This is a genomic window from Bifidobacterium psychraerophilum (assembly GCF_000741705.1).
Taxonomy (GTDB): Bacteria; Actinomycetota; Actinomycetes; order Actinomycetales; family Bifidobacteriaceae; genus Bombiscardovia; species Bombiscardovia psychraerophila.
The window spans coordinates 57672-115342 of sequence record NZ_JGZI01000009.1; the positions used below are offsets into that span (position 1 = coordinate 57672).

General features: G+C 60.1%; 46 protein-coding genes, 1 tRNA gene and 1 other RNA gene (2 of these 48 cut by a window edge). 41 read left to right on the forward strand and 7 right to left on the reverse strand.

What is annotated here, in order from left to right:
• From BPSY_RS04135 to leuA, 12 genes are all read left to right on the forward strand, one after another.
• Positions 1 to 400, forward strand: partial view of a pilus assembly protein gene (locus tag BPSY_RS04135; RefSeq protein WP_152596764.1) — the 3' portion only. Its footprint begins 299 nt before the window's first position; 400 of the gene's 699 nt are visible here — the last part of the coding sequence; the start codon falls outside the window, past its left edge; it ends in the stop codon at positions 398 to 400.
• 77 nt (positions 401 to 477) lie between these two features.
• Positions 478 to 933 (forward strand): type II secretion system F family protein, encoded by a 456-nt coding sequence (locus BPSY_RS04140; RefSeq protein WP_033494900.1) that lies wholly within the window; start codon positions 478 to 480, stop codon positions 931 to 933.
• A gap of 154 nt (positions 934 to 1087) precedes the next feature.
• The gene (locus BPSY_RS11930) at positions 1088 to 1414 is read left to right on the forward strand and encodes a DUF4244 domain-containing protein (protein ID WP_238556801.1); all 327 of its coding nucleotides are present in this window, start codon (positions 1088 to 1090) and stop codon (positions 1412 to 1414) included.
• Positions 1414 to 1776 carry a TadE family type IV pilus minor pilin gene (locus tag BPSY_RS04150; RefSeq protein WP_033494560.1) on the forward strand — a complete coding sequence of 121 codons (363 nt, stop codon included), beginning with the start codon at positions 1414 to 1416 and terminating at the stop codon, positions 1774 to 1776. The genes BPSY_RS11930 and BPSY_RS04150 overlap by 1 nt, the downstream gene beginning before the upstream one ends.
• Before the next feature lie 209 nt (positions 1777 to 1985).
• Positions 1986 to 2411 (forward strand): Rv3654c family TadE-like protein, encoded by a 426-nt coding sequence (locus BPSY_RS12080; protein ID WP_415926600.1) that lies wholly within the window; start codon positions 1986 to 1988, stop codon positions 2409 to 2411.
• A 73-nt stretch (positions 2412 to 2484) separates the two neighbouring features.
• On the forward strand, positions 2485 to 5217 hold the full coding sequence (gene dnaX / locus BPSY_RS04160) for a DNA polymerase III subunit gamma/tau (protein ID WP_033494562.1): 2733 nt from the start codon (positions 2485 to 2487) through the stop codon (positions 5215 to 5217).
• Positions 5217 to 5819, forward strand: coding sequence for a recombination mediator RecR (recR, locus tag BPSY_RS04165; protein ID WP_033494570.1), 603 nt, complete (start codon positions 5217 to 5219; stop codon positions 5817 to 5819). The genes dnaX and recR overlap by 1 nt, the downstream gene beginning before the upstream one ends.
• A gap of 216 nt (positions 5820 to 6035) precedes the next feature.
• Entirely contained in the window at positions 6036 to 6800 is a 765-nt protein-coding gene (locus tag BPSY_RS04170) for an aspartate kinase (RefSeq protein WP_034886651.1), read from the forward strand.
• Between the two features lie 96 nt (positions 6801 to 6896).
• On the forward strand, positions 6897 to 7469 hold the full coding sequence (locus tag BPSY_RS04175) for an ACT domain-containing protein (RefSeq protein WP_033494572.1): 573 nt from the start codon (positions 6897 to 6899) through the stop codon (positions 7467 to 7469).
• 1 nt (position 7470) lies between these two features.
• Positions 7471 to 8541 (forward strand): aspartate-semialdehyde dehydrogenase, encoded by a 1071-nt coding sequence (locus BPSY_RS04180; RefSeq protein ID WP_033494574.1) that lies wholly within the window; start codon positions 7471 to 7473, stop codon positions 8539 to 8541.
• A gap of 130 nt (positions 8542 to 8671) precedes the next feature.
• Positions 8672 to 9292 carry a DUF5701 family protein gene (locus tag BPSY_RS04185; protein WP_033494576.1) on the forward strand — a complete coding sequence of 207 codons (621 nt, stop codon included), beginning with the start codon at positions 8672 to 8674 and terminating at the stop codon, positions 9290 to 9292.
• Positions 9293 to 9488: 196 nt separating this feature from the next.
• Positions 9489 to 11396 (forward strand): 2-isopropylmalate synthase, encoded by a 1908-nt coding sequence (gene leuA / locus BPSY_RS04190; RefSeq protein WP_033494578.1) that lies wholly within the window; start codon positions 9489 to 9491, stop codon positions 11394 to 11396.
• Between the two features lie 120 nt (positions 11397 to 11516).
• Here leuA and BPSY_RS04195 read toward each other — a convergent pair whose 3' ends face one another.
• Positions 11517 to 13766, reverse strand: coding sequence for a transglycosylase domain-containing protein (locus tag BPSY_RS04195; protein ID WP_051921696.1), 2250 nt, complete (start codon positions 13764 to 13766; stop codon positions 11517 to 11519).
• A 223-nt stretch (positions 13767 to 13989) separates the two neighbouring features.
• Here BPSY_RS04195 and BPSY_RS04200 point away from each other — a divergent pair, with 223 nt between their 5' ends.
• Positions 13990 to 15132: an inositol-3-phosphate synthase gene (locus BPSY_RS04200; protein WP_033494580.1), complete on the forward strand. Its 1143-nt coding sequence runs from the start codon at positions 13990 to 13992 to the stop codon at positions 15130 to 15132.
• Positions 15133 to 15275: 143 nt separating this feature from the next.
• Here the strand turns inward: BPSY_RS04200 and glf are convergent, their stop codons facing one another.
• The gene (gene glf, locus BPSY_RS04205) at positions 15276 to 16430 is read right to left on the reverse strand and encodes a UDP-galactopyranose mutase (protein ID WP_033494581.1); all 1155 of its coding nucleotides are present in this window, start codon (positions 16428 to 16430) and stop codon (positions 15276 to 15278) included.
• A 235-nt stretch (positions 16431 to 16665) separates the two neighbouring features.
• On the opposite strand from glf, the gene ffs reads away from it, so the two are divergent.
• The 13 genes from ffs (at position 16666) to BPSY_RS04265 (ending at position 31148) form a co-directional block, all read left to right on the forward strand.
• Positions 16666 to 16764, forward strand: an RNA gene (gene ffs, locus BPSY_RS11375) — signal recognition particle sRNA small type.
• Positions 16765 to 16925: 161 nt separating this feature from the next.
• A complete protein-coding gene (locus BPSY_RS04210; RefSeq protein WP_051921697.1) occupies positions 16926 to 17942 on the forward strand; it encodes a phosphatase PAP2 family protein in 1017 nt (338 codons plus the stop codon).
• Between the two features lie 95 nt (positions 17943 to 18037).
• Complete coding sequence (gene topA / locus BPSY_RS04215) at positions 18038 to 20962, forward strand: type I DNA topoisomerase (protein ID WP_033494912.1); 2925 nt, start codon at positions 18038 to 18040, stop codon at positions 20960 to 20962.
• Positions 20963 to 20966: 4 nt separating this feature from the next.
• Positions 20967 to 21692, forward strand: coding sequence for a dTMP kinase (gene tmk, locus BPSY_RS04220; protein ID WP_033494582.1), 726 nt, complete (start codon positions 20967 to 20969; stop codon positions 21690 to 21692).
• On the forward strand, positions 21689 to 22849 hold the full coding sequence (locus tag BPSY_RS04225) for a DNA polymerase III subunit delta' (protein ID WP_033494583.1): 1161 nt from the start codon (positions 21689 to 21691) through the stop codon (positions 22847 to 22849). The genes tmk and BPSY_RS04225 overlap by 4 nt, the downstream gene beginning before the upstream one ends.
• An 81-nt stretch (positions 22850 to 22930) precedes the next feature.
• Positions 22931 to 23473 carry a YbhB/YbcL family Raf kinase inhibitor-like protein gene (locus BPSY_RS04230; RefSeq protein ID WP_051921698.1) on the forward strand — a complete coding sequence of 181 codons (543 nt, stop codon included), beginning with the start codon at positions 22931 to 22933 and terminating at the stop codon, positions 23471 to 23473.
• 86 nt (positions 23474 to 23559) lie between these two features.
• On the forward strand, positions 23560 to 25101 hold the full coding sequence (locus BPSY_RS04235; protein ID WP_033494584.1) for a C69 family dipeptidase: 1542 nt from the start codon (positions 23560 to 23562) through the stop codon (positions 25099 to 25101).
• 81 nt (positions 25102 to 25182) lie between these two features.
• On the forward strand, positions 25183 to 26715 hold the full coding sequence (locus BPSY_RS04240; RefSeq protein ID WP_033494585.1) for a formate--tetrahydrofolate ligase: 1533 nt from the start codon (positions 25183 to 25185) through the stop codon (positions 26713 to 26715).
• 101 nt (positions 26716 to 26816) lie between these two features.
• Positions 26817 to 26890 (forward strand) — tRNA-Lys (locus BPSY_RS04245).
• A gap of 146 nt (positions 26891 to 27036) precedes the next feature.
• Positions 27037 to 27768: an MIP/aquaporin family protein gene (locus tag BPSY_RS04250; RefSeq protein WP_033494586.1), complete on the forward strand. Its 732-nt coding sequence runs from the start codon at positions 27037 to 27039 to the stop codon at positions 27766 to 27768.
• A gap of 241 nt (positions 27769 to 28009) precedes the next feature.
• Positions 28010 to 28930 (forward strand): DUF3152 domain-containing protein, encoded by a 921-nt coding sequence (locus BPSY_RS04255; RefSeq protein ID WP_238556803.1) that lies wholly within the window; start codon positions 28010 to 28012, stop codon positions 28928 to 28930.
• Positions 28931 to 29173: 243 nt separating this feature from the next.
• Positions 29174 to 30199 (forward strand): glutamate--tRNA ligase family protein, encoded by a 1026-nt coding sequence (locus tag BPSY_RS04260; RefSeq protein WP_081884244.1) that lies wholly within the window; start codon positions 29174 to 29176, stop codon positions 30197 to 30199.
• A 76-nt stretch (positions 30200 to 30275) separates the two neighbouring features.
• Complete coding sequence (locus BPSY_RS04265) at positions 30276 to 31148, forward strand: YggS family pyridoxal phosphate-dependent enzyme (RefSeq protein WP_033494587.1); 873 nt, start codon at positions 30276 to 30278, stop codon at positions 31146 to 31148.
• A 36-nt stretch (positions 31149 to 31184) separates the two neighbouring features.
• Here BPSY_RS04265 and BPSY_RS04270 read toward each other — a convergent pair whose 3' ends face one another.
• Positions 31185 to 31733 carry a type 1 glutamine amidotransferase domain-containing protein gene (locus tag BPSY_RS04270; protein ID WP_033494920.1) on the reverse strand — a complete coding sequence of 183 codons (549 nt, stop codon included), beginning with the start codon at positions 31731 to 31733 and terminating at the stop codon, positions 31185 to 31187.
• 226 nt (positions 31734 to 31959) lie between these two features.
• Between BPSY_RS04270 and BPSY_RS04275 the strand changes: the two genes are divergently transcribed.
• Together BPSY_RS04275 and clpB are read left to right on the forward strand one after the other, a co-directional pair.
• Positions 31960 to 32775: a fumarylacetoacetate hydrolase family protein gene (locus BPSY_RS04275; protein ID WP_033494922.1), complete on the forward strand. Its 816-nt coding sequence runs from the start codon at positions 31960 to 31962 to the stop codon at positions 32773 to 32775.
• A 363-nt stretch (positions 32776 to 33138) separates the two neighbouring features.
• Positions 33139 to 35934: an ATP-dependent chaperone ClpB gene (gene clpB / locus BPSY_RS04280; protein WP_081884246.1), complete on the forward strand. Its 2796-nt coding sequence runs from the start codon at positions 33139 to 33141 to the stop codon at positions 35932 to 35934.
• Positions 35935 to 35969: 35 nt separating this feature from the next.
• On the opposite strand, the gene BPSY_RS04285 is transcribed toward clpB, so the two are convergent.
• Complete coding sequence (locus BPSY_RS04285; RefSeq protein ID WP_051921701.1) at positions 35970 to 37973, reverse strand: HAD-IC family P-type ATPase; 2004 nt, start codon at positions 37971 to 37973, stop codon at positions 35970 to 35972.
• 201 nt (positions 37974 to 38174) lie between these two features.
• Here BPSY_RS04285 and BPSY_RS04290 point away from each other — a divergent pair, with 201 nt between their 5' ends.
• From BPSY_RS04290 to BPSY_RS04350, 13 genes are all read left to right on the forward strand, one after another.
• The gene (locus tag BPSY_RS04290) at positions 38175 to 39548 is read left to right on the forward strand and encodes a DNA recombination protein RmuC (protein ID WP_033494588.1); all 1374 of its coding nucleotides are present in this window, start codon (positions 38175 to 38177) and stop codon (positions 39546 to 39548) included.
• A 67-nt stretch (positions 39549 to 39615) separates the two neighbouring features.
• Entirely contained in the window at positions 39616 to 40332 is a 717-nt protein-coding gene (locus BPSY_RS04295) for a type I phosphoribosyltransferase (RefSeq protein WP_238556804.1), read from the forward strand.
• 29 nt (positions 40333 to 40361) lie between these two features.
• Positions 40362 to 41042 carry a TrmH family RNA methyltransferase gene (locus BPSY_RS04300; RefSeq protein ID WP_081884249.1) on the forward strand — a complete coding sequence of 227 codons (681 nt, stop codon included), beginning with the start codon at positions 40362 to 40364 and terminating at the stop codon, positions 41040 to 41042.
• A gap of 173 nt (positions 41043 to 41215) precedes the next feature.
• Complete coding sequence (locus BPSY_RS04305; RefSeq protein ID WP_051921702.1) at positions 41216 to 42202, forward strand: ATP-binding cassette domain-containing protein; 987 nt, start codon at positions 41216 to 41218, stop codon at positions 42200 to 42202.
• The gene (locus BPSY_RS04310) at positions 42199 to 43143 is read left to right on the forward strand and encodes an ABC transporter permease (RefSeq protein ID WP_033494590.1); all 945 of its coding nucleotides are present in this window, start codon (positions 42199 to 42201) and stop codon (positions 43141 to 43143) included. Before BPSY_RS04305 ends, BPSY_RS04310 begins: the two co-directional genes overlap by 4 nt.
• 132 nt (positions 43144 to 43275) lie before the next feature.
• Positions 43276 to 43572, forward strand: a complete 297-nt coding sequence (gene gatC / locus BPSY_RS04315; RefSeq protein WP_033494591.1) for an Asp-tRNA(Asn)/Glu-tRNA(Gln) amidotransferase subunit GatC — start codon at positions 43276 to 43278, stop codon at positions 43570 to 43572.
• A gap of 8 nt (positions 43573 to 43580) precedes the next feature.
• The gene (gene gatA, locus BPSY_RS04320) at positions 43581 to 45122 is read left to right on the forward strand and encodes an Asp-tRNA(Asn)/Glu-tRNA(Gln) amidotransferase subunit GatA (RefSeq protein ID WP_033494592.1); all 1542 of its coding nucleotides are present in this window, start codon (positions 43581 to 43583) and stop codon (positions 45120 to 45122) included.
• Positions 45123 to 45145: 23 nt separating this feature from the next.
• Positions 45146 to 46648 (forward strand): Asp-tRNA(Asn)/Glu-tRNA(Gln) amidotransferase subunit GatB, encoded by a 1503-nt coding sequence (gene gatB, locus BPSY_RS04325; RefSeq protein ID WP_033494593.1) that lies wholly within the window; start codon positions 45146 to 45148, stop codon positions 46646 to 46648.
• A gap of 83 nt (positions 46649 to 46731) precedes the next feature.
• Positions 46732 to 47886 (forward strand): GNAT family N-acetyltransferase, encoded by a 1155-nt coding sequence (locus tag BPSY_RS04330; protein WP_033494594.1) that lies wholly within the window; start codon positions 46732 to 46734, stop codon positions 47884 to 47886.
• Positions 47887 to 47890: 4 nt separating this feature from the next.
• Entirely contained in the window at positions 47891 to 48205 is a 315-nt protein-coding gene (locus tag BPSY_RS04335; protein WP_033494595.1) for a DUF2469 domain-containing protein, read from the forward strand.
• Between the two features lie 137 nt (positions 48206 to 48342).
• Positions 48343 to 49932, forward strand: coding sequence for an NAD(P)/FAD-dependent oxidoreductase (locus BPSY_RS04340; RefSeq protein ID WP_033494932.1), 1590 nt, complete (start codon positions 48343 to 48345; stop codon positions 49930 to 49932).
• A 373-nt stretch (positions 49933 to 50305) separates the two neighbouring features.
• Positions 50306 to 52255 carry a transcription termination factor Rho gene (gene rho, locus BPSY_RS04345; RefSeq protein WP_033494596.1) on the forward strand — a complete coding sequence of 650 codons (1950 nt, stop codon included), beginning with the start codon at positions 50306 to 50308 and terminating at the stop codon, positions 52253 to 52255.
• Between the two features lie 162 nt (positions 52256 to 52417).
• Positions 52418 to 52849 carry a chorismate mutase gene (locus BPSY_RS04350; RefSeq protein ID WP_033494597.1) on the forward strand — a complete coding sequence of 144 codons (432 nt, stop codon included), beginning with the start codon at positions 52418 to 52420 and terminating at the stop codon, positions 52847 to 52849.
• 122 nt (positions 52850 to 52971) lie between these two features.
• Here BPSY_RS04350 and valS read toward each other — a convergent pair whose 3' ends face one another.
• From valS to nth, 3 genes are all read right to left on the reverse strand, one after another.
• Positions 52972 to 55704: a valine--tRNA ligase gene (valS, locus tag BPSY_RS04355; RefSeq protein WP_033494598.1), complete on the reverse strand. Its 2733-nt coding sequence runs from the start codon at positions 55702 to 55704 to the stop codon at positions 52972 to 52974.
• A gap of 78 nt (positions 55705 to 55782) precedes the next feature.
• On the reverse strand, positions 55783 to 57321 hold the full coding sequence (locus BPSY_RS04360) for an ABC transporter substrate-binding protein (RefSeq protein WP_033494599.1): 1539 nt from the start codon (positions 57319 to 57321) through the stop codon (positions 55783 to 55785).
• Between the two features lie 43 nt (positions 57322 to 57364).
• A protein-coding gene (gene nth, locus BPSY_RS04365; protein ID WP_033494600.1) for an endonuclease III crosses the window boundary here: on the reverse strand, positions 57365 to 57671 show its 3' portion. Its footprint extends 332 nt past the window's final position; the window shows 307 of its 639 coding nt (coding positions 333–639); the start codon falls outside the window, past its right edge; it ends in the stop codon at positions 57365 to 57367.

The following is a 57671-nucleotide window of genomic DNA, read 5'->3' on the forward strand; positions in this document are numbered from 1 at the left end:
GCGTCCCCGACAGGTACTCGAAACCGCGCTGGCCGTGGCCGCGGCCTGCAGATTGAGCGAAGAGATGGGATGCGAGGCGGCGCGATGCATCGATGCCGCAGCCGCCGCGTGCAAACGTTCTCGCATGATCGATGATCTGAGAAACACGTCCTTTTCGATGCCCAAGGCCACGGTTCGTCTGCTTTCGCTGCTGCCTGTGGCATCGATTGCGCTCGCCGAGATAATAGGGATCAGGGCGCTGTCGTTCCTCTGCTCGAGCACTCCTGGTCTGCTGTGCCTCGTGGTGGGAGGTGCGTTCTATGCAGCGGGCATGTTCTGGATGAGGGCCCTGCTCCGCTCCGGGATTACGGACAGCGACCGCAGTGCTTCAAGGAGGGGAGCGGGGCAGTGGAGACGGTGATCCTTCCCATCGCATCGGCCTGCATATTCATGCTTATGCACCTGGAAGACAGCAGGCTTGACGTCCTGCATGGAGCAATGGCAAGGCCCCCTGTGCGGATCGTGTTGGTGCTGGAGATGTTGGCGGTCGCGATACGACGGGGTGCGTCGATCTCGCATGCGCTTGAAAGGGTCTCCATGGCCATCGACGATGATCTGGGCGGGGCGATCGGGCGAGTGGTGTGCAGACTGCATCGTGGTATCGCGTGGACTCCGGCCTGGGCTCCGGTCTGTGACGGGAATGCCTGCGGTGTGTGTTGCACGGTGCTGCGTGACTCCCTGGAAGCCTCCTGGCGCCTCGGCGCTTCGCCGTTGCCGAGAATTGAGGCGGTCGTCCAGCAGTTGGATAGTGCCGAGCGCAATCGTATCGAGTCCGAAGCGGCACATCTGTCCGTGAAACTTCTGCTGCCCACCGCGCTGTGTTTTCTGCCTGCATTCGTGTTGATCGGCGTCATCCCTTGCATCGCCGCCTTCGCTCAGGGGATGTTCGCCTAGCGTCCACAGCCATTGTGCGGAGCCGCCATTCAACCACATCCGTGCCCCTGCAGTCCATTGCCTTCGGGCTGCAGGCATAGTTGGCATCACCTGGGGCATAAGGGCGTGACCAGCGCACCCCACATCCGGAAGACAATATGGAAAGGAAACGATCATGAGACACCAATACAGATGGCGGAACAACTGGCAGCTCATACGCGGAAGCCTCCGCCTGCGGCAATCATGCGACGCGGATAAGGCGGGCACATACAGATCGTGGTTGCGGCGTCGAATGCAGGGGCTGTCCCGGCAATACTATGTGTTCGACGCCCGATGGCGAATGCTTGCTGCGGAACCTGAAGCGGGTATGGCGACCGCGGAGTACGCGGTGGTTCTCATCGCGGCGACGGGATTCGCCGGGTTATTGGTCGCGATACTCAAATCGGGAGAGGTCAGGGAACTGTTGGTGACCATCATCCGCCAAGCCTTGAATATCGGCTGATGTCCGGCATCAAGCGCTTCTTCTCCGGAAGCGATCCGGGGACCGTGACGGCTGAATTCGCAATGATCCTGCCCGCTGTGATGGCTTTGGCGATGCTGTTGCTGGGGCTGACCGAGGCCGTCCGCAAAAGCCTGGATTGTCAGGATGCGGCCAGCGTCGCCGCCAGGGAGATATTCATATCGGGAGATGATGCCCGTGCCGTTGCCGCCGCACGGGTCGCGGCGGGAGAACGGACCGTCGTGCAATTGCAGCACTCAGAGGGTCACGTCGTGGTGACCACCCAATGCCCGATCGCCGCGGAGGTGTTCGGCGCGCTGCCCTTCGCGGTCACGGGCAAGGCGACGGGATTCCTCAACGAATGATTGCATCCGGACGTGCTGCAGGGCGCGTCCTCACAAGGATTCCCGTCACCATGCAGCACCGGTGAAGAACGCCATGAGATGACGAGTTCGGGTGGGCTGGCCGGGCGGAGCGGCCAGACGGTCCTTAACTGCGGAGGGAAGGTGGGGTCATGATGCGACGGTATGGGAATCATAGTGCGCGCCGCGCCTCCGATTGCGGATCCGGATCGATGGCGGGCGTGGTGCTGATACTGTGCATCGCGCTCTCGTTGACCGTGTTGGTAGCGGTGGGTAATGGGCTGATCTGTATGAACCGCGCGAGAAACACCGCAGATGCCGCGGCGTTGGCCGCAGCCTCCGCATGGATCCGGGGACGGTCCGAGCCATGCCTGGAGGCTGCGCGGATCGTGGCATCCAACGGTGCGCAGTTGCTGAGATGCGATATGGATGACGAGGATGCGTGGGTGGATGTTGCCGTGAGGACGATGGTCGCATTCATACCTCCGATCGAAGGGCGCTCCAGGGCTGGTCCCGAGATGTGCGGAGCAGCCTTCATCGAGCCTGCGCCATCGGGCCATGACCTCGCGGTGCAAGCGCATGTGCCGGCATTCACCTTGGGCGAAGCCACAAGTGGATGGGGGTTGTTAGTTTGGTAGCTCCTGAGTCGGTCGGATCCGACCCGGGGATTGTCGATGCCACGCTGGGAAGAGAGAACGGTAGATTAGAGGTATGGCTCTTGCACTATATAGGCGTTACCGTCCCGATACCTTCAGCGGAGTAATCGGTCAGGACCAGGTGACTGTTCCCCTGGGGCGTGCGCTCGATCAGGGCAAGCTCACACACGCGTATCTGTTCTCCGGCCCGAGAGGCTGCGGGAAGACCAGTTGCGCACGAATCCTCGCCCGTTGCGTGAACTGCGCCAAGGGCCCCACCAGCCATCCTTGCGGTGAGTGCGATAGCTGCAGGGACTTGGCAACAGGCGGCCCCGGATCCATCGATGTGGTGGAGATCGACGCGGCAAGCCACAACGGTGTCGATGATGCCCGTGAACTGCGCGAACGGGCGGGCTTCGCGCCGGCGCGAGACCGCTATAAGATATTCATCCTTGACGAAGCCCACATGGTGACCCAGCAAGGTTTCAACGCGATGCTGAAAATCGTCGAGGAACCTCCCGAGCATGTGATGTTCATATTCGCGACCACAGAGCCGGAGAAGGTAATCGGCACCATCCGTTCGCGCACTCATCATTATCCCTTCCGTCTGGTTCCGCCCGAAGTGATGGGACCGTATCTGGAAGAGGTCTGCTCCAAGGAGGGCATTCAGACCCAACAAGGGGTTCTGCGTCTGGCCATGCGTGCCGGTGGCGGGTCGATGAGAGATACATTGTCGGTTCTCGACCAGTTGATGGTCGGTGCTCAGGACAACACGGTGACCCTTGATTCAGCGGTCGCCCTGCTGGGTTTCACCCCCGAGACCTTGATCGGTGAGGCGGTCGATGCCGTTATCGACTGCGACGGCGAGAAACTCTACGGTGTGGTGCAAAAAGTCGTGGTCGGCGGTTTCGATCCAAGACGCTTCGTTGAGGATCTGCTTTCCAGAGTCCGTGATCTCCTGGTGCTTACACTGGGCGGTCAGCGCGCACAGAGCGTGCTCAGTGATGATGCGGAGGCCGAGAGCATGCAGGAGCTTGAGAGGCAGGCTTCGAGCCTCGGCCTGCAGGCGCTTACACAGATGGCCCAGATCATCAATGAGGCAGTTGCTTCGATGAGTGGGGCGACCTCACCGCGTATGCGTCTGGAGCTTCTGGCGGCGAAGCTGCTCGCCTACAGATTCGGCGAAGAGGAAGCCGCATCCGCCCCTTCGGCGGGTGGACAGGCGCAAGTGGCGGAGTCTGCCCCACACCCGCGGTCCAAGGGCGGTTTCGTGGGATCACGCCGTTCCGAAACGGCATCTTCCGGACCAGTGTCCTCTGGGCCGGCGCCTTCTGAAGCTGTGTCTTCTGGAGCTGTGCCTCCCCAATCGTCATCCCCCCAATCCTCGCCAGCGCACCCGGCTTCGACCGAACCGCGCCCGGCTCCGGTCAATACCTCAGGTGATGGCTCTGCCCCTCAGACGCAGCAGGACGGTGCCTCGACGCGCCAGGCGGCTTCGACGCAATCCGACCGTGGACAGGGCAGCACCTCCGCCACCGGTGCAGGGACGGGGGAAATGGCCGGGACAGGTGAGAAGACCGGCGAGGCGGAGGCCGTCGCGTCCTCCTCACCCGTAGAGGCGAAGGCTTCGGCGGGCCCCTCATACGGCAGCGTGGACGAGCAATGGGACGCCGTTGTCAAGGAACTGCCACAAGACGTGAAGGAATACGTCAGCAGAGACAAAGTCCCCAGTGTGGCTCTTGATGTTTCGACCTCAGGCAGGCAACGCCTGCGGATGACCTTCGACACACCTCTGAGTCAGCACGCATTCGCCCTGGCCGTGGCCAGCGAGGCGGTCGGTGGGGAAACCAGTATTCCGAAGATCGTCTTGCTGATGGTGAAGCACTCCTTCGGCGCGCAGACCTTCATAGCGCCATCACCCACCGCGGCGGATGGCGAAGCCGTGGAATCGACGCGAAAGATGTCACCTGAGCAGCTGGCTGACATCAAAAGACGCATAGCTCTCGATAAAGCGGGTCTATCCGCCGCCAATCTCGGCATGACAGGCAAGGTTGCGGGCAAGCCAACGGGCAATGCGGCGAATACCACGCAGCATGACGCTGCAGGAAGCAGGGCGCGGAACGCTTCCAGCAACGCGAAAGCCCCGGTGGCCCGATCCGGGGACACCACGATCGGCGGTCAGGACGATGGTGGTCAGGATGACGATGCCGCTCATCATCGAGGGGGGCACGTCGCCCGGCCCGCAGACGATGTGGATCCCTGGGCCACCCCCCAGCGGATGCCCGATGAGGCTGCGCCGGGCACCGATCAGGAGCGGATTCCCGAACATCATGTCAAGAAAAGCGTTTCGGTGCCCGACCTTTCGGATGATTCCGACCCTTGGCTGAATCCTTCGACCTCGGCGAAGGCTGTTTCCACGGGCCAGACGGCAAGCGATGATCCGCGCCAAAGCCAGGACGACGGCGGGCGCGACGATGGACTACAGACCGAACAACACTTTGTCGGGAACCCCGCGGCAGGGGCGTTCCACGCCGACAAGCCGCGCCCGGAAATCGCAGAAGAGGACAAAGCCCCGGCGGGCGTGCACGGCGGAACGGCGAATGGGGAGACGGCAGGGCCGGCAAACCCTCCGGTTTCGGCCGAGGATGACGTCTACACCATGCATGACAAGGCACTGAACAGCGGTACCGCTCTCGACCTCGATGCCCTCAAACAGATGTTTGACGTGAAACAGGTGGAGACCTTTGATTCGGATGACCCACTGAACCCCATCAATGTGGAGCACAGTAAGCAGCAAGGACACGAGTAATGGCATTGGCATATGACGGTGCGATCCAGGATCTTATCGACGGTTTCGCCAAATTGCCCGGAATCGGGCCGAAGGGCGCGCAGCGTATCGCCTTCTACATGCTGGGTACGGATATGCAGGAGGCCCAGGATCTGGCGGATGCGATCGTCACCGTGAAGATGAAGGTCAGATTCTGCGAGATATGCGGGAATGTGTGTGAAAGCAGCCCCTGTCCGATCTGCGAGGATCCAAGACGCGACCGAAGCGTCATCTGCGTCGTTGAAGAACCCAAGGACGTGATGAGCATCGAGAGAACACGTGAGTTCAAGGGTCTGTATCACGTGCTCGGAGGAGCCATCAACCCGATGGCGAATATCGCTCCCGCCGATCTGAGGATCGCCCAGTTGCTCAACCGTCTGAAGTCCGAGGAGGTCAAAGAGGTTATCCTCGCTCTGGATCCGAACATCGAAGGTGAGGCGACAACCACATATCTCAGCAGACTCCTCGGGCCACTTGAGTTGAAAGTCACCCGCCTGGCGAGCGGTTTGCCTGTCGGCAGTGATCTGGAATACGCGGATGAGATCACACTCGGACGTGCGCTCTCCGGACGGCGAAGCGTCTGAACGGCGTCCCCCGGGATCGCGGTCACATGCACCACGGTATCGCCCATAACGCGTGGGGACCCTGCCCGCCGCAAGGCGCACAGGCGTGTGACCGTGGCATTCGACTGCTCATATGCTGGGAGACGGCGGCTCTGAAGGTATGGGGACGCCTATAATCGTCCCAATTGCGTAGAATGTCGCCAAGCGGTGCAACACCAGCTGCGAGATTGGATAGAAGTGGCTCTTATCGTTCAGAAATTCGGCGGGTCCTCCGTCGCGGATTCGGATTCCATCAAGCGTGTCGCGAAGCGCATCATTGCGACCAAAAAAGCCGGTAATGATGTCGCCGTCGTGGTTTCGGCCATGGGTGACACCACCGACGACCTGATCGAGCAGGCGTTGGATATGGATTCCAACCCTCCCGCCCGTGAGATGGATATGTTGATGACCGCAGGTGAGCGCATCTCCATGAGCCTGTTGGCCATGGCCATTCATGCGCAGGGGGAGAAGGCGCATTCCTTCACCGGCTCACAGGCGGGTTTCATGACCGACGCACGCTATGGCGCCGCGCATATCCGTGCCGTGCATCCGCATCGCGTCGCGGAAGCGCTGAGCAATGGGGAGGTCGGTATCGTCGCAGGCTTCCAGGGGGTCAATCCCGATGGCGATGCGACGACTCTGGGCCGTGGCGGTTCGGATACGTCGGCGGTTGCCCTCGCGGTGGCGTTGCACGCCGACGTGTGTGAGATCTACACCGACGTGGATGGTGTGTTCACCGCCGATCCGCGCATCGTCCCGACCGCTCGCAGGATCCCGATGATCTCCTACGAGGAGATGATGGAAATGGCGGCCTCCGGATCCAAGATCCTGGCCCTGCGATGCGTGGAATACGCCCAACGCTTCCATATGCCCATCCACGTTCGCAGTTCCTTCTCCCATCGTTCGGGAACGGTGATCATCCCGCAGGGAGTGAACCCGGATACCGTGCCGAACTATGAGTGAGAGCCCACGTCCGCGCTTCACACACGAAGACGCGTAGGCCAGGGCTGTACCGAAGACCACAACAGAACAACACAGCAACATATATGAGGCGGATTCATGAATAATAACGATGAGAACAAATCAATGGGTGAACTGTTCCCCGATCTCAACGGTCCTGAGTCACCGGTGATTTCAGGTGTGGCACATGACCGCAGCGAAGCCCAGGTCACCCTGCGCGCCGTTCCTGACCTTCCCGGTGTTGCCGCCCAGTTGTTCACCATCCTCGCCGAGGGTGGCATCAACATCGACATGATCGTCCAGGCGGGCGCTGCCACAGGCACCGCCGACATCTCCTTCACGATGCCGCAGGCCCAGACCGACGCCGTTGAGACCTTGATGGAATCTCAGGCGAAATCCTTGGGATATGACAGCATCGAAGTCAACACCCAGGTGGGCAAGGTGACTCTGGTGGGTGTCGGCATGAAAACCCATTCGGGAATCACGGCCACATTCTTCAAGGCCTTGAGCGCCCAGAGCATCAATGTGCTGATGATCTCCACTTCGGAGATCCGCATTTCCGCGATGGTGCCTTTGGCCGATCTGGATGATGCGGTGCGTGCGATACATACCGCGTTTAATCTGGATGCAGAACAGATCGAAGCTGTCGTTTACGGAGGGACAGGACGCTGAAATGACGAGGATCAACGAACAGGGTGTAAATGTAGCGGTGCTGGGAGCGACCGGACAGGTCGGCATGGTGATGCGCAGGATTCTTGCGGAACGTGAATTCCCCGTCAAGGACCTCCGCTTCATCGCTTCATCCCATTCCGCAGGCCAGACCCTGCAGTGGGAGGGGCACGACATCACCGTCGAGGATGTCGAGCATGCCGATCTGCGTGGTATCGACATCGCCATCTTCTCGGCCGGTGGCGGCACCTCAAAGCTCTGGGCTCCACGATTCGCGGCCGAAGGCACCTATGTGGTCGACAATTCCTCGCAGTGGCGTATGCATGATGACGTGCCCCTGGTGGTCGCCGAAGTCAATCCGCACGATCTGGATGATGTGCCCGGCCGTATCGTCGCCAACCCGAATTGCACGACCATGGCATGCATGCCCGTGCTGAAACCGCTGGCGGATGCCTTCGGTCTCAAGCGTCTGATCGTCTCCTCATATCAGGCGGTTTCAGGCGCTGGGCGCGCCGGTGTCCTGCAGCTCAAGAACGAAGCGCAGGCCGCACTCGATCAGGGTGCCGACAAGCTCGTATTCGATGGTTCCTCCATCGATTTCCCCGAACCCACCAAAGTCGTGCGCACCATCGCCTTCGACGCGGTTCCCTTCATCGGCGCCCTGGTCGACGATGGCAGCGAAGAAACCGACGAGGAGCAGAAACTGCGCAACGAAAGCCGTAAGATCCTGCATCTGCCCGATCTCGCCGCCTCCTGCACCTGCGTGCGGGTCGGTGTATTCACCGCACACGGCATGAGCCTGAATGCCGAGTTCGAGAAGGATGTGACACCTGATCAGGCCCGTGAGCTGCTTTCCAAAGCCCCTGGAGTGGCTCTGAGCGACATCCCCACCCCGCTGCAGGCCGCAGGGAAGGACAACAGCTTCGTGGGTCGTATCCGTCAGGATCAGGCCGTTCCCGGACGCAAGGGTTTGGCATTGTTCGTGGCGAATGACAATCTGCGCAAGGGTGCCGCCCTGAACGCGATTGAAATCGCGGAGGTTATCGCCCAAAAGCATTTTTCGGAGCAGTTGTAAGCACATCCTTGTCATCGGCCGACGGCATGCAGGATGCGGATCCAGGCTTGAGGGGTCCGCATCCTGCATCCAGGGAAGAGATATAGCGGATGGCTCGGCCATAACATCGTGATGGTGAGATACTGGGGATATGTCGAAAGCATCGCAGGAAGCGCAACGTCAACTGGATCGAATCGTCGCGCTCGGTTACCCGGATGTGGCCGATATCAGCGCCGCAGCCTTCCGCGCCTTGGCCAAACCCCTGATTCGGGCCCTGGAACACAATGATCTTGGCGAGGGCATCCTGCTGGTGCCCACCAGGGAGCTGGTCTCGCCGGAATCGCTGATTTCACGAACCAGCATTAATCGCATGGCCGGTTTCACGACGATGCCTCCCCGCGATATCGTCAGTTTCATGCCTCAGGATGGTTTCGAACCACCGGAAGGTCCCTTCTATCTGGTGATCGAGCCGCACACGGGAACGGCGTATGTGAATCGCGAGCCGGATGTGGCCCGGAAACTCATAGATTCCGATGAACGTCTGCCCTTGACGTTGGAGGAAGGTCTGGCGATCGCCACGCAGCATCCTGAATGGCTGCGGGAGAAGAACGGTTTCAATCTTCTGGGGTCGCGAAGCACGGATGGACGTGTGCCAAGCATCTGGATGAGCCAGAACGCCCCAAGACTCGGCTCCGTCTGGCCGAACTCCAAACATACATGGCTGGGCAACGCCTACTGTCTGGCCCGTCGTGGCATCAGCCTGTTCCACTGACGGATCGGGTAGGCCGGCGGCCGTCTCCACGCTTTCGGAGTCTTATCGGGCTGACCGGTGCGAGATCCTCGGCATGGGGATGGGATATGAACGTTTGGGGCATGCGGAGCCCGCCTAGATTGTAGGATGGTCAATTGTGACGCGGCAGAGCGCCGTGTTTGTGGTGTGTATTCATCTCAGAAGCAAAGGAGGAAGTATGGATCGGGATCAATCATCCGTGTTTGATTTAGCCGCAGTAGCTGCGGGCTCCAACGGAGGGAATAATGACCGACTGCTGCCCCCAGCGCGATTCGTGGGCGCACCTCAACGGCCGAGCACTATGCCTTACACCAAATACGTCGCCTACGGCAAGCAGGTGCCCTTCGACTACCCGGATCGCACATGGCCCGGGAAAACCTTGAAAAGAGCCCCTCGTTGGTGTTCGGTCGATCTGCGTGATGGCAACCAGGCCCTGGTGGATCCGATGGATCCGGAGCGCAAGCTCCGCTTCTGGAACCTGTTGATGAGCATAGGCTTCAAAGAGGTCGAAGTGGGCTTCCCCTCGGCATCCTCAACGGATTATGACTTCATCCGTCTGCTGATCGAACGTGAACTCATCCCGGATGATGTGACGATAGTGGTGCTGACCCAGGCGCGTGAGCATCTGATCCGCAAGACCTATGAGGCCTTGCGTGGCGCCAAGCGTGCGGTCGTGCATTTCTACAATTCGGTTTCGGTGCTGCAGCGCGAGGTAGTCTTCCGCAAGGACAAGGAGTCCATCAAGAAGCTTGCGACGGATGCCGCCGAGCTCTGCAAATCCTTGGAGCATGATGCGGCAGGCACCGATCTCTACTATGAGTATTCGCCCGAATCCTTTTCCGGTGCCGAGCCGGAGTATTCGCTCGATGTGTGCAATGCGGTCATCGATGTGATCAAGCCGACCCCGGAGCATCCGATGATCATCAATCTGCCTAATACGGTGGAGATGACCACGCCGAATGTCTTCGCCGACCAGGTGGAATACATGTCGAACAATCTCAGCAACCGTGATTCGGTCGTGTTGTCCCTCCACCCTCACAATGACGAGGGCATGGCGGTTGCCGCAACGGAATTAGGCATGCTCGCGGGTGCCGATCGTGTTGAGGGATGTCTGCTCGGTAACGGCGAGCGCACCGGCAACGTGGATGTGTGCACGATCGCGTTGAACCTTCTGGTCCAGGGTGTCGACCCACAGCTTGACTTCTCGGATATGCCCGAGCTGCGTCGTACCGTCGAGTATTGCAATCAGATCAAGATCTCCGAACGCCATCCCTATGTCGGCAGCTTCGTGTTCACCGCCTTCTCCGGTTCGCATCAGGACGCCATCAAGAAGGGTCTTGAGGCGAGGCAGCAGGCCGCGTTGCGAGACAACGCCGATATCGAGAACTACCTCTGGCTCGTTCCTTACCTGCCGATCGATCCGAAGGATGTCGGGGGCAGCTACGAGGCCATCATCCGTGTCAATTCGCAATCCGGCAAGGGTGGTATGGCGTATCTGCTGAAGACCAACCACAACATCGATCTTCCCAAGCGCCTGCAGGTCGAATTCGATCGCATCGTCCAGCATTTCGCGGACGAGACGAAGCGTGAGGTGCGCGACGAGGATATCTGGAGACTCTTCAAGGATGAGTACCTTCCCATTGAGAAATCAGGAAGCACTGCCGCCGCTGGTGCGGTCGCGGATCGAGAGGACTCGAGTCTGAGTCAGTGGGGCCGTCTGAAACTGCTCAAGGTGAGTGTGAGTTCGGGTGAGGATGGTTCGGATACCGAACTCAAGGCGAGCGTTCTGGATCGTGGACTGACCGGCGTCGATGAGGCGGTGGAACGTCAGATCGAAGGCAAAGGCAACGGACCTCTCGATGCCTTCCTCAACGCGCTGAGCGCCCTTGACCTGACCATCTCCGTCCAGGATTACGTCGAGCACGCCATGACCGCGGGTTCGGACGCGCTCGCGGCCTCCTATGTGGAGTGCAAGGTGGGCGAACCCGCCGAAGAGCGTGTGATCTGGGGTGTCGGCATCGATTCCTCGGTTATCACCAGCACGCTGAAGGCCATCATCTCGGCGGTCAACCGCTTCGAGCGCTGAGGGTCAGCAGCCGAATACCAGAACAGTGTGCATATCCGCACGGGACACAGCGTATGTGTTCACTTGCGGATATGCACACTGTTCTTTGTGCGCTCCCACTCGGATTCCCGGAGAAGAATTCTAGCTGCCGGAAGTACTGGGAGATGGTGACGCACTTTCGGTCGACGTGTTTGTCGGAGCCTCAGTGCTCTGTTCCTGGGTGGGAGCGGCTGACGAACTCGAGGCGGATGCCGAAGGCGAGGCGGATTCGCTGGCGCTCGGTGAACTGCTGCTGCCACTCGAATCGGATTGCCGCCGGCTCTGCGAGCCGTCCGACTGCGATGAGGAGTAACCGCTGCCATAGCCCCATGTCCCGTCAGGTCCGCCGACCTTGCCGTTGTCGGTGGCGGTGGGGAACTGCTCATCCGCTACACCGGACAACGCCTGGCTCATGTATTCCGAGAAGAGATAGGCGGGGTACCCGGAGCCGTGCGAGTATCCGAGGAAGGTGGGCACTTTCTGCGCGCTTCCGTCATCGCCGGGGTACCAGATGCCGAATGTGGTGAGGACCGAAGGCGTGAAGCCCACGAAGCTCGCAGCGGTGTCGTCGTTCGCGGTTCCTGATTTTCCGGCCATCGTATTGCTGATGGAGTTCGCGACCTTGCCGGTTCCGTATTTGATGGTGCCGGTCAGCGCCTTTTGCAGCAGGGCGACGTCGTTGGAGTCGAAGACCTGCTCGGCCTTGGTCGTGGCCTTGTAGAGCTCCTTGCCCTTAGGGCTGTCGACGGTGTTGACGATATGCAGCGTGGTTTTATTACCGTCATTCGCGATGGTCGCATATCCTCTGGTGAGGTCGAGGGCACTCAGGGCGTCCACTCCCAATGCGTTGAATGTGGTCGTGTCGTCGATTTTCCCGGTGATGCCCGCGCTATGGGCGATCTCCGCGGTCTTCTTCGCCGTCACATGCTGGTTCAGATCCATGAACACGGTGTTGACCGAATGGGCTATAGCGGAATAGAGGTTCACCGTCCCGTAGCTGATGAGCCCGGAGTTCGCCACGGATTTCCCGACGCTTGTAAAGGTGCGTGGGGAGTTGCCGTTGAAGGTGGTGTTCAGACTCACATCGTCCTGGATCGCGCCGAGCAGGGTGAAGGACTTCATCGTGGAGCCGACCTGGAAGGTGGCCTGGGATACGTTGTTGAGTTGGTGCTTGAGATAGTCGTCCCCGGCATAGAGCGAGATGATCGAGCCGTCCTTCGGGTTGACGCTGATGCCGCCCACCTGCACACCCGAGGGAAGGCCTTTGTCGCCCGCCGAAGGGCTGGCCACCTGGTACATCAGGTCCTGTTTGGACTTGTCGATCGTCGTCACAATCGAATATCCGCCCGTTTCCAGCTCCTCCTCGGTGAAGGCCTTGTTGCTGACCAGCTCACTGCGCACCATGTTGAGCAGATAACCTTTCGGACCCGAATACACATTCTCCTGGGTATAGGCGATTGTGGTCGGCATCTTGGCGGCGGAACGGTCTTTGGCGCTGATGTACTGATCCTCCTGCATGATGTTGAGCACGCGTTTGAAGCGGATTTCGGCCTCTTTCGCGTTGATGGCAGGGTCCCAGGTGCTGGGTGCGGGGATGATGCCCGCGAGCATGGCCGCTTCCGGCATCGTCAGGTCCTTGGCGCTCTTGCCGAAGTAGTTCTCCGCGGCGGCCTGGATGCCATATGCCCCACGTCCGAGATATATGGTGTTCATGTAATTGCACAGAATGGTGTCTTTATCCTGCGTCTGGGTGATCTTCAGAGCGAGGAGGGCCTCCCTCAGCTTGCCGGTGTAACTCGTGGTCTCCCCGAGATAATATCGTTCGGCATACTGCTGGGTGATTGTGGAGCCGCCTTGTCTGGTGCCCTGCGTCACGTTGTTGAACAACGCTCTGCCGATGCCTTTGAGATCAAGTCCGTTGTCCTGATAGAAGCTGCGGTTCTCCGATGCGACGATCGCGTTGCCCACGTATTTGGGCAGGGTGGAGCAGTCGATGATCTCCCGGTTCTGTTCGGCGTATGAGCCGATCGGTGTTTTCCCATCGGAGTAATACACCGTGGTCTTCTGCGCGAGTGCGGTCGTTCCAGGTTCGGGAATCTCCGTGGTCGCATACAGGTATGCGAAGGCCGCGACGAATCCGATGATCAGGAAGCCCACCACGCCGAGTGTCCATTTGAGCAGCAGATGCTTCTTCTTGCCTTTGCCGTGTTTGGACGGGCGATGCTTGCCTGTCTGGTGAGTGGGTTTCCTCGATCGGGTGGAGCGCGAGCCGGATGTCCGTGACCTGCTGCCTGTGCCCTTTGAATCGGGATGTCCCGCGGTCGAACTGACGCTTCGGGTCTGAGATGCCATGCCCACCACGCTAACCCGTGCTCATGAAAAGCTGTCACCCGGCATCGAAATATCCATGATTCTCGTACGTTTTGTTCGTTCCTCGCGAAGAGGGAATGCTTTTCGAACACCGTGGGAAAATGTCTGAACTATGGCGAATGACGCTCCTTAACTGCCTTTATCAGGGTTCGCTATGTATGATTGAGGGTTGGAGTACTACATTCTTCATGTAAGAGGAGTTTTTATGAGCATCCGCGTTGCTATCGCCGGCGTAGGCAATTGTGCCTCGTCTTTGGTGCAGGGAGTCGAATATTACAAGGACGCCGAGGACGGTGCGAAGATCCCGGGCATCATGCACGCCAACTTCGGTGGATACCGGGTCCGGGACATTGAGTTCGTCACCGCCTTTGATGTTGATGCACTCAAGGTCGGCAAGGATCTGAGCGAGGCCATCGCCGCATCGCAGAACAACACCTATAAGTTCGCCGACGTCCCGAATCTCGGCGTCGAGGTTCTGCGGGGGCCGACCAACGACGGTCTGGGGGAGTACTACCGCCAGATGATCACTGAGTCCGATGCGGAGCCGGTTGACGTCGTCAAGGAGCTGAAGGACAAGAAGGTCGACATCCTCGTCAGCTATCTGCCCGTCGGATCCGAGGCTGCGGACAAGGCCTATGCCACGGCCGCAATGGAGGCCGGCTGCGGTTTCGTCAACTGCCTGCCTGTGTTCATCGCCTCTGACCCCGAGTGGGCGCAGAAGTTCCGTGATGCCGGTGTGCCCATCGTCGGCGACGACATCAAATCCCAGGTCGGCGCCACCATCACCCACCGCGTGATGGCCCGCCTCTTCGAGGATCGCGGCGTTCGTCTCGACCGCACCTACCAGCTGAATGTCGGCGGCAACATGGACTTCATGAACATGCTGCAGCGTTCGCGCCTTGAGTCCAAGAAGATCTCCAAGACGCGCGCGGTCACCTCCGTGGTCCCTCACGATATGGAAGAGCGCAACGTGCATATCGGACCTTCCGATTACGTGGCATGGCTTGATGACCGCAAGTTCGCCTTCGTGCGTCTGGAAGGCACCACCTTCGGTGATGTCCCTCTGAATCTGGAATACAAGCTTGAGGTATGGGATTCGCCGAACTCCGCCGGTATCGTGATCGATGCCGTTCGCGCGGCGAAGATCGCCCTGGATCGTCACCTTTCAGGACCGATCCTGGCTCCCAGCTCCTACTTCATGAAGTCCCCGGCAGTGCAGCATGAGGATAACGAGGCACGCTGTCTGGTGGAGGAATTCATCGAAGGCCGCGTGGAATCGACCGAAGCGCAGCTCAACGCCGATGTCGCCGCGGCCAAGGCCGCAGGCAAGGATGTGTGGCGCGCCTGAGGCAACTGTTGTGATTCGGCCCTTGAACCCGACGAAACAGCGGGTTCAAGGGCCGATTGCTTTCGCCGACACCCATGGGCCGTGTCGGCATCCCCAACCGGGACGGCGCAGGCGCCTGCGCCAGTGACCGTCCGGCGAGAGGATCAGAGCAAAGGCGCAACCTGCTTCTCGAAGCAGATCAAAGCACTGTTGATGACCTGGTGCATGTCGTAATAGGCGTAGGTACCGAGTCTGCCGCCGAAAATGACCTGTTCCTCGGCTTCGGCCTTCCTCTTGTACGCCTTGTAGAGCGCCCGATCCTCCGCTGTGTTCACCGGATAATAGGGTTCATCCCCACGCCGCGCGAAACGGGAATGCTCCTCCCACACCACCGTCTTCTCGTGATTCTGCCGATCCCGGCGCTCCGGGTTGAAGTTTTTGAATTCTATGGCGCGGGTGAAGGGCACATCCGAATCCGGGAAATTCATCACGGGGCAGCCCAGATGGTCATCCTCGTCATAGCGGCGTTCGGTGAAATCAACCGTGCGCCATTGCAAAGCACCCAATTCGTAATCGAAATAGCGATCGACGGGGCCGGTATAGATGACAGGCACCTTGCCGACGAGCGCGGTTTTGTTGAGTGCCTGGCCGGTGTCGAAGAAATCCGTGCCCAGATGCACGTGGATGCGTTCATCGTCGATCATGCGCTCGAACCATGCGGTATAGCCGTCTTTCGGGAGTCCCTCCCACGTGTCCCTGAAATAGCGGTTGTCATAGGTGAAGCGGACGGGAAGCCTTTTGATGATAGAGGCCGGCAGCTCGCTGGGATCGGTCTGCCATTGCTTGGCGGTGTAATTCTTGATGAAGGCCTCATACAAGGGACGCCCGATAAGGCTGATGCCCTGGTCGTTCAGATTCTCGGGGTCGGTCCCTGCGAGCTCACCGGCCTGCTCATTGATCAGGGCTTTCGCCTCCTGCGGTGTGTAATGCGCACGGAAGAACTGATTGATGGTGCCGAGGTTGATCGGCAGCGGATAGACCTCGCCGTCATGGGTAGCGTATACACGGTGCACATAGTCGGTGAAAGAGGTAAAACGGTTCACATAGTCCCATACCCGTCGATTCGAGGTGTGGAAGAGGTGGGCCCCGTACTTGTGGATCTCGGCGCCGGTCTCCTCATCGAGGTAGCTGTATGCGTTACCTCCGATGTGGTCGCGGATGTCGATGATCTCGACACGGGCGTCCGTGTGTTCGACGGCCTGTTGCGCAATGGTGAGACCAAACAGGCCCGCGCCAACAATCACCAGATCAGCATCCATATACAACCTTCGCTCGCATCGCTTCAGAATCACCCCAATACTACATTCCGTGATCCGACCTTTCCCTGCGACCATCAAGGGGACATCCCGGGACATGCCGCAAAGCGCCTAGGGGATGCTATCGAGCACCGGCCACGCAGGCGGCGCAGGATTCCGGATCCGTGCTGTCCGATACGCGCACAGTGGCATATCCGCTGTTCGCGGTTTGCGATAGTCGGGCATTCGGGTAGTATGGTCGGTGCTCCTACGTGGCGTTATGTCACCCAATCCCCCCAGGGCAGGAATGCAGCAAGGGTAAGTGGCCTCTGACGGGTGCGTAGGAGTTTACTCTTTTTACACCGCGGACAAGGTCCGCCACCGGTGTATCCGCCGTCACCTCGATCCCGGTCTGGCCCCTCCTCGCAATCATCTTGGCCCTGCGTATTCCTGTGAACGATGTGCAGGATTCGGCCGGCAATCAGCATGCCGGGAGCTGAGAGCCGTACAGTCATAGGTATGAGCAACATTTCTGATGTGCAAGATACCGAAGCGGGGCAGGAGGGCGCAACCCCGGCTGTCGAGGATCTGAGCGCGCAGCTCGCGCAGAGCGATCCGCTGATGATCCGCCCTCATCGTTCCTCACGGGTGCTGTGCGCCGTCATCGGCGTGGTGCTGCTGCTCGCCTCGGCCATAACGTGGTGGGTCGGTGTGCGCACGGTGACGGGGCAGGAATACGATGACCTGGTCTGGACGCATTTCCATGATGCCGTTCCCTCATGGCTCACGCCGGCGCTGAGCCTGTTCACCAACACCTATGCGGTACCCGCGGTTGCGGTCGTGCTGGCCGTGATCGTCATTGTGGTGTCGGTGCTGCGCAAGAGATGGTGGCTCCTGGGCCAGCTCTTCGTATTCATGGTGGTGTGTGCGGTGATCCCTCGATTGCTGAAGGGTGCGCTGCCTCGCCCGGTACTGATCAATTCGCTGGCAAGCCAGAGCAATTCGGCCCCATCGGGTCATACGCTTCTGGCCTGTGCGGCAGGCGTGATCCTGGTGTGTGCGGTGCCTCGGGCCTGGCGTGCCGTCGCGGCCGTGGTCGCGGTGGGGATATCCTTCCTGGTCGCACTGTCCGTCGTGGACGGCCAATGGCACCGTCCCACCGACACCATCATGGCTCTGCTGATTGCGGGTGGTCTGGCTTTCATCATGCTGGCATTCACCCGACGGTCGGGTATGGATGCGCTCGGTACGCGTATGTCATCGGCGAGTGTGCAAATCGTCTCGAGCGTGATGATCACCGCTGGCGTGCTTGCGTGTGCATATGGTGCCTATGTGGCGTGGCAGATACAGCCCGGTCTTGAGTTCAGCGCACAATGGGCACGTTCCGGTGCTCATATATCCTTCATGGTTATGCAGCTGGGGCTCACGGCACTGATCTTCGGTCTCCTGCTGGCGATGCGGCACATAACGGCCTCGCCCTTGAGCAAAATCGGTCTTGTGGGCGCCCCGCCCGCTCCCCCTCAAGGTGTGGCATAAGCTTTCGAAAGCTTCTGGAACACCGTTATGTAATGTTGCGTACGTCACATGAGTATGATTACCTGCGATGGACGATAGACGATAAGGAGATGTCGATGGCAACCGGCACGAAGCTCGTCATTGTGGAATCCCCCACGAAAGCGAAGAAAATAGGCGGATACCTCGGCGACGGCTATACCGTGATGGCATCTGTCGGTCATATCCGGGATCTCGCCCAACCTTCGCAGGTGCCGGCCGCGAAAAAAGCGCAGTTCGGCAAATTCGGCGTCGATATCGACGACGATTTCACACCGTATTACATCGTTGACGGCGATAAGAAGAAGACGGTGGCCGAGCTGAAAAGCGCATTGAAATCGGCTGATGAACTGTTCCTCGCAACTGATGAGGATCGCGAAGGGGAAGCCATCGCGTGGCATCTCGTCCAGACGCTGAAGCCGAAGGTTCCCGTCAGGCGCATGGTCTTCCACGAGATCACCCCCGAGGCGATCAAGGCTTCACTGAGCAAGACGCGAGACGTCGATGATCATATGGTCGATGCGCAGGAGACGCGTCGTGTGCTGGATCGGCTCTATGGCTATGAGCTTTCGCCGGTGCTCTGGCGCAAGGTCGGACCCGGATTGAGCGCGGGTCGTGTCCAGTCGGTGGCGACACGCCTGATCGTCGAGCGTGAGCGTGAGCGCATGGCATTCGTGCGCACCGCATACTGGGATGTGATCGCATCCCTGCTCCCCAAGGATCGGGATGGGCAGGATGGCGACGCGCAGGGCTTCGACGCCAGGCTCGTCCAACTCGACGGCAAACGTCTGGCGAGCTCCAAGGATTTTGACGAGTCGGGGAATCCGACGGCTGCGGCGGTGAAAGACGACGCGGTGCGTGTCGATCAGGAGCAGGCCGAGTCGTTGGCGCAGGACCTCAAGGACAAGGACTTCACGGTTCAAGGCATGGATACGAAGCCGTATCGCCGTCGTCCCCAGCCTCCGTTCACCACCTCCACGCTGCAGCAGACCGCGGGCAACAGGCTGGGTATGAGTTCACGCGCCACGATGCGTGCCGCTCAGGGCCTGTATGAAAACGGCCATATCACCTATATGCGTACCGATTCGGTGACCTTGTCGCAGGAGGCCATAGCGGCGGCGCGTGAAAGCGTTCAGGAGCGTTTCGGCAAGCAGTTCCTCTCCGAGAAACCGAAGCAATACACCACCAAGACGGCCGGAGCCCAGGAGGCCCATGAGTGCATCCGTCCGGCGGGTTCGCACTTCCGCTCACCTGACGAGCTGGCTGCCCAGCTTCCTCCCGACCAGCTGAAGCTGTATACCCTGATCTGGCGCAGGACCCTGGCATCGCAGATGGCGGATGCCACAGGTTCGACCGCGACGGTCAAAATCGAAGCGCAGAGCGCGAAGCACGGCACAGCCATATTCCAGGCATCGGGAACGGTTATCGAATTCCCCGGCTTCCTCAAGGCCTTCGGCGATGGCAAGCAACAGTCCCAGTCCGCCACGAAGCATGATGAGAAAGAGGGGTCACGCGCGGAGGAGAACAACGCCTCACTGCCCGTAATGGCCAAAGGCGATGTGCTGAGTGCTGAGGAATTGCGCGCTGACGGGCATGAGACGCAGCCGCCGGCACGCTATACCGAGGCGACCCTGGTCAAAACCCTTGAGGCCCGTGAGATCGGACGCCCGTCGACATATGCGAGCATCATCTCGACGATCATCGACCGGGGCTATGTGTATGAGCGTGGTCGCGCGCTTATCCCGTCCTGGCTGGCCTTCTCGGTGGTCACCCTCCTGGAGAGCAAGTTCCCGAAGTATGTGGACTACCAGTTCACCGCCCAGATGGAGAACGGTCTTGACATGATCGCCCATGGGAAGGAGAGCGGTAAGGATTGGCTCACCCGCTTCTATTTCGGTACGGGTGGAGAATCCGCCCATTCCGCCGAAGACGCCCACGAAGGCCTGCAACAGCAGGTCGCTCAGCTGGGCGAGATCGACGCGCGCGCAATCAACACCATCGAGATCGGTGATGGGCTTCAGGTGCGGGTCGGACGGTACGGCCCCTATCTTGAAGACACCGTTGAACTCGACGATGCCGGCAATCCGAAACGAGCCTCCATTCCCGAGACCATCGCGCCGGATGAGCTGACCGTGCAGGCCGGTCATGAATTGATCGCGAGCAATGCCGGAGGGCCGCGTGAACTCGGCAAGGATCCGAAAACCGGAGGCACCGTCGAGGTGCGCAAGGGACGTTTCGGACCATATGTCGCTTTGGTGCAGCCCGAGGAAGCCGCAGCGTCCGCGGTCGAGCAGGGCGCGGGAGAGGGCAAGACCAAGAAGCGGACGAAGAAAAGCACGGCGCCTAAACCCAAGATGGCATCGCTGTTCAAAACGATGGATCCTGAAACACTGACGCTCGAGGATGCCTTGAAGTTGCTGGGCCTTCCCCGGGAGGTTGGCACCATCGAGGAGCAGGATGCCGAGAGTGGGAAGACCACCGAGGCCTCCGTCACCGCCAACAATGGCCGGTACGGCCCGTATCTGACCAAAACCGCCGCCGATGGCAGTACCGACACCCGGTCTCTGGGCAGCGAGGACGAGATATTCCTGGTCGATATCGCCAAGGCGAAGGAGCTTTTCGCCCAACCCAAATACGGGCGTAAGGCCAGGGGCTCCGCCAAGCCGCCACTGCGCGAGCTGGGTGCCGATCCGGACAATGGGAAGCCCGTCACCATCAAAGACGGCTTCTATGGCGCCTACATCACCGATGGAGAGACGAACCGGACACTCCCCAAGCAGTACACTCCCGAAGCCATCGAAGCGGCCGAGGCCTTCCGTCTGCTTGCCGAGAAGCGTGCTGCCGGCCCCAGCAAGCGCAAGAGCCGTGGTACCCGCAAGTCGGTATCCTCGAAGTCCACCTCACGGTCATCGGCGAAGACCGCAAAGAAACCAACGAAGGCGACGGCCACGAGGAAAGCAACGAGCACGAAGCGAAAGAGCGCTTCTTCGAGCAAGCGTGGGTGAGGCTATGCCTGGAGTCTTCATATCCTTCGAAGGTGTCGACGGTGTGGGTAAAACCACACAGGTCAACCGACTGCGTGCATATGCGCTTGCCCAAGGCCTGGAGCCACTGATCACCAGGGAGCCCGGCGGGACTCCGGTCGGGCTCGCCATACGTGAACTGGTGCTGCACGGCATCGCCGCCTTCCCCTCATTCGCTGTGGCCGGAGGCTCGGATGTGGCCGATGACCATGATGATCTCAGCCCCCGGACCGAGGCCCTGCTCTACGCAGCCGACCGCGCCCAGCATGTCGCCCAGGTCATACGGCCTGCCCTGGAACGAGGGCATCTGGTGGTCAGTGATCGCTATGTTGATTCCTCCTTGGCCTACCAGGCCGGTGGGCGGGAACTGACCATCGAGGATATCCGGGGCTTGAGCGAGTGGGCCACAGGAGGTCTGATGCCGCAGCGCACCTATCTGCTGGACATGGATCCCGAGCAATCCCATGCAAGGCTGCACCATCAGTTGGATCGCCTGGAAGTCGCAGGAGATGATTTCCAGGAGCGTACGCGCCAGGAGTTCCTCAGACTCGCCGAAGCCGAAGCGCAACGCTATATGGTGCTCGATGCCACGCAATCCCCGGACGAGGTGTGGGAGCTCATCCAGGAGGACTTTGACGCCCTCATTGCGCGGCAGCGCGCACAGGATGCGTCGCAGGAGCCGGTGGAAGGCATGGAGGGGCGGCGATTGTGAGCGTCTGGGATGCCATCGTCGGCCAGCAGCCAACAGTGGATCTGCTCTCCCAGGTCTCGCAGGTGCATGGTGACCGACGTGACGCGCTCGCCCAATCGTGGCTGATCTGCGGCCCTCCCGGATCGGGGAGATCGAATGTGGCACGTGCCTTCGCGGCGGCCTTGGAAAGCCCCGATCATGGACTGGGCGATCAACCCACCAGAGTGACGCAGCAGGTGCTTTCGGGAACTCATCCGGATGTGAGCATTCTGGCAACCGACACGGTGACGATAGGCATCGATCAGGTGCGTGAGTTGATCTCCACATCGGAGCAGATGCCGAGCACCGCTCCGTGGAGGATCATCATCATCGAGGACGTCGATCGCATGATGGAACGCACCACGAATGTGCTGCTGAAGGAAATCGAGGAACCCGCCGAACACACGATCTGGCTGCTGTGCGCGCCGAGCCCGCAGGACGTGCTGCCGACGATTCGTTCGCGAACCAGAGCCGTGAATCTTGCCGTGCCCACGGGTGCGGCGGTGACGGCTTTTCTGATGGAGCACACGGATGCGGACAGACATGTGGCTGCACGTGCCGCGCGTCTGGCGGAAGGTCATATCGGGATCGCCAGATTGTATGCCACCAATGAGCGTGTCATGGCGGACAGGGACTCACTGGTGGTCGGCGTGCTCGATATGTCACGCACTTCGGATGCGGTCATGTTGGCCGAGAGACTGATCGACAGCGCCCGCGGGCAGGCTGAGGAGGATGTGGCGGCGCAGGTCACCGCCGAACAGCGCTCATTCCGCAGAGTCAACGGATTAGGTGAGGACGAGCGGATGCCCTCGAATCTGCGTTCGATGTACCATGCGATCAGCGCCAAAGAGGATATGCGGCGCAAAGTCACGCGTCGTTCGCGTGACGTCTTGGATCGCGCGCTGAATTCGGTTTCGAGCATCTATCGTGATGTGTGCGTGCTGCAGAACAACGCCGAGGATTCCGTCGGGCTGATCAACCTGGAGAACAGAACCGCAATAACCGAGCTCTCGGTTCGGCTCGATCGCGACCAAGCCATAGAGCGTCTGGGACGTATCGCCGTCGCACGCCGTCGCATCGCTGGGAATGTGGCGCCACAGCTCGTTTTCGAGGCGCTTTTCTCCAGCCTGGTCGTCTGAGCATCCATCCTTGTATGGAATGTTCGGGCTGATATCACCAATGGGCGATGGGCCTGGAAGGCATACTGGCATACTGGTTATATGAGGATTTCCAGTGATTTCACACAGATACCGGATGAATACGGCAAGTATGCCGAAGAAGCGGGGCGTCTGGACGGTGTCCCGGTGGTCTCCTTCCCCTTCATCGTCGAGGATGTTCCGCAGGATTGCACGGTACTGCATTGGGAACTGGTCGATCCCGATTCGATCCCGGTCTGCGGCTTCCAGTGGATTCATTGGTCTGTGGCCAATCTGTCGGTGGCGGAGCTCGGACCCGAAGAAGGCACCGTGCATGTTCCCGCCGATCTCTCACGCCGGCAGCAGATGATCGCACCGGGCGCCATCCAAGGACGAACCTCGGCCGCATCGCCGTTCGTCGGCAAAAGCAACCCTCAGGTGACCATGCGGTACAACGGGCCCCAACCGCCTGATCGGAGCCATGAGTATCTGCTGCGGGTCTGGGCGGGCTCTCGACCCTTGGATGGGCTTCGGGAGGGTTTCTGGCTCAACGAGATGGAACGGGCGCTCCGCGCCTCGCATGCCTACCAGGCCTACGCCACCCTGCTACTGCCGAGCAGGGCTTAGCCGCCCGCCGAAGCGGACCGTTTGGCTTAGCCCGGCACTAGAGTATGCAGGGAAAGCGTGAGTCGTTGTCGGAAAGGAAGTCACGCATGTCCTGCACCACAATTCTGGTCGGCAAGAATGTCAGCTACGATGGGTCCACGATTATCGCCCGCAACGAGGATTCCGGGGATGGGGAGTTCGAAGCCAAGCGTTTCGTCGTCGTGCAGCCGGATGAGCAATCGCGTCATTACACCAGCGTCATCAGTCATCTGAGCATCGATCTTGACGATGTGTATCCCGATGATACGGCGATGAGATATACCGCGATGCCCGATGCGGTGGCCAAACAGGGCATCTGGGCAGAGGCCGGGGTCAATGCCGAGAACATCGCGATGAGCGCGACCGAAACGATCACCAGCAATGAGCGTGTGCTCGGGGCGGATCCGCTGGTGCAGTATGCGGGCGCCAAGGGAGAGCCGGGCGACGAAGGCTACGAGGCCGAGGTTCCGGGGGGTATCGGCGAAGAGGATATGGTGACCTTGGTGCTGCCATACATCCACTCGGCGCGTCAGGGAGTCGAACGTTTGGGATCCCTGCTTGAGCGCTATGGCACCTACGAGATGAACGGCATCGCTTTCAGCGATGTGGACGAGATCTGGTGGCTTGAAACAGTGGGCGGCCATCATTGGATCGCGAAACGCGTGCCCGACGAGGCCTACGTGACCATGCCGAACCAGCTGGGTATCGATGAATTCGACATCGACGATGCCTTCGGCGAGCAGGATTCACATATGTGCTCCGAGGATCTGCGCGAATTCATCGCTGCCAACCACCTCGACCTTTCGGTGGAGAGCACCTCACCGTTCAACCCCCGTGACGCATTCGGCTCGCATTCGGATTCGGACCATGTCTACAACACGCCCCGCGCGTGGTTCATGCAGAGATATCTCAATCCCTACGACGAGGTCTGGGACGGGCCTGATGCGGATCATTCCCCGATGTCCGACGACATCCCGTGGGCGCGTCAGCCTGAACGCAAAATCACCATCGAGGATATTCGATACGTCTTGGCATCGCATTACCAGGGCACGCCATACGACCCATACGGCAAGTTGGGTGATGAGCGTACACGCGGCCTGTTCCGTCCGATCGGCATCAATCGCAACGGGCAGCTTGCGGTATTGCAGATACGTCCGTATATGCCGGAGTCATGCAGGTCTTTGCAGTGGATCGCATATGGTTCGAACGCCTTCAACACCCTGGTGCCCTTCTACTCGAATGTCGACGGAACTCCTGCGTACCTGGGGGACACGACCGGTCGAGTGACAACAGAGAACTTCTACTGGGCGAACAGGGTGATCGCCGCCCTGTGCGACCGGGCCTACGGCAAAACCGTCAGCGCCGTGGAGAGCTATCGGCAGGCCACGGGGGCGGCCGGTCACCAACTGGTCAAGGCCGCCGACGAACAGGTGGCCCGTCTGGGTTCACAGGACACCTCCACAGCCAATACGGAAGTCCGTGGGATTCTGGGTACCGCCAATGAGACGATGGCCAAACAGCTCAAAGAGGCCACGGATGCATTGCTGGACGGCGTGCTGTTCACCGCCAGCATGGATATGCATAATAGCTTCCGCATGTCGGACAACTGAGGCGGGCGACCCACCCCATCCCAGTCGTCGCGCCACCAAGCCGTTCTGATCGATGAATCAGAAGCAACCAGAGAGGATCACATGACCACCTACGAGAGCTACGTCACTCAATACGGACAGGTGAAGAAAATAGATGCCTTCGCTTATCTGAGTTATCTGCACGATCATCCGCAAGAACCGCGAAAGCACGGCAAAGTCGTTCTGGTGACCGCCGATACGCCTCTCAAGGCCTCCCGCGGAGAAGGCAAGACCACAACGACCATCGCCCTGATCGACGCTCTGCGCGCACGCGGCGTCGATGCCGCCGCGGTACTCAGGCAACCGAGTATGGGAATCACCGCAGCCGGTTCAAAAGGTGGCGCCTCCGGCGGCGGCAAGGCCTCCCTGACCCATCCTGAACTGATCGACTGGGGTCTGTGCGGAGAGATGGCCGCGATCGCGGCGGCACAGAACCTCCTGGTCGCATTCGCGGAGAAAGCCGTCGACGACGGCCGTCTGGACACGATCGCGGTGCCACGCGTTTCGGAGACGCCCTCGCGTTCCCTGCGTCAGATCGCAGTCGACCGCGGCAAGGGTGATGTGCCTGAGCGCACGGTCCTGACCCCGACCTGTGAGCTGATGCAGATCGTCGTGCTGTCGCGCAGCATGGAGGAGATCGCGCAGCGTGTCTCGGAGATGGTGGCGGGCAGCTTCGAAGGCAAGCCTGTCGTCTTCGGGGACTTCATCGATCTGTGGCGTATCACCAATATCCTCGGCGACGCCGTCAAACCGGCGCTTACCGAGACCAAGCAAGGCTCCCCGGTCTATGTGCATTGCGGTCCCTTCGCCAATGTCTCGATTGGCATACCGAGCCTGGTCTCCGTGGAACTGGCGTGCGCCTTGCATGATGTGGTGGTCGTTGAGGCGGGATACGGCACGGATGCCGGTGCGCAGAAGTGGCTTGACATCGCCGCCCGTGAGTTCGGCGCGCAGTGGCCCGCCGCCGCCGTGGTGGTGACGCGCGCCACCACATGGCGCGACGATCCCAAGCTGAGCTGGCGCTACCCCTTCCACATCAACAGGCTTGAGCGGCTTGGCCTTGCGGCCTTCCCCTTGGTCAACCTGTGGGAGGGCGAGGACGATCAGGTGGGCCAGTTGCGTCAGCAGGCAGCCGATCTGGGATTCCGCACGCCGATCATCGGCAATCTCTTCCGTGATGGTGGTGACGCGCTTGCCGAACAGCTGGACGCGTTCATCGAAGCCTTGGAACAGCACGACGATGCCTCCGTGCGCGGTGACGAGTCCCTGGACAGTCACAGGGGAATGGACACCGTCGATGACATCAAGTGGATCATACGCAGTGCATACGGAGTGCCGGCCGGGCGCGTCCTGCTGCGTGAAGGCTTCGAACAATCCCTGGGGAATGCACGCGAACTCTGTGCGTCCTTGGGCAAGGACCTCGACGATATGGTCGTTGTCGCGGTGAAATCTCCAGCCACGATGACCGATGACGACAGCGCCGCCGAGCAGGACCGAAGCGTTACCTTGAAGAAGGTCGAAGTGCATGCCGGTGCCGGTCTGGTGCAGGTGAACCTCACCTCCTCCCTGACCACCCCGATGCCCAAGATCGTTTGATCCGCGGGCTTTGGATAACATCCTCGGGCCGAGGACACGACACGAGTTGCACAATCTGAAAAACTGAGTATTGTTGTTCCTCGGCTCAAGTGTGTGCCACTGCCCCTGTAGCTCAGTTGGCTAGAGCAGCTGACTCTTAATCAGCGTGTCCGGGGTTCGAGCCCCCGCGGGGGCACACATCATAAGGACCCGTCTTCATGACGGGTCCTTATGGCGTTCAAACAACTTTTCCGATGTAAGAATGAGTCAGCCATGCAACTGGTGCAGGCTTCGCTCTTTCATGGAGAAGTCACCGGGAGAAGAACAATTTAAGGAAACATCGTGGATTACCCCCTGATGACCAGACTCGCCGCCGAATGCATCGGCACAGCCCTGCTTATGGTATTCGGCAATGGAGCCGTAGCCAATGTGGAGCTCAAAGCCACGAAAGGCCATCACTCGGGGTGGCTTACCATCGCCATGGGCTACGGTTTCGGTGTGATGTTCCCGGTCATGATGTTCGGAGCGGTATCAGGAGCGCAGATCAATCCGGCGATGACGCTCGCGCTTGCCGCAAACGGCTTGTTCCCGTGGAGTGAGGTGGCTCCATACATCCTCGCACAGTTGCTCGGCGCCGCAATAGGCCAGCTGATCGTGTATGTCACCTACTATCCGCATTATCGCGATACCGATCAGGCTGAGGCCATTTTCGCCAGCTTCTCCACCACCGATGCGGCCGGTTCACGCTCGAATTATTTCCTGAACGAGTTTTTCGGCACGCTGATCCTCGTGCTGGGTGCATTGTGCTGCCTCTCGCTGCCGTGGGGTCAGAAGGACCCTGCCGTGGCGTCCCTGGTGGTCGGTTTCATCGTTTGGGGCTTGGTCACCTCTCTGGGTGGGCCGACAGGCCCGGGGCTGAACCCCGCCAGGGATCTGGTCCCCCGTCTGCTCCACCAGGTGCTGCCCATATCCCACAAAGGTTCGTCGCGGTGGAATGAAGCTTGGATTCCGGTTGTGGCACCGATCGCCGGCGCGATCATCGGCGCCTGGATATTCCACGCGATATTCGCCTGAGATTGACACAGGCCGGTTATACTGGGCTCTCATCAGGGTTTGCCGACACATGCAGCCACTCATCGCAGCAGCGGTGAATCGGGTGGCAACGGTACACGATGGTAATGCTTCGCGGCGATACCCCAGACAGTGAGAGATGAGGGTCATGCCGTCATTCGCCGAGTGGTGCAAAGCGATGTTCCGACGGTGCAGAATGACGTGCGTTGCGGTGTTTCGGGCTGCGCGCACTCTGATATCCCCAGTGGTGTCGCGTATCGCGACATACTTCAGCACAAGGATGCCGGCGGCGATCAGCAGGATCACAGTGGCGCTGGGCGGACATCCCGAAGCGGCCCCGGACGGCGGGCGACCCGATGCGGCACGCAAATCGCGTTCCAAGGAATCGCATCGGGTGTATGTGATTCGCAGGAGTGTGGCACTGCTGCTGGTCGCTGCAGCGACCGCAATGGTGATCGTCCTGATCTCCTCGGTCGTCAATGGTCTGCAGGCGCAGGACCCGGCCACCCGAATCCAGGAACGGTCCGCGGCCTCATCCGAGCGGATACGCCAGGGTGCCGTCATCCTCAAGCAGGCGGCGCCTTCGCCGCGTGCGGAGGGCGTACTCAGCGAAGGCCAACGCAGCGCGATTATGGTGAAGGCGCAGGAAGTCGCGCGGCGCAGCGGGAAGACCTTGCATGGGTACCACTACTGCGTCTCGTCAACAGGTGATGTCGGGGATATCAAGGTGTTCGAAAGCACCGTTTTCAAAACCCTGAATTCCAGTCTTGGGTGGCCTCGTGCAGGGGCCACCTTCTCATATGCCGCTTCGTCCGGCGGCAGCGCTTGCGATATGACCTTGATTCTGGCACAGGCGAGCGCAATGAAATCCTTCTCTGATGGATGCAGCGAGGAATACAGTTGCAGGGTCGGCAACGATGTGATCATCAATGCCGATCGGTGGACGAGCGGAACCCCCGACTGGCTGAAGGCCGGTGGAAGCGTGGAGAGATACAGGCGTCTGGTCATCAACCACGAGGTCGGTCACCGTCTTGGGCATCTCGACAACGAGGCGAGCTGCACGGTGGCCGGTGGAGCGGCACCGGTGATGCAACAGCAGTCCGTCTCCTTGCGAGGATGCTCGCCCAACGAGTGGCCCCTTGATTCAGAACTGTGGATCGCATGAGCGTGAACACCTGAGTACGATTGTCAGGGCATGATTGTTCGGATATGGCCGCATGGGTCGCCGTCACGCAGCCCGATGCGGGCAGCCGATATCTGGGCAGTCGATACCGAGCAACCAAAACACAGCAATCAAAACACAGCAACCAAAACACCGCCCAACCCGCCCGCGACCACGACGACACCATCATTACATCGACACCATCCACGCAGATACCATCTACACAAACACCAGCACACGGATACCATGACAGCAGATTCTTCTCATTCGAACACCGAAGTAGGGCGCATCGCACCTTCGCCGACAGGGCGCATGCATATCGGCAATGTGTATGCCGCGCTCGCGGCATGGCTCGATTCACGCGCCCTCGGGGGATCCGTGCGGCTGCGCATCGAAGACATCGACACCTTCCGTGTGGTCGCCGATGCGGATCGTTGGATCATGGATGATCTGAACTGGCTCGGGCTGGATTGGGATGGCGATGCCGTATACCAATCAGCGCGTGTGGATCTATACGACGAGGTGTTCCGGTCCTTGGGGCGGCAGGTGTTATCGTCGGGCGGCCCGCTGATATACCCGTGCTTCTGTTCACGTGCGGATATACGTGCGGCTTCGGCGCCGAACGAAGGCGACGGTTTCCTCCTGTACCCGGGCACATGCAGGTCCATCGACGGCGAACACCGTGAACGCCGACTTGCCGCAGGGGACCGGCATTCGTGGAGGATAGCGGTGCCTGGATCCGATGGCGATGCAGATGATTCGGTGGTTTTTGATGATGAGGTTTTCGGGTCGCAACGCTTCTCTCTGTCACGCGAGCTGGGTGATGTGATCGTCCGGCGCTCGGATGGTGTATTCGCCTATCAGTTCGCCACGGCTGTCGACGATTGGCTGATGGGCGTCACCAGAATCGTTCGAGGCAGGGATTTGCTGCGTTCGACAGCCATCCAGCTCTGGATTCGCAGACATTGCGCCGGACATCAGCAGATGGACCGGCTGTCGTCCGAATCGCACGCACAGGAGCCGGTGTTCGCGCATCTGCCCCTGATCGACGATACGGATGGCAGACGGATGGCCAAGCGTTTCGGTTCCGTGGATATGGGGGAGTTGCGCGAAGCCGGAAGAAGTCCCGAGGAGGTCATCGGCATATGCGCCTGGCTGCTTGGCCTGTTGAAGCAACCCCAGCCGCTGGGTGCACGGGATCTGCTGCGATCCTTCTCCTTCGACCATCTGCGTGGGAATCGGCAGGATCGCAGCTTGGAATCCCTGCTGTAACGAGGGTGCTACTAGCATTATCGTTGGATTGGATATCATCGGTTGGAACAGCCGGGAACCGCAGGGATGGGTGGTTATGGTCGCATACATGGAGCACAAGGATCTCGCCAACGAGCGCCTGGATCCGGCACGGGGCATCGAAATAAGCGATGGGGTGCACCGTGTTTTGGATGGGATCGCCAGTGCCGCGGACCATGCAGGCCGGCCGGCGGATTCGGTGCGGCTGCTCGCGGCGACGAAAACCCGTGACGTCGGCGAAATCATGGCGGCCATTGATGCCGGCGTGCGACTCATCGGGGAGAACAGGCCTCAGGAGATCGAGGTCAAGGCGGCGCGACTGCAGACGCTGTGCATGCAGCGCAATCTCGCTCTGGGATTCCAAGGGCAGGAAGGCGAAGGCGATACCGATGGCATCGCCACCGATGGTACCGGTGCCGGGCAGCCTGGCGGCATTCATGCCGAGCATATGGGTTTTCACCTGATCGGGCAGTTGCAAAGCAACAAGATCAACAAGGTACTGCCTGTGGTCACGACCGTAGAATCGGTGGACGGCATGGTGCTGGCGGAGCGCATAGCCCGCAGGGCATCTGCCCGGGGCCGCTCGGTGGGCGTGCTGCTTGAGGTGAACGAATCAGGTGAGGAATCGAAATCGGGCTGCGCTCCCGAAGAGGCTGAGGATTTGGCGTATGCCATGGCGGCGTTGGAAGGCGTCGAACTGCGCGGATTGATGACCATCGGCGCGCATGTCGATGATGAGACGCGCATCCGGGAAGGCTTCGCCCATCTGCGTGGTCTGAGGGATCTCATCGCCGCATCCGGGGAGGACGGGACCGGATCATGCCGGGAGCTTTCGATGGGCATGACCCACGACATGGCCTATGCGATTGAGGAGGGAACCACAATCGTTCGCGTGGGAACCGCTATTTTCGGGGCACGAGCCTTCATCTGAGCGCTGCCGATCCGGTCGGAGCCCTCTGGATGAGGATCAGAGCGCGTCTTCGATGGCGTTGACGAATGCATCAAGGTCATCCGGTTTGCGGGAGGTGATGAGTTTCCACCCGCTCGCGTCGTCAACGACGACCTCACGGTCCTCATGCACGCCACCGGCATTCTCGACGTCAGCCTTGATGTAGCGGCAGCTGGTGAGTGTCTTGCCTCCGAGCACGCCTGCGTTCACCAGAAGCCACGGACCGTGGCATATCGCCGCGATGGGCTTGCCTTCCTTGGCGAAATCCTTGGCCAATTCGATTGCCGAGGGATTGATGCGCAGATGGTCGACATTGCAGGTGCCTCCCGGTACGACCAGAAGATCGTAATCCGAGGCCTTCACGTCGGAGAGCAGGGCATCGGGGGTCACCGTGACGCCGGGATAGCGATCATGCTGCACGGTTTGGACGTCTTCGGAGGTCGGTGACGCAAGTGTGACCTGTGCCCCCGCTTCGCGCAGATCGCCCAAGGGTCTGGTCAGCTCGGTCTCCTCAATGCCCCAGTCGTGAACCGCAATCAGAATCTTGCGTGAACGTATGTCTGACATCCTTGTCCTCCCTTTCGTGATGCTCATGATCCTGGCCGGGCCTGCAGAAAGGTTCATGCCTCGTCTTGCCTGCCGCATATTCCTTCAGCCCGAAGCCCTGTCTCCATACTGTCACCTCGATCCCGCGCAGGCATCATTTGGGGCCCATATCAGTTATGAGCGAATTCGCTGGACCGAAGTCCGGCATGAGATTTGGAGGTTGGGCCGGAGCATTATGCTGGAAGGCATGAGAATCGCACGTTTTTCCTTCAATGACCGTCCCCAGTACGCCTTCGTCCAGCATGACGATGCCGACGACAAGGATTATCTGATCGCCTTGGACGGATACCCGCTGTCTGCCCAAACGGTCAAACCAACGGGGGAGCGCCATGCCGTGGACGGTGACGGCGTTCGGCTGCTCGCCCCGGTGATTCCTTCCAAGGTGTATGGACTCGCCAAGAACTACCAGGCCCATACCGCTTTCATGGCCGAATCGGGTATGTCGGATATTACCGAGCCGCCCGAGCGGATGATGATTTTCGCCAAGCCTTCGACCGCGGTGATAGGACCTGATGATCCCATTGTGTACCCCTCCTACTCGAAGCAGATGTGCTACGAACCCGAAGTCGCTGTGATCATAGGCCGGATCGCCAAGAACGTGCCCGAGGACAAGGCGATGGATTATGTACTGGGTTTCACCTGCGTCAATGATGTGACCTTGCGCGATCTGCAGCAGGGCGACCCGATGTGGACGCGCTCCAAAGGCTTCGACACCTCCTGCCCGCTCGGGCCATGGATCGAGACCGATCTGGATTATGCGAACGCGCCGATTTCCTTCTCGTTGAATGGCCGGGACGTTCCCGAGGCTTCGGGCAACACCTCGAATCTGATCCATTCGATCCCCGAGCAGATCGCCTTCATATCAAGCTTCTCTACGCTCCTGCCAGGCGATGTGATTATGACCGGCACGCCGCATGCCTCCGGCGCCCTTGCGCCCCGGGATGAGGCGGTCGTCCATATCGAAGGCATCGGAAGCCTACGTAATGTGGTGGTCTCTGCCTGAACCATACCCTCCGCCCTCATCCCTGCGACGTGGGCTGCGGTCGAGGGATCTCTCCCTCGGTGCTTTCAGTGGGATCCTTCGACTCCGCGCCCGACTGCGCTTGGGATGCCATTGGAGAGCGCCGTTCCGATCACGATGGCGTGGTGAATCGGGCAATGGGGCCCGATGAATCAGAAACTTGAGTGGATGAGACTCAAGTTTGGGAATATAGTGGTATCTCGAAGTGTTGTGCATATCAGACTTCACGGAATGTGACCAAGGAGAATCCGGTGTAGCGGGTCGCCCGCCTCCGCTGGCAGTAGCGGAGTGGCTCCTGTCCCTCGCATTCATCGAAGGCATCAACTGAATGGTAATGGAGGAGATATGGAACAAAAGTTCACAACCATGTCGCAGCAGGCTATTTCCGACGCAATCCAAAGCGCGTCGGCCGCGGGTAATGCGCAGGTCGATGTATTGCATCTGTTGGACGCTCTGCTGCGCCAGCAGGATGGTTCCGTGCCTGGACTCGTCGCAGCCGCGGGTGGCGATGTACAGCGCATTGGAGCCCAGGTGCGCAACGCCTTGGTGGCATTGCCAAGTGCCAGCAGCTCGACCGCCACGCAGCCACAGGCAAGCCGTCAGCTGACCACTGCGATCGCGCAGGCGGAAAAAGAGATGCAGGCGATGGGGGACGAATACGTCTCGACCGAGCATCTGCTGATCGCTTTGGCGGAAGGCCCCTCTCAGGTGGCCGACATCCTCAAGGGCGATGGACTGACTCCGAAGGCCCTGCGCGATGCCGTTCCCGGTGTGCGTGGAGGTGCGAAGGTCACCAGCGCGGATGCTGAGGGCAGTTATAAATCCTTGGAGAAGTACTCGACCGACCTGACCGCGCAGGCCAAAGAAGGCAAGCTTGATCCCGTGATCGGAAGGGATCAGGAAATCCGCCGTGTGATTCAGATCCTGAGCAGGCGAACGAAGAACAACCCCGTATTGATCGGTGAGCCGGGCGTGGGCAAGACGGCTGTCGTCGAAGGTCTTGCCGAACGCATCGTGGCGGGCGACGTTCCGGTGGGACTGCAGGGCAAACGTCTGATTTCACTGGATATGGGCTCGATGGTTGCGGGAAGCAAGTACCGTGGCGAGTTCGAGGAGCGTCTGAAGTCGGTGCTCAACGAGATCAAAAGCGCGGATGGCCAGATCATCACCTTCATTGACGAGCTCCATACGATTGTCGGAGCGGGTTCGGCCGAAGGCTCGATGGATGCGGGCAATATGCTCAAGCCGATGCTGGCCCGTGGCGAGCTCAGACTGATAGGTGCCACCACGCTGGACGAATACCGCGAGAACATCGAGAAGGATCCGGCGCTTGAGCGTCGTTTCCAGCAGGTATTCGTCGGTGAACCCTCGGTCGAGGACACCGTCGCGATACTCCGTGGACTCAAACAGCGCTACGAGGCACACCATAAGGTGACCATCGGGGATGATGCCCTGGTTGCGGCCGCCACGCTCTCCAATCGTTACATCAGCGGGCGTCAGCTCCCCGACAAGGCCATAGACCTGGTCGATGAGGCCGCCGCGCATCTGCGTATGGAATTGGATTCGCAGCCGGAGGAGATCGATGAGCTGCAACGCAAGGTGACACGTTTCGAAATGGAGGAGATGCAACTCAAGAAGGCCGAGGATCCCTCATCCAAGAATCGCCTGGAGAAACTGCAGGCTGATCTTGCGGACACCCGTGAACGTCTCAGTGGTCTGAAGGCGCGCTGGGATGCCGAGAAAGCCGGGCATAACAAGGTCGGCGATCTGCGCGCGCAGCTTGATGCCAAGCGTGTGGAGGCGGACAAGGCGACCCGCGAGGGTGATCTGGAGAAAGCCTCGCGTATCCTCTATGGCGAGATTCCCACCATACAGAAGGAGCTGGCGATTGCGGAGGAGGATGCCGACAGTGAGAACGGTGCTGCCGGACAGACTCCCGATGGCGCGGATATCGCAGGGGGCGCAGCGAAGGAACCGATGGTTCCCGATCACGTCGATGCCGATTCCGTCGCTGAAATCGTGGCCGACTGGACCGGCATACCCGTTGGCAGGCTGATGCAGGGCGAGAACGAGAAACTGCTGCATATGGAGGACTTCCTCGGCAAACGCGTCATCGGCCAGCGCCAGGCGATCCGAGCCGTATCCGATGCCGTTCGCCGCTCGCGTGCCGGAATCTCCGACCCGGACAGGCCTACCGGTTCATTCATCTTCCTGGGGCCGACTGGTGTGGGTAAAACCGAGCTCGCGAAAGCGCTTGCCGACTTCCTCTTTGACGATGAGAAGGCCATGGTGCGCATCGATATGAGCGAGTACATGGAGAAGGCATCCGTGTCGCGACTGATCGGTGCGGCTCCGGGCTACATCGGTTACGAAGAGGGTGGCCAGCTGACTGAGGCGGTTCGTCGCCGTCCATACTCGGTGGTGCTGTTCGATGAGGTCGAGAAGGCCAATTCCGAGGTGTTCGACGTCCTGCTGCAGGTGCTGGACGACGGGCGTCTGACGGATGGTCAGGGCAGAACGGTCGATTTCAGGAACACGATCCTGATCATGACCTCGAACCTCGGCTCACAGTTCCTGGTGAGCGACACCTTGGACAGTGAGGCCAAGTACCGGGCGGTTATGGATGCGGTGCATGCGCAATTCAAGCCGGAGTTCATCAACCGCCTCGATGAGCTGGTCGTCTTCGATCCGCTGACGCGTGATGAGCTCGGCAGCATCGTCGATATCCAGGTCGCCCAGGTCGCCAAACGTCTGACCGATCGCCGGATAAGCCTCGACGTGACCGATGCGGCGCGAGAGTGGCTTGCCGATGCGGGCTACGATCCGGCATATGGCGCCCGTCCCTTGCGGCGTCTGGTGCAGACCGAGGTCGGCGACCAACTCGCACGCATGCTGCTCGCCGGGGGTGTGCATGATGGCGACACCGTTCTGGTTGATCAGACCGGCGGCGAACATCTGGAACTCACGGTATGGCCAACGGACACGCTGGTCGACGATGAGGCCGTCCGGCATATCACCGCCGGCGAGCCTCAGTCCCGACCGGATGATCCGCATGCCGCTGGTGATAGCGGTGCTGCCGGCACAGATGGTACGGCCGGTGCGCCCGGTGGAACGGAGCAGTCAGGTTCTGCCGGCCTGTGATGCAGGGTGCGGTGAATCGGCGATAGCCATTCGAATCAGGCGCCAATGAGTCGTGGTTCCCTGGGCTTGGCCGATGTGACGGCTGCGCCGCCGGTGATGCGAATCACCTGGTGGCGCAGCCGTCTTGCGTTAAGCACCACACACAGGGATGACAAGGCCATGGCCACGGCGGCGACGACGGGATTCAGCAACCAGCCTGTGAAGGGGTACAGCACTCCCACCGCGAGGGCGATGGCCACCAGGTTGAATGACAGCGCCCACGCGAAGTTCTCGCGGATGTTGCGCACGGTGATATCGCATAATTGGATGGCTTTGGGTATGCCCCGCAAATCCCCGTTGACGAGCGTGACATCGGCGGACCGAAGCATCCCGTCGATTCCGGAACCGATCGCGAAGCCCAGATCAGCCTCGTTCAAGGCCGCGGCATTCTCGATGCCGTCACTCGCCAAGGCCACGAGATCGCCATCCTCCGAGACCTCCTTGAAACGCCTGATCCAGGATTCCTTGTCATCCTGACGCACTGAAGCGACCACCTCGTCAATGCCCAGGCTTTTCGCGACGCCGAGCGCCGTCTGCGCATCGCTGCTGCTCAGCAGAATGGTGTGTATGCCCGAACGACGAAGGGTGTCGACCGCATCCGCAGCGTCGCCGGACGGTTGGCCGTCACCGCCCTCGCGCTCGTCCGAGGACTGCGAATCCACCGTATGCATGGTCACGGCCTGATCGATGACCACGGTTCGTATGTGCGTCCCCTGTTGCAGGACCTGTGCGGAAGACAGCAGAATGCCGTTTGAGGCTCCAAGGCTGACCGCGGCGCTCACGGACAGAGGCGTGACCAGGCCCAATGCGCAGGGGCAGGCGATAATCAGCACGTTCACCGCGGTCACAACCGCATGTGAGAGACGGGGTTGCGGTCCGGTCACAATCCATATCGCGAAGGTCCATACCGCGATCAGCATGACCACCGGAACCAGGATGCGGGAGATGTTGTCGGTCAGACCTTGCACGGGTGCCTTGCTCCGCTGGGCGTGAGAGGCCACGTCGACGATGTTCCCCAAGGTGCTGTCGCGTCCCGCGCGCGTGCATCGCATCACGATTGTGCCGCTTACGGCCGAGGTCCCGGCGAAGACCTGGCTTCCCGATTCCCGTTTCACACCCGCCGCATTGCCGGTGATGATCGATTCATCGAGGATGGCCTCGCCTGCCGTCACGACACCATCGGCGGGTATCGACTCCCCGGCGGGAACAAGGAGCAGATCCCCTCTGGAGAGCGTGCTGGACGCCACGGTTCTGGCCAGGTCTTCGGCGCTGTCGGAATGGTCGTCAGGGAGATACCCCCGGGGCAGGATATGCGCTGTATCGGGGATGAGCCCGGCCAATTGCTGAACCGAGGTATCCGACAGCGCCCGGGCCTTGGTCTCCATAAGTCTTCCGAGCAGCACCAAGGTGATGGTTACGCCGACCGATTCGAAATATGGTTCCCGCGAGCCTTCCGGCATCAGATCGGATGCTATGCACACCGCGAGGCTGTATATATACGCCGCCCATGTTCCGATGGAGATCAGGGAGTTCATGTCGGGCGATCTGCGTGCAATGGCTGTACGGCCGATATGGTGGATCGGCCTGCCGCAATAGAACATGACCGGCGTGATCAGAATCGCCTGAAGCCAGGGACTCTGTATCCAGGCTGCCTGCAGCCATGCCGGTGATCCATCGGAGCCCAGAAGGGACAACAGGGCGAGGACGAAGACGATCGCGGTAAGCGTCGTTCCCACAATGACCAGTCTGCTGAGGCCGGCTGCCTCCTCCTGCCGGCTGCCGAACATCTCCGCATAGGCCTGGTCGGTTGAAGGATGTTGCGCATCCCCTGCGTGCCTGTCCGCATGCGCGGCGGGGGAGGGTGATGTATGTGAGGAATCCGATGCATCTGCCGGGGTGTCGGACACGTCGCTTTCGGAGAAGAAGTACCAGAGCACGAACCAGGTCACCGCTCCTGCGGCGACGATTGTGGCTCCAAGCATGAAGATATCGAATCCCATGAATGTCCTCCTTCGACTCTTTATCATCTCATTGTGCACTCTACAAGGAGCCCGGGGAATCACATTGTTACACGGAGACCACGTATTTACCGGCCATCCATCCCGAACGTCCTTCACACCTCAGCATCCGGATATGGTGCGGATGGGCCGGGGCGGCATGGGGATGCCCCGAGGTCCAGCGATGCTGATTTCATAGAACATATGTTCGACAATGCTTCATCACCTATGACCATTCTTCTGATCGTCCTCGCAATCCTGCTCGCCCCGCTCGCCGGCTATCTGCTGGGTCGTGCCTCGGCGTCGAAGTCTTCGGTCGGGCAGGATGCCGATGCGGGTGATGAATTGGCGCAGCGTTTCGAGCTTCAGCAGCAGGAACTGCAGGAGGCCAATGCCAGAGTGGTCGAATTCTCCACTCGTGCGGAGGGTCTGCAACAGCAGCTGGAATACGTCAAGGCACAGCTGACACAGTCCCAGCGGGCCGAACAGAACCGTCTTGAACACGACCAGGAGCGCACCCGACAGGAAGCGGAACAGCGCGAGCAACGGCAGCGGGCCGCGTTGCAGGAGCAAAGCAAGGTGTTGAGCGCTCTGTCACCGGTTCAGAAGAATCTTGAGGCATTGCAGCAGAAGGTCGCGCAGATCGAGGAAGGCCGCAAGCACGAGATGGGCATGCTTGGTGAGCAGCTCAAAGGTCTGGGGGAGCAGCAGACGCGTCTCGACAAGGAAACCAGCTCCTTGGCTTCGGCCCTGCGCGACAACAAGATCAGGGGCGCCTGGGGTGAGGCCCAGCTCAAGAACATCGTGGAATCAGCGGGTCTGCTTGAGCATGTCGACTTTGATACGCAGGTCGTGGTGACGGATGCGCAGGGGCATATCCAGCGCCCGGACATGATCGTGCACCTGCCGGGAGGGAAGACCATCCCGATTGACGCGAAGGCGCCGTATGCCAATTACCAGAGGGCCTGCGACATACCGGACACCGCTCCGCAGGATGAACTCGCCCGCAGGTCCGCCCTGTTGAAGGCCCATGCCAAAGATTTGCGCGAGCATGTCAAAACGCTGGGTGACAAGGCCTATTGGAACGCTTTCGAAACGGCTCCTGATTTCGTGGTGGCATTCATTCCCAACGAGTCCCTGCTGCAGGCGGCTTTGAACGCCGATCCGACATTGATGGACGACGCGTTCGCACAGAAGGTGGCGCTCACATCACCGGTCACGCTTTGGGCGGTGCTCAAATCCGTCGCGTACGCCTGGCAGCAGCAAAGCCTCACCGATGACGCCAAAACCCTGTTCACACTTTCCCGTGAACTGTATGAGCGTTTCGTGGTACTTGGCGGCCGTGCGAACGCCTTGGGCAAGGCGATCACGAAAACGGTCGGAGCATACAACCAATTCGCCTCATCTCTGGAATCCCGTGTGCTGGTAACGGCACGTAAGCTGCAGAAACTCGATCAGTCCAAAATTATCGATGAGGTTGATCTGATCGATTCCGAGCAGGCGAATATCAGAGAGCTCACCGCTCCCGAAGTCCAGGAAGGCAATCCCGAAGAGGATTCCAACCCCACCCAGTCATGATGCTGGGCATGTGGGTCGGTGCTTCTCGCCCAATCGGATGACCGCGAGTCGCTATACAGTGGTAACCATGGCATCCCAAAGCACATCAGGATCATTCAGGTCCACAGGCGCGCCGGAAGTGCGCGTTTCGCAGGAGCAGCAGGGCCTCGAGGCACTGGACACCCGGGAACAGCTCAAGCGTCTGTTGGAGCGGGAAGTGGCGAACAAGCCCTTCAGTGAACTCTCCGCAGTCACCTACCAGCATCGCGGCTCACAATTGGCCGGGCATCTGCTGCTGGACACACTTGAGGACGCGGGCTTCGGGATTGACGATTTCGATGCCGTGGGAGCGTTGACGGCAGCTTCCATCCCCCTGGCCATCTCGATGCTGCAGGCTGCGGCATCCAGAGGTCAGGATCTCGATGCCTTCGTGATGGACTTCGTGTATCCGAGCATCAAAGGCCCTTCCATACAAGGCAAAAGGGTTATCCTGCTGGACGCGTGGTTGAGTGAGAAATCCTATGTCCAGACTTCCTCACTGGTCACCTTGCGCAACGGCAACGAGCTCGGTCTCGACTTCAGCATCCTGGGCCATGAGGGTGCACAGGTGCTGGGCATCGCCGCATTGATAGGCTCCACACCATCCGTTGAGGGCATCGAGGTGGTTAATCCCCTGACTGAGGAAGGGCATATGCTGCCCTTCATCCGGGTATACGACGAGCAGGAGTTCAAGCTTGGGACGGCCCGGGAGAGCGCGGCCGGCGATGGCGATGACGGCGGTGCCAGTGGCGAGGTTGAGGAGTGAAAGAGGCCTCAGCCATAACGCAGGCTGCGATGAATTCGGGTGAACCGCATTTCCGCGTGGTCGGAGTCGGACCTTGGTCCCAGACCCACCCCGGTGAAGGGCGACCGGACGATCCATCCTCTGCGAACTATGATCCCCGATTCGATTCTGAGCTCTTGGATGAGGGCGACAGACGCAACGTGCTGGACCGTTTCCGCTACTGGAGTGTGCAGGCCATACGAGACGATCTTGACCGGCAGGGACGTCACCCCTTTGAGGTGGCCGTCGAGAACTGGACCCACGATTTCAACATCGGTTCCATCGTGAGGACGGCCAATGCCTTCGCGGCCGCCAAGGTCCATATCGTCGGACCCCATAAATGGAACCGCAAGGGTGCGCTGATGACCGAGCTGTATCAGCATGTCGAGCAGCATCCGTCGATCCAGGAGCTCTTGGAGCAGACACGGCTGGGAGATGCCCGGAATCCCGACGAGGGCCCGACACGGATTATCGCCATCGATAATGTGCCTGGTGCCGTTCCCATCGAGAGCTATGCATTCCCCGAACGTTGTCTGCTGATTTTCGGCGCCGAGGGCCCCGGTCTTTCGCAAGGGGCCCTGGATGCCGCCGATGACGTGGTCTTCATCTCCCAGTTCGGCTCGGTGCGCTCCATCAACGCGGGGGCCGCAGCGGCCATCGCGATGCACTCCTGGATTGTGCAGCACGGCTGATGACATCCGACCGCGGTCCCCGTTCCACCGGGTGACGGCATGCGCACCGGCCCGGGGCGCTTCTCCTCCCATCCCGATCGCACCGTGCAAGGATATGGTGTCATGCTCCTGGCACGGCCCTCTTCCGGGGCGCTGCATACCCGAAGCTTGGAATATGCTGATAAATTGAAGATGTGATTGAAATCGAGCATTTGAGCAAACGCTTCAACGGCAAGATGGCTGTGGACGATGTCACCTTCACGGCAGCAGATGGTAGGGTGACGGGATTTCTGGGGCCCAATGGCGCTGGTAAATCCACGACGATGCGTGCCGCACTGGGGCTGATCAAACCGAGCGGGGGTCGCGCCCTGATCGACGGGCAGCCCTTCACCTCCATGCGCGCACCGATGTCCCAGGTCGGAGCCGTTCTGGACGCGAAGTCGGCGCATAAGGGACGTTCGGCATACGCCCATCTGCTGTCCCTGGCCTTGAGCAATGCGATACCGAAGTCCCGGGTGGATGAGGTCATCGACATAACAGGTATCGCGAATGTGAAGAAACGCCGCGCAGGAGCCTTCTCGCTGGGTATGGGCCAACGTCTTTCCATAGCCGCCGCTTTGCTGGGCGACCCCCACAACCTGGTGCTGGACGAGCCCATCAACGGTCTGGACCCCGAAGGCGTGAGATGGGTGCGGGAACTTTGCCGCTATTACGCGAGTCAAGGAAGAGCTGTTCTGCTCAGCTCCCATCTGATGAGCGAAGTGGCCCTCACCGCCGATGACCTGGTGATCATCGGCCAGGGTCGTGTGTTGGAGAAGACCTCCGTCAACGCCTTCATACAGGAGCATTCCAGTTCGGCGATACGTGTGGCCACGCCGGATGGGGAGCTGCTGCAACGCTTGTTCTCCTCGATGCAGGGTACGCGGGTGGAGCCGATCGCCCCCACCTCGGTCGATCCGCAAGGCGTCCACGTATTCCATATCTGGGGAGCGACATTGGAGACGGTGGCAAGGAGTTTCGCTCAATCGAACATCGCGATATACGAGCTCGCCACCGAGCATTCCTCGCTTGAACAGGCCTATATGGAGCTGACACATGCCCATGTGGAATACGCGGCTCAGGAGCTTCCCGGGCAGCAGGTCGCCACGCCGGTGGCGGCACGAGGGGAGGACGTACGATGAGTTCGACGAACAGCGCGCAGACACAACGATCGCAGGGACATGGGTACAACACAGGCCGTCGCATGTCATCGCGGCGCATCCATCTCAGTTTTCCCGGCAGCGTCCATGCCGAAATCGTCAAGGTCCTGAGTCTTCGCTCCAGTTACATCCTGTTGGTGATCAACACCGTACTGATACCTTTGGGGACGGCCCTCGCCGCATGGAGCATCAAAACCCTGAACAGCATGGGCGAAGACGGCAAGACCTTGAGCAGACCGCGGGCTTTGGACGCCGCCGATCTATGGATGTCCGTGGGCGCATTCGTGAGCACGGCAGTGCTCGCTGTGGGCATTCTCGCCATTCTGTCCCTGACATCCGAATTCGCCAACTCCTCGATCCAAGCCTCATTGACCGCCAACCCGCGCAGGGCCATGTTCATGGGAGCCAAAACCGTGGCGGTCTCGGCATTCACCGCTGCCTCCACGCTGATCGGCATGCTGCTCGCCTGGGGTACTGCCCATATGGTGCTGGCAGGCACGACGATAACGCCCCTGTCCGATGCCCACCGTTTCGCACCATGGGTGGTCATCATCGGGGCACCGATCGCATCCGTGCTGATCGCGATCATGGCCATCGGCATCGGCGGGATCTGCCGTTCCACCGTGGGTGCCGTATTCGCCTTCATTGGCGTCATGATGATCGTCCCGCAGCTGCTCTCGGTGGCCGCACTGTTCGGCAACGGATTCCGTTGGCTGAACGTGGTGACAGCCGTGCTGCCCAACTCGCTGATGGATGGATTCCTGGGAGCCGATCTGAACACCGGTATGTTGGCCTCCACGACGAGCGCGACGTCAAGCAGCTTCGATCCGAACTGGTGGCAGAGCGCCCTTCTGCTGGCCCTGTGGTCGCTTGTGGTGTACCTCATTGGCACGGTGCTCGTCAAACGCCGGGACATCGCCTAGCATCCGCATCCTCTGATTCGAAACGGCGGGATTGGTGCTCTGATATGCCCCACCCGCCGCGAATCCCACCGCATCGCTTGATGCCCGGCCCGCTATACAGCTGTGTCACACTCGACACATATAGTGAGTGCTATGCCAACATTCACACGAGAAGAAATCGAGCATTTGGGAGACCTGGCTCGTATCGCACTCACCGATGACGAGATCACCCGACTCCAGGGCGAGCTCAATGTGATCGCGGAGTCGATTGCAAAAGTCCAGGAGGTCGCCGGTGAGGACGTGCCTCCCACGGCGAATCCCGTTCCCCTCGAAGCCTATCTGCGACCTGATGTGGCGGAGCGTCCGCTGACCCAGGAAGAGGCCTTGGCCGCGGCTCCGGCGACTGAATCCGGGATGTTCGTGGCACCGCGCATTTTGGGTGAGGAGTGAGGGAATCAATGACACAGCAAACTGAACTCGTTACACTCAGCGCCGCCCAGATGGCGGAAGCGATCAACGCAGGCGAGGTCTCAAGCCGGGAGCTTGTGGAGGCGCAACTCGCTGCCATCGATGCGGCCGAGCCGAGCATTCAGGCCTTCCTTCAGGTATCCCGTGATCAGGCCCTGCAACAGGCTGATGATTTCGATGCGCGACGCCAATCCGGTGACGTGGATGGGCTGCCCGAGTTGGCCGGCGTCCCGATCGCCGTCAAGGACATGATTGTGACGAAGGGCATTGCGACCACCGCGGCATCGAAGATCCTGGAAGGTTGGATTCCTCCTTACGACGCGACCGTGGTGCGCAAACTGAAGCATGCGGGAATGCCGATTCTCGGCAAGACCAATCTCGATGAGTTCGCCCAGGGCTCGTCAACCGAGCACAGCGCTTACCAGACCACGCACAACCCATGGGACACCAGCCGTGTGCCGGGCGGTTCAGGTGGCGGTTCCGCCTCCGCAGTGGCCGCCTTCGAGGCGCCTTTGGCCCTCGGCACCGACACCGGCGGTTCCATCCGTCAGCCAGGTGCTTTGACGGGAACGGTCGGTGTGAAGCCCACCTATGGTGGTGTCTCACGGTTCGGAGCCATCGCGATGGCTTCCTCGCTCGATCAGATAGGACCAGTTTCACGCACCGTTCTCGATGCGGCATTGCTGCATGAGGTCATCGGTGGATATGACGAGCGTGACTCCACATCGATCCCCAAGCCACTCGGGAAGCTGGCTGATGCCGCTCGTGAAGGCCAGCGACAGGATCTGCATGGCATGCGTGTCGGTCTGGTCAAGGAAATCGGCGGTGAGGGCTTCCAACCTGGCGTCGAGGCTCGTTTCCGTGAAGCGGTCAGTGCCCTTGAGGCGATGGGCGCGGAGGTCGTTGAAGTCTCATGTCCTCATTTCTCGTACTCGCTTGGCGCGTACTACATCATCATGCCTTCCGAGGTCTCTAGCAATCTCGCACGCTACGATGGCATGCGCTATGGTCTGCGCGTGATGCCACCGGAAGGCAAGGCGCAAACGGCGGCCAACATGATGGCAGCCACCCGTGAACAGGGCTTCGGCGATGAGGTCAAGCGTCGCATCATCCTCGGCACCTACGCCCTTTCAGCGGGATACTACGATGCTTGGTATGGTTCGGCGCAGAAGGTGCGCACGCTGATCATCCGCGACTTCGCCCAGGCATTCGAGCAGGTTGACGTGCTGGTCTCCCCGACGAGCCCGAGCACGGCATTCAAATTCGGCGAGAAAATGGATGACCCTCTGACGATGTATCTCAACGATGTGGCCACCATCCCCGCGAATCTCGCAGGCGTCCCTGCCATGTCCATACCTGCAGGCCTCAGCGATGACGGTCTGCCCGTAGGCTTCCAGTTCTTCGCACCCCAGATGAAGGATGAAGTGATGTACAAGCCTGCGGCGGCACTGGAGGCCGCACTGCTCGAACAGCAGCATGGTCCGATCTGGCAGTCCATGAACACCCCTTGGCTTGATGGCCTGAACAAGTAAGCATCGGAAGGATTACATTCGATATGGCTGATAAATTGATGAAGTACGCCGATGCCGTCTCCAAGTTCGACCCGGTTTTCGGTCTTGAGGTCCATGTGGAGCTCAGCACGAACACGAAACTGTTCTGCCCTGCGCACATTGAATTCGGCGGCGAACCGAACTCGCAGCTCACCCCGGTCTCCCTTGGTCTGCCCGGCAGCCTGCCGGTGGTGAACAAAACCGCGATCGACTACGCGGTCAAGCTGGGCTTGGCATTGCACTGCGAGATCGCGGAATGGAGCCAGTTCGCCCGCAAGAACTACTTCTACCCGGATATGCCCCGCGACTATCAGATCTCCCAGTATGACAAGCCACTGAACGGCAACGGCTATCTGGATGTGGAACTGGATGACGGTGAGATCTTCCGCGTGCAGATCGAACGTGCCCACGTCGAGGATGATGCAGGGAAGAACACCCATGTCGGTGGTGCGGACGGCCGCATCGAGGGCGCCGACCATTCATTGTGCGATTACAACCGCGCAGGGGTGCCCCTGGTTGAAATCGTGACCAAGCCAGTCGAGGGCGCCGGTGAACGCGCCCCGGAAATAGCCGGTGCATATGTGCGCGCCATACGCGATATCGTCAAGGCCCTGAACATCTCACACGCCCGCATGGAGCAGGGCAATATGAGGGCCGATGTCAACGTCTCGCTGCGCAGGAACGAGGGCGATCCTCTGGGAACCCGCTCGGAGACCAAGAACGTGAACACCTTCAAGGGCATCGAGAAGACGATGGCCTACGAGATTCGCAGACAGGCCGCCATTCTCGATGCAGGTGGCGAAATTCTTCAGGAGACGCGCCACTGGGATGAGTCGTCACAGAGCACGGCCGGTGGCCGCGTGAAGTCCGACGCCGATGATTACCGTTATTTCCCCGATCCCGATCTGGTCATGGTGCATGTCACCAGCGACCACATCGAGGAGCTGGCCAAGCAGATGCCCGAGATGCCACGCGAGCGTCGTGCCAGGTTGAAGTCCGAATGGGGATTCTCCGATCTGGAGATGAGGGATGCGGTCAATGCCGATGCCCTCGATCTGATCGAAGCCACGGTCCAGGCAGGTGCCAAAGCCTCGGGTGCGCGCAAATGGTGGATGGGAGAATTGTCCCGCGAAGCCAATGCCAGGGATCTGACCCTTGCCGAGTTGCCGATCACCCCGGAGGATGTGGCTCAGGTGGAGGCGCTGATCGCCAAGGGCTCCTTGAACGACAAACTCGCCAAGCAGACCGTATCCGGTGTGCTCGCCGGTGAGGGAACCCCTGAGGAGGTCGTGAGCAAGCACGGCTATCAGGTGGTTTCCGATGATGGTGCGTTGCTCGCGGCGATCGACGAAGCCTTCGCCGCCAACCCGGATATCGTCGAAAAGCTCAAAGCGGGCAATATGAAGCCGATGGGTGCGATCATCGGTTCGGTGATGAAGGCGACGCATGGTCAGGCCGATGCGAAGGCGGTACGCAGCATCGTTTCGGAAAAAATCGCATCGCTCTGATGTACACTGTGATGCGCGCGATTCCATCGAGACGTAAAATTCTTGAGTGGTTTCCAAGTCACTAGCAACTACGAAGGCGGCACATGGTACAAGCCAACGAGGTCACAGGGCCGGAGTCGGAACAGACCAGGGAGCTTCCGGAGCGTCTGATCATTCCTGAGATCAAAGGGGAGATGGTTCATCTGCGCCCGGCAGGTCTTGACGACCTGGCGTATATGGATCAGCTTGAAGCCTTCTACAATGCTTCGGGCATCACAGGCAAGGGCCCCCAGGCGGAACGGGCCGTTGTGCACACCTGGGTGCGTCGTTCGGTCGCATGGAGTTGGGGGCAAACCGCCGGCGAATCCGGTGTGGGTGATCCCGAATCCCGCAGGACGGTGGCATGGGCGATGCTCGCCAGCTCCGAGGCGAACGATGATGCCGCCGATTCCGCGGACACGGATGGCGATGCCATCATCGGCATGATTTTCCTGATCGACATCGACGGTTGGGCCCGCTCGGCGCGCATACAGGTGGTGCTGGGCAAGAACTACCGTGGCCGTGGGTATTCACGTGACGCCATGCCTCGTGTGATGACATACGGTTTTGCCCCCGAGCCGGCCGGACTCGGCCTGCACCGTATCTGGGTCAGCGTGCCCGAGAAGAACACGCGTTCAACCTCGGTCTACCAGTCGCTCGGATTCGTGCCGCAGGGAACGTCACGTGACGCCTTGTGGGATGCCGAGAACGGGAAGTACCAGGATCTTATCGTCATGGACACGCTCGTCGATGAGTACGACCCGATCCAGTCGCTTGATGCATTCGGAATGCATGTGATCGAGGATAACCCGGGTGTGCGCGAGGCCCTGAGTGCCAAAGAGCATTCCCTGGCTCTGAGACTGAACGGCGAAGGGCTTCGTGGGGCGCATGCCAACGGCGTGCATGCCGATGCCGATCGTAAGGGGAAGAAGCCCTCCGGACAGGGTTCCGCCGACCGATCCGATCCCCGATCCTCGTCAGCGCATGATGCAGACGAAGCTCTCTCCGAGGCCGCAGCCTCCGAAGAGGTCGCCAGGCTGCAGCGGGCCGGGCATGAGGCCGCAGGCCGTGCGGATACCGAGAACAGCTCCCAGGAGGAACATCCCGACGACCAGGCGGATTGGCCATACAACCAGAGCAGCCGCAAGACTTCCAAGCGCGCATGGTGGAGGAATATCGGCCGTGGACGCAGCCGTACGGATGAAGGTCAAAAGGACTGAAGCAATGAGTGCTGAAGATTTGGATAACTACGAGACCGACGCGGAGTTGGCGCTGTACCGCGAGTATCGCGATGTAATCAAGCTGTTCACCTATGTGGTTGAAACGGAACGCAGATTCTATCTGGCGAACAAGGTGGATTTCAATGTCCGCAGCGCAGGTCAGGATGTCTATTTCGACGTTCGGTTGACGGATGCCTGGGTCTGGGATGTGTATCGGCCCAGTCGTTTCGTGAAGAATGTCCGCATTGTCACATTCAAGGATGTCAATGTGGAAGAGGTTCAGAAATCGGATATCGATATCCCCGATTCCATGGAGTGATGGGCCTGCAAGGGAAACCTCCGCGACGGCGCGGGCGTATTGTTGTGTGAGGGAATATTGGGCATTGCCTGCCGCCATCCATGATGCGGCGCTGCTCATATAGACTGAGGAAGATTATCTGCGTGCAGGAGGTTAAGGTGACGAATAAGCAATCCGTTGTAATCATCGGCGGTGGACCGGCTGGTCTGACGGCGGCATGGGAGCTCGCCAAAGACGGCGGCAGTGAACGATACGATGTGACCGTGCTGGAAGCCACCAAGCAGTTCGGTGGTATTTCGCGCACCGTCAAACACAACGGCAACCGGATGGATATCGGTGGGCACCGTTTCTTCTCCAAGGACGACAGGATCATGGACTGGTGGAAGAACGTCCTTCCGCTGCAGGGTGCGCCTTCGTACGACGACAAGAAACTCGGACGTCACCATGATCTGGAGCCCGGTGGTCCGGATCCGGAGAAAACAGACAAGGTGCTGCTTAAGCGACACCGTGTATCGAGGATCTACTGGAACCATCATTTCTTTGATTATCCGATCTCACTGTCCTGGAACACTTTGAAGGCGCTTGGCTTCAGGTTGACGATGGTCGCCGGATTCAGCTACCTCAAATCGGTGTTCCACAAGCTGCCCGAAGACAATCTGGAGAACTTCTACATCAATCGTTTCGGACGGAAGCTGTACTCGATGTTCTTTGCCGGGTACACCGAGAAACTCTGGGGCAGAGCCCCGAAGGAGATCAGTGCGGACTGGGGTGCGCAGAGGGTCAAAGGCCTGAGCATCATGGGCGTGCTGAAGAACGCCGTGCAGAAGATGCTGCCGAAGAAACGTGACTCGCATGAGGTGGAGACGAGTCTCATCGAAGAGTTCTGGTACCCGAAGCTGGGGCCGGGGCAACTCTGGGAGACCGTGGAGGCCAACTGCCGCGAGGTCGGCGTGCATGTCATCACCGATGCCAAAGTGGTCGAACTGGATCAGCGGGATGGCCGTCTTTCCTCCGTGGTCTACCTCGATGCCGAAGGCAAGAAGGTCTCGCTTGAGGCCGATGAGGTCATATCCTCGATGCCGATCAAGGATCTCGTCAACGCGGTCAAGGCTTCCCCCCAATCAGCTCCGAAGGATATGGCGGAGATCGCCAATGGTCTGCCGTACCGTGACTTCGTGACCGTGGGGCTGCTCGTCAAGAAACTGCGCATCCGCAACACCACGGACACCCCTACGCTGGGTAATCCGCCGATCGTCCCCGATTGCTGGATCTACGTTCAGGATCCGGGATTCAAGGTCGGCCGTCTGCAGATGTTCAACAACTGGAGTCCGTATCTCGTCAAGGATGTTGATGACACGGTCTGGATCGGTCTTGAGTACTTCTGTGAGGAAGGCGATGACTTCTGGAACCTCAGCGATGAGAAGGCTACGGCATTCGCCGTCGACGAGTTGACCCGCATGGGGATCATCAACGGTCCGCAGGATGTGATGGATTCGCATCGTGAGCGGGTCCCCAAGGCCTACCCGGCATACTTCGACACCTACGACCGTATGCCCGAGCTGGTCGAATGGCTTGACTCCTTCGGCAATCTGTACTGCGTCGGGCGCAACGGGCAGCACCACTACAACAACCAGGACCATTCGATGGCCACTTCAATGGAGGCTGTCGATAACATTCGCACCGGAAGAACATCGAAGACGAATGTCTGGAATGTCAACACCGAGAAGAGCTACCACGAGGAGAAGTAGGTAGCGGTCAGCAGGTAGATCCAAGCGGGATTCCGCCGCGCATCCCATCGGGCCTTCGGCCCGCACCGACGCGGCATGTGATATGACGGCGGTTGCCCATCATTGCCGAGAGGCTGATGGGCAACCGCCGTCATTGTGCATCGGTCCGGATGCGTCTTGCGGGGACTGGCGGCCGAATCGATGCGCTCGGACGGGAACCGAACTGGACATGCTTCTGGCGTTTCGTTTTGCATGATGTGCGCTGCCGTTGTAAGGTATTGGAAGTTCGGAATGCTGAGACAGCTTCGGACTTCCAATATGCGGATATTCCGCCATTATTCTCTAGCCACGTCAGACTATGTGTCGACGAAGCGGTAGGAAAGGCATAATTACTGTGGCAACAAGCCAAAAACTTACTGAGATGAAACTGCCTGAGCTCAAGGAGCTCGCCAAGCAGCTGGGTCTGCGGGGCACCTCCACGATGCGTAAGCCCGCTCTGATAGCGACCATTGAAGCTGCACGTTCCGGCGGTGCTGCACCCGCCGGCGTGACCGTACGGACGGTAAACGCCAGCCAGCAGCCCGATGATTCCTCAAACAAGCAGGACATCGACGAGCAGGCATCGAAATCCGAGCAGCATGCAGAGGAACAGTCGGATTCATCCAGCGATCCTTTTGCGGTCTCGGACATCGTCAAAGGCGATGCGGGCAGTGCCCCGACCAAGAAGGCCACGCATGAGCGGCACACCGTCGAAGAAGAGGAGCCGTTGCAGCTGCCACGACGCAGGCGCAACCGTGCTCAACCCGCACATGACGAGACGGCCGAGCACGGTGCGGTCCGCGATCTTGATGACATCCTGGCGGTTCTGCCCAACCGCAATGAGCGCAGCCAGCAGCACTCCGCCGATACGGAGGGTGCGGGCGAGGAGCGCGAATTCGTACGTCGCGGGCGACGTGATCGCGGGGATCGCAACAACGAGCGCGGTGGCCGCGGTGAACGTAACAGTGACCGCAACAACGAGCGCAACAATGACCGCGGCGAGCGTGGCGACAGAGGCAGCGAGCGCAACGGCAGGAATGATCGTGGCGACCGCAATGACCGCAATAATGAGCGCAACAGCGAACGCCGCAACCGTAACCGTCGTGACCGCTCGGGGGAATACGAGTCCAGGGAAGAGGACCGTCGTGACGATTCCCAGCAGGAGGATCTGGTTCCTGTGGCGGGCATCGTTGATGTGCTGGATTCCTACGCATTCATCAGGACTTCGGGCTATCTTCCCGGTCCGAATGACGTGTACGTCTCGATGGGGCAGGTCCGCAAGTACGCCTTGCGCAAGGGTGACGCCGTTCATGGCGCGATTCGCCCACCGCGCGAGGGAGACAGGCGCAATCAGCGCCAGAAGTTCGTACCGCTGCAATCCATCGACTCCGTCAATGGCATGAGCGTCGACGATGCTGCCGGCAGGGCGCACTTCAACAAGCTCACCCCGCTCTACCCGCAGGATCGTCTACGCATGGAGACGCAACCCAATAAGATCACCGGTCGTTTGATCGATATCATCTCGCCGATCGGCAAGGGTCAGCGTGGTTTGATCGTGTCCCCTCCGAAGGCGGGCAAGACCATCACGCTGCAGAACATCGCCAACTCCATTTCGACGAATAACCCCGAGGTCCATCTGATGGTGGTCCTGGTGGATGAGCGCCCGGAGGAAGTCACCGATATGGAGCGCACCGTCCAGGGAGAAGTCATCTCATCGACCTTCGACCGTCCTGCTTCCGACCACACCACGGTCGCCGAGCTGGCGATCGAACGTGCGAAGCGCCTGGTCGAACTGGGCCAGGATGTCGTGGTTCTGCTTGATTCGATGACCCGTCTCGCACGTGCTTACAACATCGCCGCCCCGGCTTCAGGACGTATCCTGTCCGGTGGTGTGGATGCCCAGGCGCTGTATCCGCCGAAGAAGTTCTTCGGCGCCGCCCGGAACATCGAGAACGGCGGATCGCTGACGATTATCGCCTCCGCTTTGGTGGAGACCGGCTCCAAGATGGACGAGGTCATATTCGAGGAGTTCAAGGGAACCGGCAATATGGAATTGCGTCTCTCCCGCGAGCTGGCCGACAAGAGGCTCTTCCCCGCGATCGACATCATCTCCTCCGGCACGCGCCGGGAGGAGCTCATCACGCCTCCGGAGGAGCTGGCCGTGGTCTACCGCCTGCGTCGCGCCTTCGGTGGCATGGAGCCTGAGCAGGCCTACCAGACCTTGGTCCCGCGTCTGAAGAAGACCGCCACCAACCGTGATTTTCTGGCCGCGATCACATCCACGATGCCTCAGATGAAGCAGTAGATCAGCGATCTCGGGTGCCCGGCGCCGACAGGCATCAGGCACCCGAGATCGAATCACCCATGCATCGCTTCCATCCAGCGGAGTCATCCGCAGGGCTGTCATGATGTTCATTGCCGGTGTCGTCTCATTTTCCTTGATTGTTCTGGTTGTATTCTAGAAATCATGAAAGATGAAGACGACACCGGCAATTGGCTTCGGCCACAGGACAGCACCGAGGGGTCCGAAGAGGCCTCCACCACGATAGATGCACAGGCCGCGGACGGTAATCCGGAAATAGCGCGCTATGTTCAACAGATAGAAGCCCTGCGGCAATCCATAGACAATGTCGACACCGCGATCGTCTCACTGCTGGCCGAACGCTTCAAATACACATCCCGTGTGGGAGTGCTCAAGGCCCACGCAGGATTCGAACCCGCAGACTATCAGCGTGAGCACGCCCAGATCCAACGTCTCCATCGCATCGCCGAAGATGCGGGCCTTGATACGGATATTGCGGAGATGTACAGGGAATTCGTCGTCACCGAAACGAAAAAACGTCATAGAAGAATAGCCCAGGCCGGTGGCGACCCGGGTGTGCTCGATGTCTTCGCCTGAGCGGAGGGGCCACCGAGGCGAGAGGCCTCCTGCCTGTCAATGTTGACGGCAGGAGGCCTCTCGATATTGAGCTGAGTCACCAAGCGGCGCTCAGCGTGCCCCGGTACGGGCCGGTCGCTGTTTCAGTGCTTCGGCTTTTTCGCCGGGGGTTCGCCGAGTTCGCTGTCGCGGACGGTTATGACTGCCTCGTCTTCGCCGTCAGCACCCGTATTCGCGGCTGCCTCGGCGATGTTCAGCGCGCCGGTGACCCGCCCCGCCTCGGCGATGTCCCCGAGTGAATCACGAATCGCCGCCATGGCGGCCTCCGGAACGCTGAGTGTGGCCTGCAGCACGGGGGTTTTCATCGAGACCTTGGCTTCGGATTTGATTTTGCGTATCTCCGCCAAGGCCTGTCCGGCCCAGTCAAGGGTTTTCGGATCGGTACCCTCAGCGGCTTGGGCATACACACCGGGAAGCGGCCAGGCCGAACGATGCACTGACCCCTCTCCTTGATGCATCCACCCCCAGATCTCTTCGCAGGCGAAAGGCAGATAGGGTGCCAAAAGGCGTGCAAAGGCATCCAGGACGAGCCCCAGTGTCGTACGCGCGGAATTGACGGCATGGTCGGAAGGGACCTGTCCTGAGGCGTCTGCCGTGCCGTAAGCCCGGTTCTTCGCGAGCTCGATGTAGTCATCGCAGAAATCCCAGAAGAAGCTCTCGATGCTTTCCAGGGCCTTGGAATGCTCATATGACTCAAGGCTCTTCGTGGCCTGGGTGATGACCTCGGCCAGGCGAGCCAAGACCGAACGATCGAGTGCTTCGCTCACATCCGCCGGATCCCAGTCGATCTGCGCCGCCGAAGCGACATGATGGTTCTCGTCCTCGCGGCCGATGGCCAAAGCGAATTTCGTGGCATTGAGCAATTTGATGGCCAGGCGTCGGCCGATCTTCATCTGACCTTCGTCATACGTGGCGTCAAGCCCGAGCTTCGCCGATGACGCCCAGTAGCGCACGGCATCGGCACCGAATTTGGCGATCGGCTCATTCGGCACGACCACATTGCCCTTTGACTTGCTCATCTTCTTGTGGTCGGGGTCAAGGATCCAGCCCGAGAGCGCCGTATGCGACCAGGGGAGGCATCCGTTCTCAAGGTGAGCGCGCGCCACCGAGCTGAAGAGCCAGGTGCGGATGATGTCCTGTCCTTGGGGCCTGAGATCCATCGGGAAGGTGGCCTTGTGCAAGGCCTCGTTCTCTTCGCCCGGCTCGCCCCAGCGCGTGACGATCTGGGGGGTCAATGAGCTGGTCGCCCAGGTGTCCATGATGTCACGCTCCGCGGTGAAGCCCTCGGGCTGGTCGCGCTGCGACTCATCGAAGCCTTCCGGCACATCGGTGGTGGGATCTATGGGCAGTTGCTCTTCCTTCGGCGTGATGGGCCTCGTGAAATCGGCATTGCCCTGCCCATCCACCTGATACCACAGAGGGAATGGGACACCGAAGAAGCGTTGGCGTGAGATCAGCCAATCGCCGTTGAGTCCATGCACCCAGTTGTCGTAGCGGACGCGCATGAAGTCGGGATGGAAGTTCAGTTCCTCGCCACGCTTGATGAGCTGTGCGTTCAGAGCCGCATCGGTGCCGCCGTTGCGTAGGTACCATTGGCGTGACGTGACGATTTCGAGGGGCTTGTCGCCCTTTTCGTAGAAATTCGTCATACGCTTCGTCGGTGTGGGTTCACCATCGAGATCGCCCGCTTCACGCAGCGCGTCCACGATGATCTTGCGCGCGGTGAACACTGTTTTGCCTTCGGTCTCTTCGAAGAGGGCACGTCCCGCCTCATCGGTGATCCAGTCGGGCACATCCATGATGATGCGACCGTTGCGTTGAATGATCGAACGAGTGGGGAGATGCAGCTCACGCCACCATTGCACATCGGTGATGTCACCGAAGGTGCAGCACATGGCGATGCCGGCGCCCTTCTCCATCTCGGCTGCGGGATGGGCCAGGATCGGGACCTCCACGTGGAACAGCGGGGAGTAGACCTTCTCCCCGAAGTGCTCCTTGTAGCGTTCATCGTCGGGATGGGCGATCAGCGCACCGCATGCGGCCAACAGTTCAGGTCTCGTCGTCTCTATGTAGAGCGGTGTCCCGTCCGCGAAGCGGAACGCTATCTTGTGGTAGAAGCCGGGGTATTCGCGTGATTCCAACTCCGCCTGCGCAACGGCCGTCTGGAAGGTGACGTCCCATAGTCCCGGAGCTTCCTGCTGGTAGGCCTCGCCGCGTGACAGATTGCGCAGGAAGGCCTTCTGGGCCACGCGACGGGGATGCTCACCGATCGTGTGGTAGGTCTGGGTCCAATCCACCGAGAGCCCCAATGACTTCCACAAGGCCTCGAAGAGTTTCTCGTCCTCGCCGGTGAGGCGCTCGCACAATTCGATGAAGTTCTGGCGTGAAACAGGAACCTGATCGCGGGCTTCCACCTTCTTGCCCTCGGTGCCTTCGAATGGGGGTTTGAAATCGGGGTCGTATTTGAGCGAGGTGTCGACACGCACCCCGTAGTAGTTCTGCACGCGGCGTTCCGTCGGCAGGCCGTTGTCATCCCATCCCATCGGATAGAAGACGTCGAAGCCCTGCATGCGCTTGAAACGTGCCATCACATCCGTATGGGTGTATGAGAACACATGGCCTACATGCAGATGACCGGAAACCGTTGGGGGAGGGGTGTCGATCGAATATACGCCGCTGCGTTCGGTGGTGTGCCGGAAACGGTAGGTTCCCGAGTCCTCCCACTGCTTGCACCACTTGTCTTCCAATCCGTCCACGCCCACATGGTCGGGCAGCGCAGTCAGGTTGGCATGTATGCTATCTGTGTTCTCGCTCATAGGGCATAAGTTTATGAATCCAGCGTGACATGTGGGGCTTGCGGCCTCACCATGTATCCGGGTCCACCCTGCGGATCTTCACTGTGATGAGATATTCCACAGCGGAAGGTAGCTGTCCGTCATATTGCTGGGCATGCCGCTTATCTTCCTCACCGAGGCGGTCACCGGCACTTTCATGAACAGCCAGTCCGCCGGTGCCTCCTGGGCGACGGTTCTGGCATAGGATTTGAGCGCGGCCGTGTATGCCTCGTCGCTGGTGGAGGCCTGGGCCTTCTTGTAGGACTCCTGGGCGGTGGGGCTGTCGTATTTGGTGATGGTGTCGGAAGGATTGGCGAAGCTCCCGGCATCCGTGCCTGAGGACATCGTGATGAGGGTCATATCAAAAGCCCGCTGGGATTCCACGGTCTGTTTCCAATCGGCTTCGCTGATCATGCTCACCGTCACCGGGATGCCTCCTTTGGCGAGCTGCTCCTTGATGAGCTGCCCGAGCTGCGCACCATAGGATTCGGGGTATATGAAGCGCAGACTGCCGCCATAATATGACGGTGGGAAGTATGAGGCCAAGGACGTTCCCTTGGCCGGATCCAAAGGAAAGAGTCCGGTCAGGTCTTCGTATCCGGCGTCCAAGGGTGTGAAAGGTCCTCCGATGGCCGCACCCAAGCCCTGTTGCGCCTTGACGATCCCATCGCTGTCGATCAGGTATCTGATGGCCTGGCGAAGACGCTGATCGGAGAGCACCGAAGCGGTGTCCGTGTTGAAGGCCAGCACTACCGAGTCCTGGCTGACGCCTTTGCCTACCGTGAGGGATGTATTGTTCTCCGCCTTCTGCAGGCCGCCCGCATCGAGTCCTGTGGCAGCGTCGAGCTCTCCGGATTCCAAGGCCTTGGACATCGTCGAGGCCGAGCCGAAGTAGCGCAGGGTCACCGATTCCACCTTCGCCTGGCTGCCCCAATACCGCTGGTTCCTGATAAGCTTGAGGCTTTCGCCATTGCGCCAGTCCGCGACCTGATACGGCCCGGAACCCGCTGCCTGCGTGGAATAGTTGATCTTGGCCTGTTCATCGTAAACGATCCCGGCACGTCCGGAAAGCGTCCGCAACAGTGCGGGGTCAGGGGATTTGAGTGTTATCCGCACGGTGTCCGCAGCGGTGGCATCGACCGAAGCCAGTAATGTCAGGTCATCCGCACCTGCATACTGCTTGGTGATCGTCTGTTGCAACGACCACACCACATCCTCGGAGTCGAGCACATGCCCGTTGCTGAAGTGCATGCCGTCGTTGAGATGGAAGGTATAGGTCAAGGCATCCTTGGATATGTCCCATGAACGCGCGATACCGGGTGCCGGCGCATTGTCGGCGTTCTTGCCCACGATGGTCTGATAGACATTGCCGAGCAGCGCCTGGGTGACGGCATCGTTGTCCTCACTGCGGATATCGAGGGATTTCGGTGGGGTGACGGCACCGATGGTGATGCCGGCCTGGGACACCACGGTGTTGTTCGGCAGCAGGCTCCGGTGATTCAGCAAGGACCATCCCACCCAGGCGACTGCGCTGAGCAGCACAAGCGCCACAAGGAATATGATGCCGGACTTCCATGAGCCCCGTTCGTTCCTCTCCATAGCCTCCGAGTCTATAACCTGGGGCTGTCTTCACACGGCGCTCTCAGCGGGTGGGGGTGATCTCCGCGCTCGGGCAGCTTTCGGCCAGAGGGCAGCGGTTGCATTCGGGTTTGCGCGCATGGCAGATGTCACGTCCGTGGAGGATCAGACGATGTGAGAGATCGGTCCATTCCTCGGGTGGGAAGCAGGCCGTGATCTCTTTTTCGATATGTGCGGGATCGGGATGCGGGGCATGCCAATCCGTGCGCCATCGCAGTCTTCCGCTGACACGGATGACGTGGGTGTCCACAGGGAATCCCGGGATGCCGAAGGCGTTGCCGAGTACGACGTTGGCGGTTTTCCTGCCGACG

Excerpts from the sequence above, each read along its gene's own strand:
- BPSY_RS04140 (WP_033494900.1), top strand. The coding sequence starts at position 478 with ATGGCAAGGCCCCCTGTGCGGATCGTGTTGGTGCTGGAGATGTTGGCG.
- BPSY_RS11930 (WP_238556801.1), top strand. The coding sequence starts at position 1,088 with ATGAGACACCAATACAGATGGCGGAACAACTGGCAGCTCATACGCGGA.
- BPSY_RS04150 (WP_033494560.1), top strand. The coding sequence starts at position 1,414 with ATGTCCGGCATCAAGCGCTTCTTCTCCGGAAGCGATCCGGGGACCGTG.
- BPSY_RS12080 (WP_415926600.1), top strand. The coding sequence starts at position 1,986 with ATGGCGGGCGTGGTGCTGATACTGTGCATCGCGCTCTCGTTGACCGTG.
- dnaX (WP_033494562.1), top strand. The coding sequence starts at position 2,485 with ATGGCTCTTGCACTATATAGGCGTTACCGTCCCGATACCTTCAGCGGA.
- recR (WP_033494570.1), top strand. The coding sequence starts at position 5,217 with ATGGCATTGGCATATGACGGTGCGATCCAGGATCTTATCGACGGTTTC.
- BPSY_RS04175 (WP_033494572.1), top strand. The coding sequence starts at position 6,897 with ATGAATAATAACGATGAGAACAAATCAATGGGTGAACTGTTCCCCGAT.
- BPSY_RS04180 (WP_033494574.1), top strand. The coding sequence starts at position 7,471 with ATGACGAGGATCAACGAACAGGGTGTAAATGTAGCGGTGCTGGGAGCG.
- BPSY_RS04185 (WP_033494576.1), top strand. The coding sequence starts at position 8,672 with ATGTCGAAAGCATCGCAGGAAGCGCAACGTCAACTGGATCGAATCGTC.
- leuA (WP_033494578.1), top strand. The coding sequence starts at position 9,489 with ATGGATCGGGATCAATCATCCGTGTTTGATTTAGCCGCAGTAGCTGCG.
- BPSY_RS04195 (WP_051921696.1), bottom strand. The coding sequence starts at position 13,766 with ATGGCATCTCAGACCCGAAGCGTCAGTTCGACCGCGGGACATCCCGAT.
- BPSY_RS04200 (WP_033494580.1), top strand. The coding sequence starts at position 13,990 with ATGAGCATCCGCGTTGCTATCGCCGGCGTAGGCAATTGTGCCTCGTCT.
- glf (WP_033494581.1), bottom strand. The coding sequence starts at position 16,430 with ATGGATGCTGATCTGGTGATTGTTGGCGCGGGCCTGTTTGGTCTCACC.
- BPSY_RS04210 (WP_051921697.1), top strand. The coding sequence starts at position 16,926 with ATGAGCAACATTTCTGATGTGCAAGATACCGAAGCGGGGCAGGAGGGC.
- topA (WP_033494912.1), top strand. The coding sequence starts at position 18,038 with ATGGCAACCGGCACGAAGCTCGTCATTGTGGAATCCCCCACGAAAGCG.
- tmk (WP_033494582.1), top strand. The coding sequence starts at position 20,967 with ATGCCTGGAGTCTTCATATCCTTCGAAGGTGTCGACGGTGTGGGTAAA.
- BPSY_RS04230 (WP_051921698.1), top strand. The coding sequence starts at position 22,931 with ATGAGGATTTCCAGTGATTTCACACAGATACCGGATGAATACGGCAAG.
- BPSY_RS04235 (WP_033494584.1), top strand. The coding sequence starts at position 23,560 with ATGTCCTGCACCACAATTCTGGTCGGCAAGAATGTCAGCTACGATGGG.
- BPSY_RS04240 (WP_033494585.1), top strand. The coding sequence starts at position 25,183 with ATGACCACCTACGAGAGCTACGTCACTCAATACGGACAGGTGAAGAAA.
- BPSY_RS04260 (WP_081884244.1), top strand. The coding sequence starts at position 29,174 with ATGACAGCAGATTCTTCTCATTCGAACACCGAAGTAGGGCGCATCGCA.
- BPSY_RS04265 (WP_033494587.1), top strand. The coding sequence starts at position 30,276 with ATGGTCGCATACATGGAGCACAAGGATCTCGCCAACGAGCGCCTGGAT.
- BPSY_RS04270 (WP_033494920.1), bottom strand. The coding sequence starts at position 31,733 with ATGTCAGACATACGTTCACGCAAGATTCTGATTGCGGTTCACGACTGG.
- BPSY_RS04275 (WP_033494922.1), top strand. The coding sequence starts at position 31,960 with ATGAGAATCGCACGTTTTTCCTTCAATGACCGTCCCCAGTACGCCTTC.
- clpB (WP_081884246.1), top strand. The coding sequence starts at position 33,139 with ATGGAACAAAAGTTCACAACCATGTCGCAGCAGGCTATTTCCGACGCA.
- BPSY_RS04285 (WP_051921701.1), bottom strand. The coding sequence starts at position 37,973 with ATGGGATTCGATATCTTCATGCTTGGAGCCACAATCGTCGCCGCAGGA.
- BPSY_RS04290 (WP_033494588.1), top strand. The coding sequence starts at position 38,175 with ATGTTCGACAATGCTTCATCACCTATGACCATTCTTCTGATCGTCCTC.
- BPSY_RS04295 (WP_238556804.1), top strand. The coding sequence starts at position 39,616 with ATGGCATCCCAAAGCACATCAGGATCATTCAGGTCCACAGGCGCGCCG.
- BPSY_RS04300 (WP_081884249.1), top strand. The coding sequence starts at position 40,362 with ATGAATTCGGGTGAACCGCATTTCCGCGTGGTCGGAGTCGGACCTTGG.
- BPSY_RS04310 (WP_033494590.1), top strand. The coding sequence starts at position 42,199 with ATGAGTTCGACGAACAGCGCGCAGACACAACGATCGCAGGGACATGGG.
- gatC (WP_033494591.1), top strand. The coding sequence starts at position 43,276 with ATGCCAACATTCACACGAGAAGAAATCGAGCATTTGGGAGACCTGGCT.
- gatA (WP_033494592.1), top strand. The coding sequence starts at position 43,581 with ATGACACAGCAAACTGAACTCGTTACACTCAGCGCCGCCCAGATGGCG.
- gatB (WP_033494593.1), top strand. The coding sequence starts at position 45,146 with ATGGCTGATAAATTGATGAAGTACGCCGATGCCGTCTCCAAGTTCGAC.
- BPSY_RS04330 (WP_033494594.1), top strand. The coding sequence starts at position 46,732 with ATGGTACAAGCCAACGAGGTCACAGGGCCGGAGTCGGAACAGACCAGG.
- BPSY_RS04335 (WP_033494595.1), top strand. The coding sequence starts at position 47,891 with ATGAGTGCTGAAGATTTGGATAACTACGAGACCGACGCGGAGTTGGCG.
- BPSY_RS04350 (WP_033494597.1), top strand. The coding sequence starts at position 52,418 with ATGAAAGATGAAGACGACACCGGCAATTGGCTTCGGCCACAGGACAGC.
- valS (WP_033494598.1), bottom strand. The coding sequence starts at position 55,704 with ATGAGCGAGAACACAGATAGCATACATGCCAACCTGACTGCGCTGCCC.
- BPSY_RS04360 (WP_033494599.1), bottom strand. The coding sequence starts at position 57,321 with ATGGAGAGGAACGAACGGGGCTCATGGAAGTCCGGCATCATATTCCTT.